This is a genomic window from Streptomyces sp. NRRL S-1022, from assembly GCF_000720135.1.
In the GTDB taxonomy this organism is placed as follows: domain Bacteria; phylum Actinomycetota; class Actinomycetes; order Streptomycetales; family Streptomycetaceae; genus Streptomyces.
Map to the genome: position 1 here is coordinate 56488 of NZ_JOIU01000028.1, position 47346 is coordinate 103833.

The window sequence follows — 47346 nt, forward strand, 5'->3', positions numbered from 1 at the left end:
ACGGGAGGATGCCGGCCGCGCGCGGGTCGCGCTCGGAGGCGTACCTGAGGGCCCGGGCCAGCGCCTTGAACTGGCACTCCACGATGTGGTGGGCGTTGCGGCCGTAGGGCACGTGCACGTGCAGCGCGATCTGGGCCTGGGCGACGAAGGACTCCAGGATGTGCCGGGTCATCGTCGTGTCGTACTCGCCGATCATCGGCGCCATCTTCTCGGGCTCGGTGTGCACGAGGTAGGGGCGGCCGGAGAGGTCGACGGTGACCTGGGCGAGGGACTCGTCCAGCGGGACCGTGCAGTTGCCGAAGCGGTAGATGCCCACCTTGTCGCCGAGGGCCTGCCTGAAGGCGGCGCCGAGCGCGAGGGCGGTGTCCTCGATGGTGTGGTGGGAGTCGATGTGCAGGTCGCCGTCGGTCTTGACGGTCAGGTCGAACAGACCGTGCCGGCCGAGCTGGTCGAGCATGTGGTCGTAGAAGCCGACGCCGGTGGCGATGTCGGTCTTCCCGGTGCCGTCGAGGTCTATCTCGACCAGCACCGACGTCTCCTTGGTGGTGCGCTCCACGCGTCCTGTGCGGCTCATGCGTTACAGCTCCTTCTTCAACTCACGGACCGCGTCGAGGAACGCGTCGTTCTCCTCCGGGGTGCCCGCGGTCACCCGCAGCCATCCCGGTACGCCGTTGTCCCGGACCAGCACGCCCCGGTCGAGGATCTTCCGCCAGGCCTCGTGGGCGTTGTCGAACCGGCCGAACTGCACGAAGTTCGCGTCGGACTCGGTGACCTCGTAGCCCGTCGCACGCAGTTCGGCGACCAGCCGGTCCCGCTCGGCCTTCAGCTGCTGCACGTACCCCAGCAGGGTGTCGGTGTGCTCCAGGGCGGCCAGGGCGGTGGCCTGGGTGATCGCCGACAGGTGGTACGGCAGCCGGACCAGCTGGACGGCGTCCACGACGGCCGGGTGCGCGGCCAGGTAGCCGAGGCGCAGGCCGGCGGCGCCGAACGCCTTGGACATCGTCCGGGAGATCACCAGGTGCGGGCGGCCCTCGATGAGGGGCAGCAGCGAGTCGCCGTGGCTGAACTCGACGTACGCCTCGTCCACGATCACCATGGACGGCTTGGCCGCCTGCGCCGCCTCGTACAGCGCGAGCACCGTCTCCGGGGGGACCGCGTTGCCGGTGGGGTTGTTGGGGGTGGTGACGAAGACGACGTCCGGCCGGTGCTCGGCGACGGCCCGGCGGGCCGCGTCGAGGTCGATCGTGAAGTCCTCGTTGCGCGGACCGGAGATCCAGCCGGTGCCGGTGCCGCGCGCGATGAGCGCGTGCATCGAGTACGACGGCTCGAAGCCGATCGCCGTACGGCCCGGTCCGCCGAAGGTCTGCAGCAGCTGCTGGATGACCTCGTTGGAGCCGTTGGCGGCCCACACGTTCTCGAAGCCGAGCGGGTGGTGGCCGGTCTTCGTCAGGTACCCGGCCAGCTCGGTGCGCAGCTGGACCGCGTCCCGGTCCGGGTAGCGGTTCAGGTTCCGGGCGGCCTCCCGCACCCGTTCCGTGATCCGCTCGACCAGCGGCTCGGGCAGCGGGTAGGGGTTCTCGTTGGTGTTCAGCCGTACGGGGACGTCCAGCTGGGGCGCGCCGTAGGGGGACTTGCCTCGCAGCTCGTCCCGTACGGGGAGATCGTCGATCCGCACGTCGCTCACTTGCTCTCGGGTACCTTCCAGCCGAACCTCGCCTTGACCGCCGCGCCGTGCGCGGGCAGGTCCTCCGCCTCCGCCAGCGTCACCACGTGGTGGGCGACCTCGGCGAGGGCGTCCCGCGTGTAGTCCACGATGTGGATGCCGCGCAGGAAGGACTGGACCGACAGGCCCGAGGAGTGGCAGGCGCAGCCGCCGGTGGGCAGGACGTGGTTGGAGCCCGCCGCGTAGTCGCCGAGGGAGACGGGGGCCCAGGGGCCGATGAAGATCGCGCCCGCGTTCTTCACCCGGTCGGCCACGGCGGCCGCGTCGGCGGTCTGGATCTCCAGGTGCTCGGCGCCGTACGCGTCGACCACCCGCAGGCCCTCCTCGATGCCGTCCACGAGGACGATCGCGGACTGCCTGCCCCCCAGCGCCGGCACGATCCGGTCGTCGATGTGCTTGGTGGCCGCGACCTGCGGCTCCAGCTCCTTCTCCACCGCCTCCGCCAGCTCGACGGAGTCGGTGACCAGGACGGCGGCCGCGAGCGGGTCGTGCTCGGCCTGGCTGATCAGGTCCGAGGCGACGTGCACCGGGTCGGCGCCGGCGTCGGCGAGGATCGCGATCTCGGTCGGGCCCGCCTCGGCGTCGATGCCGATCTTGCCGGTGAAGTAGCGCTTGGCGGCGGCGACCCAGATGTTGCCGGGGCCGGTGACCATGTTGGCGGGCGGGCAGGACTCGGTGCCGTGGGCGAACATCGCGACGGCGGTGGCGCCGCCCGCCGCGTACACCTCGTCCACGCCGAGCAGGGCGCAGGCGGCCAGGATCGTCGGGTGCGGCAGGCCGCCGAACGCGGCCTGGGCCGGGGAGGCGAGCGCGATGGACGCGACGCCGGCCTCCTGGGCCGGGACCACGTTCATGACCACGGAGGACGGGTAGACCGAGCGGCCGCCCGGCGCGTACAGGCCGACGCGCTCGACCGGCACCCACTTCTCGGTCACCGAGCCGCCGGGCACCACCTGGGTGGTGTGCGTCGTACGGCGCTGCGCACGGTGGACCAGCCGGGCGCGGCGGATGGACTCCTCCAGGGCCGCGCGCACCGCCGGGTCGAGGCTGGTGAGCGCGTCGGTGAGCGCCTGGGCCGGCACACGGACGGATTCCAGCCGTACTCCGTCGAATTTCTCGGCGAAGTCGATCAGCGCCGCGTCGCCACGATGATGCACGGCCTCGCAGATCGGACGCACCTTCTCCAGGGCGGCCTGAACGTCGAAGTCGGCTCGGGGCAGCAGGTCGCGCAGGGCGGGGCCCTCGGGAAGGGCGTCGCCGCGCAGATCGATTCGGGAAATCACAGTCCCAATTCTCTCAGACCGCCGTCGGGAGCCGTCCGCGCGTATCAATGGCTGATACAGAACGTGGACCAATGGGTGGTACATAGGCTGGCCGGAACCCGGAAGATCACCTTCACGTGTGGTGTTCCGGGGGTCACGCAGCGGGCATGAACGGCTGTACGAAAACCGCTGAAAACCGCTGAAGAGGGAGAGGAGCGCGGTGACCGAGGGGGCCGGCATCCGCACCGGGGACCTGCCGGACGACCTGACCGCGACCGAGGCGGGCATGTGGCAGGCCTTCCGCAACGGCAGCGTGTACGACCTGAGCAGCGGGGACGCCACGGTGGACGATCCGCACGGCGGCCGTCCGTGGGGCCCCGAGCGGACCGTGCGCGCCCGCATCGTGTGCTGGCTGCTGCTGGACGGCCCGCCGGCGCTCGCGGGCCGGGTGGCCGCGCTGAAGCTCGTCGGCGTGCGGATCACCGGCGCGCTGGACCTGGCGGGCGGCCACGTCCCGCCGTACGTGGAGCTGACCGGCTGCCGCTTCGACGAGGAGGTCCGGCTGCCGGAGGCCCGGTTCACCACCGTGCGCCTGGCGGACTGCTCGGTGCCGCGCCTGGAGGCGGCCCGCGTGCACACCGAGGGTGATCTGCACCTGCCGCGCTGCCGGTTCCGCAGCGGGGTCCGGCTGACGGACGCGCACATCGGCACCGATCTGCTGCTCAACGAGGCGATCGTGCAGCGCGACCGCAGCGGCCGGTCGATCGCGGCGGACGGGATGACCGTGGGCCAGGACCTGCAGGCGGAGCTGCTGGAGTCGCAGGGCGAGTTCAGCCTGCGCGGCGCCCAGATCGGCGGCTCGCTCAGCCTGCGCGGCGCGAGGCTCGCCAACCCCTACGCCCGCTTCGCCCTGAACGCCCCGCAGCTGACCGTCGAGCGCACCCTGTACCTGACCCCGGCCGGCGTGGGCAGCCCGCTGCTGAGCGGCACGACACCCGCGCGCGGGACGCGCATCCAGCCGTTCGAGTGCCGGGGCGGGGTGCGCCTGGACGACGGGCGGTTCGGGGACGCCGTCGACCTGGAGCGGGCCCGGTTCGCGTTCACCGACGACCAGGGGCTGTCCCTGCGCCGGGTGCAGACCCCGGAGCTGCGCTTCCTCGGGGACAAGCCGCAGCGGGGCAAGGTGGTGCTGTCCGGCGCGCGGGTCGTGAACCTGGTGGACCGGGCGAGCAGCTGGCCGGAGGCGGGCAGTCTGCACATGGGCGGGTTCGCCTACGAGAACCTGGTGCCGCAGGGCCCGTTCCCGCTGACCCAGCGCCTGGACTGGGTGGCGGCGGCCACCGCCGAGTACGCGCCGGAGCCGTACGAGCGGCTGGCCGCGGTGCTGCGTGCCGCCGGGGAGGACGAGGACGCGCGCGAGGTGCTGCTGGCCAAGCAGCGCCGGCGGCGCGAGACGCTGCCGCCGGCCGCCAAGGTCTGGGGGTTCGTGCAGGACTGGGTGGTGGCCTACGGCTACCGGCCGGGCCGGGCCGCGGTGTGGATGGCGGTGCTGTGGGCGGCGGGCACGCTCGCGTTCGCGCACGCCGACCATCCGCCGCTGAACTCAGGCGGCCATCCGGCGTGGAGCCCGGCGCTGTTCACGCTGGACCTGCTGCTGCCGGTGATCGACCTGGGCCAGGCCGGCCAGTGGCAGCTGCGCGGCGGCTGGCAGTGGCTGGCGGCGGTGATGGTCCTGTTCGGGTGGGTCCTGGCGACGACGGTGGCGGCGGGCGCGACCCGGCTGCTGCGCCGGAGCTGAGCGCACGCGAGGCACGGGGTGCCGGACGCACACAACTTGAACATTCACCCTTTACCGGTCCTTGACCTTCCGGCGTACAACTTTCCATGACTTGACCAGCGCCTCTGGCGCCGCCCCGACCTGCGGACTTTCAATGGTCGGCACCATGGCTCTGCTGCCCTCGTTCATCCGCCCCACCCGGATGACCAAACGCTCCGCGCGCCCGGCCGCCCGACCGCCGGCCGGGGACGAGGTCGTGCTCGACGCACCCGACGACCGCCTTTCGCCCGCGCTGGTCGCGGCGGCCCGGGGCGAGTACGCCGCCGCGGCCGGCCTGCTCGCCGCCACCCGCGCCGCGGCCGAGTGGGAGAACCGGGACCGCTACGTACGGCGGCTGGCCGCCTTCGCCCGCTCCCGCCCCGAGTGGTACGAGCAGTGGCGCGCCGCCGCCCCGGACCACCCCGGCGCGCTGCTGGTCGGGACCCAGCTGGCGGTGGACCGCGCCTGGCCCTCGCCGGCCCGCGCCGAGCTGCTGCGCGAGACCAGTCCGCTGATCACCGCCGCCGCCCGCGCCGACGACCGGGACCCGGTGCCGTGGCGGATCGCGCTGGACCACGCGCGCGGCTCGCGGGCCGGGCACCGCTACTTCGAGGAGCTGTGGGAGGCCGCCGTACGGCGCGCCCCGCACCACTACGGCTGTCATGTGGCCGCCCTGCGCTACCTGGCCACCTTCTGGCACGGCTCGCACAGCGAGTGCTTCGACTTCGCCGACCGGGCCGCGCAGGACGCCCCCGACGGCTCGCTCGTCCAGGCGCTGCCCGCCCGGGCCGCCTTCGGCTACCTCACCGACGGCTGCGGGCCCGAGGTGCCGCGGGCCCGCCTGGACGCGGCCGCCGACCGCGCGATCGCGCTCTCCGGCCGCTTCCCGGCGGCCGACCCCTGGCCCGCCGAGGTCCGCAACAAGCTGCTGTACGTCCTGCTGCGGCTGGACCGCTGGGAGGACGCCCGCACCCAGCTGCGCCTGATCGGCCCGTACGCCACGTCCTTCCCCTGGGACCGGCTCTCGGACGACCCGCTCGGCCACTTCCTGCGCCTGCGCGAGCACCTGGAGACGGCGGGCCCGCGGCCCGCCCCGGACGGGCTGCTGACGGCGCCCCCGGGCCCCCTGGACGGCCACGGCGAACACGCCCGCGCCGGGGACCACTAGGCTGGGGCGCCGTGACCACCGTCCGTCTCCCCCTCTTCCCGCTGAACTCGGTGCTGTTCCCGGGGCTCGTGCTGCCGCTGAACGTCTTCGAGGAGCGTTATCGCGTCATGATGCGCGAGCTGCTGAAGACCCCCGAGGACGAATCGCGCCGGTTCGCCGTCGTCGCCATCCGCGACGGCCACGAGGTCGCGCCGAGCGACCCGGGCATGCCGGATCCCACGGCCGAGCCCGAACGGGGCCCGGCCGCCGGCTTCGGCCCCGACCCGCTCAAGTCCTTCCACTCGGTGGGCTGCGTGGCGGACGCGGCCACCGTCCGGGAGCGGTCCGACGGCACGTTCGAGGTGCTGGCCACGGGCACCACCCGGGTCCGCCTGCTGTCCGTGGACGCGTCGGGGCCGTTCCTGACCGCGGAGCTGGAGGAACTGCCGGAGGAGCCCGGGGACGAGGCCGGCGCGCTGGCCGAGGGCGTCCTGCGCTCCTTCCGCCAGTACCAGAAGCGCCTGGCGGGCGCCCGCGAGCGCTCGCTGTCCACCGGCGCCGACCTGCCGGACGACCCGAGCGTGGTGTCGTACCTGGTGGCCGCGGCGATGGTGCACGACACGCCGACCAAGCAGCGCCTGCTCCAGGCCCCGGACACCGCGTCCCGGCTGCGGGACGAGCTGAAACTCCTTCGCGCGGAGACGGCCATCATCCGTAATCTGCCGTCGTTGCCCGCGTTCGAGCTGACCCGGACGCCGACCAGTCTGAACTGAGGGAAGCACGACAGCCTGATGGCGAAGAAGCCGAAGAAGACGCAGCAGCCCGGGGGAACGCCCGCGACGGTCGCCCTGACGGCGGCGGGCGTGGACTTCACCGTCCACGCCTACGACCACGACCCGTCCCACCCGTCCTACGGCGAGGAGGCTGCGCAGGCGATGGGCGTCTCCCCCGACCGCGTCTTCAAGACCCTGGTGGCCGACGTGGACGGCTCCCTGGTGGTCGGCGTGGTCCCGGTGGCCGGCTCGCTGGACCTGAAGGCCCTGGCCGCGGCGGTGGGCGGCAAGCGGGCGGCCATGGCCGACCCGGTCCTCGCCGAGCGCACCACGGGCTACGTCCGCGGCGGCATCTCCCCCCTCGGCCAGCGCAAAAAGCTCCGCACCGTCCTGGACGACTCGGCCGGGGCCCACCCGACGATCTGCGTCTCGGCGGGCCGGCGCGGCCTTGAGGTGGAGCTGGCCCCGGGAGACCTGGCGAAGCTGACGGAAGCGGTCCTGGCCCCGATCGGGCGGGGCTGACGGGCGTCCTCCGCCGCGCCGGTCAGTCGACCGGCGCCTCGGGGTCGCGTGGGCCGAACAGCGCGGTCAGTCCGAGATGCGCCAGCAGTCCGGCCAACGGCCACGCCAGCAACGCCCCCTTGGCCGACAGCTTCAGCGGCGCGGAGAACGTCACCCCCTTGCCCACGGCCCGCGCGTGCGCGAGCACGTCGGACTCGGGACCGAGCCACACCCCGAGCCGCCAGGCCAGCAGGGACCCCAGCAGTCCGCCGAGCCCCAGCCCCACCACCAGCGGCACTCCCCCGCGCCGCCGCAGCAGGAACACCACTATCGCGCTGACCAGCCCGAAGGCGAGCCCCAGCAGGATGAACGTTCCGTCCACCCCGACCGCCTGCTCCCCCTCGCTGTCCTTGAGGTAGACGACCCAGTTCTTGTCGATCTGGTCCGCGACCAGCGGCACGTGCGGCGCCAGCCACCACCACAGCAACCCGAGCAGCACTCCGCCCAGCGCCACCGCGACCGTGGTGACGGCGGCCTCCCGCAGTTCCGTCTTCATCCCGGGGCCGTCCTGTTCGTACGCGCCCGCGCCCGGCCCCCCGGCGGGCGGCGGCGCCTGCCGGACCTGGTGCGCGGAGTCGTCGTGCGGCGGCGGAGGCGGAGTCAGCGGTGCGGTCACCTGAACATCGTGCCAGGTCGCGCTGTGGGCCGCGTCACCGGACGGCGGCCCTGCGGTACGCCCGGGTCGCCGCCGCCAGCGAGACCACGCCGACACCCGCGCACACTCCCAGGTCAGCGAGGACCACGGCCCAGTCGGGGTGCGCCCCGAAAGTCCGCGCGTACGCCTCGACGCCGTAGGTCGACGGCAGCAGATCACGGGCCAGCCGTACCGCCTCCGGCATCCGGTCGGCCGGCAGCACCCCCAGCAGCAGCGCCGCCGACATGCCCAGCTGCCCGAGCAGCGTGGCCAGCTCCGGCCGGGGCGCCAGCAGCCCGCACGCGGCGCCGAGCCCGGCCAGCGCGGCCCCGGCGAGCGGGATGACGGCCACCAGGATCCACAGGTTGGTCAGCGGCAGCCCGAAGAGCGCGCATCCGAAGACGGCGGTCACCAGGGTCCCCGGCACGGTGAAGGAGGCGTACGCCGCCGCCGCGCCCAGCACCACGGCGGCCGGCGGCACCGGCAGCGTGGCGTAGTGGTCGAGTCCGCCGCTGGCCCGCAGCTGCCCGAAGTACTGCGACAGCAGGTTCAGCGCGACGTACGCGACGACCAGCACCGACGAGCCGGCCACCACGGACTGCGCCTCGTGGCCGCTGTCGACGACACCGCGCATCATCACGGTGATGCCGACGGACTGGAAGGTCGCCACGAACAGCAGCGGGATCCGCGCCACCCGGGCCCGGGACAGCTGCGCCCGGTAGACGGCCACCAGCGACGGCCACAGCCGTGCGGGCGGCCCCAGCTCGGCCGCGCCGGGTGCCGTGTCCGGCACGGCCCGGGCGCCGCCCGGCAGAACCTCGGCGGGTACGACACTCACGACGAGCTGCTCCTCTTCCCTGCGGCGGTCGCGTTCCCCACGGCAGTCGCGCAGATCCATACGCATTCCGCGGCCGGTGTGCTCACGCCTTCACCAGCCCCTGCCGGGCCGCGCCGCCCAGCGCCAGGTAGACGTCCTCCAGGCTGGGCGTGGCGAGCGTGAAGTCGTCCAGGGCGGCGAACGCGGCCCCGCCGGTCACGGTGGCGACGGCGGCGCGGGCCTCCTCGGGCGCGAGCCGGAGCGTCCAGCGCCGGCCGGACTCCGCGGCCCGTTCGCGCAGCACGGCGACCTCGGGCACCTCAAGCGGCGCCCGCTCCCGCCACACCAGCTCCACCCGTACCTCGCCGGCGACCTGTGCCTTGAGCCCGGCCGGGGTGTCGCAGGCGATGACCCGGCCCTGATCGAGCACGGCGACCCGGTCCAGGACCGTCTCGGCCTCGATGACGTTGTGGGTGACCAGCAGCACGGTCGTCCCGTGCTCGGCCCGCCGCCGGTCCACGGCCGCCCACACCGCCCGCCGGGCCACCGGGTCCATGCCGGTGGTCGGCTCGTCCAGCACGAGCAGCGGCCGTTCACCGACGAGGGCGGCGGCGAAGCAGGCGAGCCGCCGCTGGCCGCCGGACAGCTTCCTCAGCGCGCGCCCGGCGATCGGGGTCAGCCCCAGCTCCTCCAGGACGGCGTCCCGCTCGGCCCGCGCCCGACGCACGTCCAGGCCGCGCAGGCGTCCGGTGGTCTCGACGGCGAGGGAGACGGTCAGCTCGTCCAGGGCGGTGGACTCCTGGCCCAGGTAGGCGAGGATCCGGGCGGCCCGCTCGGGGTGCCGCACGATGTCGTGGCCGAGGATCTCGACGCTGCCGGTGTCCGGCCGCAGCAGGCCGGTGACCTGCCGTACGAGGGTGGACTTGCCGGCGCCGTTCGGGCCGAGCAGCCCGAAGATCTCCCCGCGCCGCACGTCCAGCTCGACGCCGTCGGTGGCCCGCACCTCGGGGGTGCCCGGGGTGCCCCGGCGGGCCCTGACCGCCGGGTAGGTCTTGCCGAGTCCGCGCACACGTACGACGACGTCGTACCGAAGTGCCTGTCCCGCGCGCGTACTCACAAAGGACGAGGGTACGGGGTCGGGGGCCTTTACTCGCCTTTGGGGGCGGCCGGGGGCATCAGTCGGCGGCGGGCGCCTGCTGCTCGGCCGCCGCCGGTACGTCGAACTCCCGCCAGAACCCCGCCCGAATGGCGTAACGGTCGTGCTCGTCGATCTGGTCGTCCTTGTGGGCGAGCAGCCCGAACCGTGCCGCGTACCGCAGCAGCTCGCCGTCGATCCGGTGCGGGATGCGCGGGTACATCTGCGACAGCCGCTGCAGATGGCTCTGGTCGCCGAGCCGGGACATCCAGCGGCGGGCGAAGACCTGCCCCACCTCGTACGGGTCGCCGCCGACGGTGGTGATGTCCTCCTCCCGGTCGGCCCACCGCTGCTCGGCGGTGGTGAGCTGGGCCAGCGTCGGCATGGAGGCGGCCTCGGGGGGCTCGGCGGCCACGCCCGGACGGTCGACCCAGCCCTTGTCGGAGGACCAGCGCAGGGTCGCGGTCGCCGGCTGCTGCACGGGCGGGGCGCCGGGCGCGCGCAGCGCGGCCAGGTCCTTGGGGGTGGGGACGCCCTTGGCTGCGGGGACCCGCTCCGCGGTGCCGTTCGCCGTGGCCGTGGCCGCTTGGGGGTGCGCGGGCTGCTCGGCGGGCCGCTCGGCCGCCGACGGCGCGGACTCGGGCAGCGGGGCGGAGAGGATCGCGGCGATCTCGGGGCGGGGCGCGGGCGGCGGGGCGCAGACGCCGGTCAGCTCCTTGGCCCGGACGGCCTGGATGATCCAGGCCCGGTCCAGCACGCGCCGCTCGTCGGCCTCGGCGACCAGGTCCTCGGACTGGTTGTAGTCGCCGTCGGCGGCCTGGACGGCCCACAGGTGGACGGCGACGCCGTGCTCCTTCGCGGCCATCATGCCGGGCAGCAGATCACCGTCGCCGGTGACCAGCACGATGTCGGAGCAGGCCCGGTTGCGGGCCAGCTCGGTCAGCTCGGCGTGCATGGCGGCGTCGACGCCCTTCTGGGCCCAGCGGCCGTCGCTGCGGGTGAGGGCGCCCAGCCGGACGGTCACCCGGGGCATCACGCGCAGCCGGCGGTGCTCCGGCTGGGGGACCCGGTCGGGGGCGCCGTCGAACCAGTAGATGCGCAGCAGGGGCCGCTCGGTGTCGGACTCCGCGCGCTCCCGCAGGGCCTGGATCAGCGCGGCGTGGTCGACGGTGATCCGGGACCGCGAGGGCTCACCGGCGAGGAGGCTGGCGGCGGCTCCCAGCAGATACCCGGCGTCCACCAGGACGATGCATCGGTCCACGCGACTCACCCTCTTCCCGGGAGGTTTTGCTTCGGACTTCCTTCGAGTCTGCCCGACCGCGCGGGGGTTAACGGCCCGAACTCGATCTTCGGCGTGGCGTTTCGGGTTCCGGTCCGCCCAGCTGCCGCGTCACACACGGTAATTATCCGACATGCGCCCGATGTCGGCGTATGTGAATCTGGTCCCGGCCCTGGCCCCTAGATCCCCCACAGGAGGCAGATCACCATGGCCAAGAACAAGAACCGCAAGCAGGCCGGCCCGCAGAACCGCGCGCAGCAGAGCGAGCACGCGCAGCGTCCCCCGGCGGAGGAGCACGAGTCACCGGTGTCGCACATCCAGAGCGGCCCCGCGGACTCCGCCCGGAAGAAGCAGAAGAGCTTCGGCCACAACTAAAGGGCAGTTGAAGCCCAGGCACACGGAAGGGGCGCACCCGTCGCGGGGGCGCCCCTTTCCACTGCCTCCTGCCGCCGGTCTCAGCCGGCCAGGCAGGACGGGCCGAGCAGTACCTTCAGGTCGCCGAAGAGCGCCGGATCGGGCTTGACCCGGTGCCGGTCCAGGCGCAGCACGGTGGTCTTGCGCGGGCCCTGCAGCTTGATCCGGACCTCGCTGTCGCCCTTGTGGTGACTGAGGATCTCGCCGAGGCGGCTGACCATCGGCGGGGTCACCTTCACGGCCGGGATGGTGAGCACCACGGGCGCGTTGGTGCCCGCGTTGGACAGGTCCGGGACCATCAGCTCCATGGCGACGAGCCGCGGCACGTCCTCCCGCTTGTCGAGCCGTCCCTTGACGAACACCACTGCGTCCTCGACGAGTTGGGTCGACACCAGCTGGTAGGTGGCCGGGAAGAACATGCACTCGATAGAGCCCGCGAGGTCCTCCACGGTGGCGATCGCCCAGGCGTTGCCCTGCTTGGTCATCTTGCGCTGGAGGCCCGAGATGATGCCGCCGATGGTGACGACCGCGCCGTCGGCGTGCTCGCCGCCGGTGAGCTGGGCGATGCCCGCGTCCGCCTTGTCGGACAGCACGTGCTCCAGGCCGAAGAGCGGGTGGTCGGAGACGTACAGACCGAGCATCTCGCGCTCCTGGGCGAGCAGATAGGTCTTGTCCCACTCGTCCTCGGAGAACTGCACGTCGAGGCCGAAGCCGGGCTCGCTGCTGGTCTCCTCGCCCATCCCGCCGAAGAGGTCGAACTGGCCCTCGGCCTCCTTGCGCTTGACCGCGACCACGTTGTCGATCATCGGCTCGTACTGCGCCATGAGGCCCTTGCGGGTGTGGCCCATCGAGTCGAAGGCGCCCGCCTTGATCAGCGATTCGGTGGTGCGCTTGTTGCAGACCACCGCCTCGACCTTGTCGAGGTAGTCGGGGAAGGAGCTGTACTTACCCTTCGCCTTGCGGCACTTGATGATCGATTCCACGACGTTGGTGCCGACGTTGCGGACGGCGGACAGGCCGAAGAGGATCACCTCGTCGCCCTGGGCTGCGAAGTTCGACTCCGACTCGTTGACGTTCGGCGGGAGCACCCGGATGCCCATGCGGCGGCACTCGTTGAGGTAGACCGCCGACTTGTCCTTGTCGTCCTTCACGGAGGTGAGCAGGGCGGCCATGTACTCGGCGGGGTGGTTCGCCTTCAGGTAGGCGGTCCAGTACGACACCAGGCCGTACGCGGCCGAGTGCGCCTTGTTGAAGGCGTAGCCGGCGAACGGGACCAGCACGTCCCAGAGCGCCTGGATGGCTTCGTCGCTGTAGCCGTTCTTGCGGGCGCCGGCCTGGAAGATGACGAAGTTCTTCTCCAGCTCCTCCGGCTTCTTCTTGCCCATCACGCGGCGGAGGATGTCGGCCTCGCCGAGCGAGTAGCCGGCGATGATCTGGGCGGCCTTCTGCACCTGCTCCTGGTAGACGATCAGGCCGTAGGTGACGTCCAGGACCTCCTTGAGCGGCTCCTCCAGCTCGGGGTGGATCGGCGTGATCTCCTGCTGCCCGTTCTTGCGCAGCGCGTAGTTCGTGTGGGAGTTCATGCCCATCGGGCCCGGCCGGTAGAGGGCCGACACGGCGGAGATGTCTTCGAAGTTGTCCGGCTTCATCAGCCGCAGCAGGGACCGCATGGGGCCGCCGTCGAACTGGAAGACGCCGAGGGTGTCGCCGCGCTGCAGCAGCTCGAAGGTCGTGGGGTCGTCGAGCGGGAGTGACAGCAGGTCGATGTCGAGGCCCTTGTTGGCCTTCACCATCTTGACCGCGTCGTCCATGATCGTGAGGTTGCGCAGGCCCAGGAAGTCCATCTTCAGCAGGCCGAGCGACTCGCAGCTCGGGTAGTCCCACTGGGTGATGGTCACGCCGTCGGTGTGCCTCACCCAGACGGGGACGTGCTCGGTGATGGTCTCGCTGGACATGATCACGCCGGCGGCGTGCACACCCATCTGCCGGACCAGGCCCTCCACGCCGCGCGCGGTGTCGATGACCTTCTTCACGTCCGGCTCGTTCTCGTACATCGAGCGGACCTCGCCGGCCTCCGAGTAGCGGGGGTGGGCGGGGTCGGTGATGCCGGACAGCGGGATGCCCTTGCCGAGGACGTCGGCGGGCATGGCCTTGGTGATGCGGTCGCCCATCGCGTACGGGTAGCCCAGCACGCGCGCGGAGTCCTTGATCGCGTTCTTGGCCTTGATGGTGCCGTACGTGCCGATCATGGCGACCTTGTCGGCGCCGTACTTCTCGGTGACGTACCGGATCACCTCGACGCGCCGGCGCTCGTCGAAGTCGATGTCGACATCGGGCATGGAGATGCGCTCGGGGTTCAGGAACCGCTCGAAGATCAGGCCGTGCGGGATCGGGTCGAGGTCGGTGATGCCGAGCGCGTAGGCGACGATCGAGCCGGCCGCGGAGCCCCGGCCGGGGCCGACCGCGATGCCCTGCTTCTTGGCCCACATGATGAAGTCGGCGACCACCAGGAAGTACCCCGGGAAGCCCATCGAGATGATCGTGTCCATCTCGTACTCGGCCTGCTTCTGCCGGTCCTCGGGGACGCCGCCGGGGAAGCGGCGCTCCATGCCGCGGCGGACCTCCTCCTTGAACCAGGTGACCTCGGTGTAGCCCTCGGGGATGTCGAACTTGGGCATGAGGTCGCGCTTCTCGAACATGCCGGCGGTGTCCACCATCTCGGCGACGAGGAGCGTGTTGGCGCAGCCCTCCTGCCAGGCGTCCGAGGAGTCGATGGCGTACATCTCGTCCGTGGACTTCAGGTAGTAGCCGGTGCCGTCGAACTTGAAGCGGTCGGGGTCGGAGAGGTTCTTGCCGGTCTGGATGCACAGCAGGGCGTCGTGGGCGCCGGCCTCGTGCGCGTACGTGTAGTGCGAGTCGTTGGTGACCAGCGGCGGGATGCCGAGCTTCCGGCCGATCTCCAGCAGGCCGTCGCGGACCCGGCGCTCGATCTCGATGCCGTGGTCCATCAGCTCCAGGAAGTACTTGTCCTTGCCGAAGATGTCCTGGTACTCGGCGGCGGCCTTCAGCGCCTCGTCGAAGTGGCCGAGGCGCAGCCGGGTCTGCACCTCGCCGGAGGGGCAGCCGGTGGAGGCGACGATGCCCTCGGACCACCGGGCGATGGTCTCCTTGTCCATCCGGGGCCACTTCTGCAGCCAGCCCTCGGCGTAGGCGTCGGAGGAGAGCCGGAAGAGGTTGTGCAGACCCTTGCTGTTCACCGCCCACATCGTCTTGTGGGTGTAACCGCCGGAACCGGAGACGTCGTCCCGCTTCTGGTGCGGCTGGCCCCACTGGATCTTGCGCTTGTTGCGCCGGGACTCGGGGGCGACATACGCCTCGATCCCGATGATCGGGGTGATCCCGGCCTTCTTCGCGGAATGGAAGAAGTCGTACGCCCCGTGGAGGTTGCCGTGATCGGACATGGCGATGTGCGTCATGCCCATCTCATTGCACGCGTTGAACATGTCCTTCAGCCGCGCGGCACCGTCCAGCAGCGAGTACTGGGTGTGGACGTGCAGGTGCGTGAAGGGCGGCTTTGACACGGTGAGGCCTCCGGGGGAAACACTCGGCGACGGCTGGCGGACGGTTCTGGGGGTCAGCGTCGAAGTCTATGCCTCGCCGCTGACACCCGGCGGGCACGACCGCGTACCTTCATGCGTTGGGTACGGCAGAAACGCTGTCGTACAGGCAATGCACCAGGAGGCACCCCGCGATGTCGGTCCCCCAGCTCGACGAGGAGCAGCGCGGCGAGGAGATCCTCGCCGTCTTCGACACCGCCTTCGGCCGGCTCCTGGCCGCCGACCCGGCCGCGTTCCGGGTGAAGTTCCGCAAGATGGCGGCCTCGGCCTTCGCGTTCTACCGGGGCACGGCGTGCCTCTTCTACCACGACCTCGACGCGGAGAAGCGCGGCGGACCGTACCTGGACGACCGCACCTCGCGCGTGTGGATCCACGGTGATCTGCACGCCGAGAACTTCGGCACGTACATGGACTCCAACGGCCGCCTGGTGTTCAACGTCAACGACTTCGACGAGGCCTACGTCGGCCCCTTCACCTGGGACCTCAAGCGCTTCTCGGCGTCCGTCGCGCTCGTCGGGTACGCGAAGGCGCTGAGCGACGCCCAGATCACCGAGCTGGTGACCGTCTACGCCGCCGCCTACCGCGAGCGCATCCACGCCCTGGCCACGGGCGCCAAGCGGGACGAGGTGCCGCCGTTCACGCTGGACACCGCGCAGGGTCCGCTGCTGGACGCGCTGCGTGACGCCCGCTCGCTGACCCGGTTCGGGCTGCTGGACTCGATGACCGAGATCCGGGACTTCGAGCGCCGCTTCGCCCCGGGCGGCGGTTCCATCGAGCTGGACGCGGCCACCCGGTACAAGGTCCTGGCGGCCTTCGACGGCTACCTGGAGACCCTGCCGGACTCCTCCCTGGCCCGCCCGGACTCGTACCGGGTGAAGGACGTCGTGGGCCGCCGGGGCATCGGCATCGGCTCGGCGGGCCTGCCGTCGTACAACATCCTCCTGGAGGGCCACAGCGACGCCCTGGAGAACGATGTCGTGATCTACATCAAGCAGGCCCAGACCCCGGCCGTGTCCCGGCACATCACGGATCCGGCCATCGCGGAGTACTTCCGGCACGAGGGCCACCGCACGGTCATCTCCCAGCGCGCCCTCCAGGCGCACGCCGACCCGTGGCTGGGCTGGACCGAGCTGGACGGCACGGGCCAGCTGGTCGCCGAGGTCTCGCCGTACGCCGTGGACCTGGACTGGGACGACATCGACGACCCGGAGGAGATCGCGGCCGTCGTCGCCGACCTGGGCCGGGCGACCGCCACGATGCACGCGGCGGCGGACGACACCTCCGGCGAGTCGCTGGTGCCGTTCTCCACCGAGCGGGCCATCGACGCGGCGCTCGCGGCCGACGAGGAGGGCTTCGCGCCGCTGCTGGTGGACTTCGCGCACCGCTACGGCGCACGCGCGCGTGCGGACCACCAGATCTTCCTCGACCTGTTCCGCAACGGCCGGATTCCGGGGCTGTAACCGTCGCGGATTCACAGGCACCCTTTAGGGGTCCCTTACTCGCGTACGTGACAGACTCTCCTTCCGCCATGGACATATCCGGGACCCAGCTCAGAGCCGTGCGCGCGGCGCTGTTCACGGCCTTCGTCGTGACCCTCAGCACCGCGTCGCACGTCCTGCTGTCCCGTGCTCCGCTGCCGCTGGCGACCGTGGGCGCGGTCGCCGCCGGGGTCTTCGTCACGGCGTACGCGCTGGCGGGCCGGGAGCGCGGCTTCGGCCGGATCGCGGCCCTGCTGATCCCGCTGGAGCTGGCCGCCGACACGGTGTTCACCGCCGGCCAGCGCACCTGCTACGGCCGCGCGGGCGGCCCGGTCGCCGGTCCGCTGCGGGCGGTGGGCCTGGACGTGCTGTGCGAGGGCCGGGTGGGCACCCCGCTGGCCCGGATGACCGGCGCCACCGACCGCGCGGACGCGCTGCTCGCCCATGCCAGCCCGGCCGCGGCCTGGCTGCTGCTCGCCGCGCACATCGGCGTGGGCCTGCTCGCCGCCGCCTGGCTGCGCCGGGGCGAGCGGGCGCTGACCCAGCTGCTGCGCGCGGTCGCCGCCACCACCTTCCGGCCGCTGCTGCTGGTGGTGGCCGCGGTCGCCGCACGGCCGCTGCCGGACCGCCGGCCGCCCCGCCCGGCCCCGCGCCGCGCCACCGCCCGCGACCGGCTCCTCGTGCACTCCCTGGGACGGCGTGGACCGCCGTGCTCCGCCCCCGCCGTCCGCGCGCCGGCCTTCGCCTGAGCGACGGCCGTCCCGCCGCGGACGGCAGCTGAGCACGATCAGTCCCCCACACGTATCCCGCGTACGACGTGTGCGCGTCCCCTATGGAGATCACCAACATGAGCAAGCGGAACAGCCAGGCGGCGAAGACGGCGGCCCGGGACCGGCTGCGCCAGGAGCGCGAGCGGCAGGCCCAGCGCGCCAAGGTCAGGCGCCAGCTGATCGTGGCCGCCTCGGTGGTCGGCGTCCTGGCCGCGGCCGGCGGCATCGGCTGGGCCGTCGTCCAGGCGAACAAGCCGGCCTACTGGGAGGCCGCCAAGAAGGCCAAGCTCGTCAAGCCGGCCCACACCACGGGCAAGGACGGCACGACGGTCGTCCTCGGCAAGAGCAGCGCCAAGAAGACCCTGGTGATGTACGAGGACCCGCGCTGCCCGGTCTGCGCCGACTTCGAGCAGGCGGTCGGCCCGACCGTCAAGAAGGACATGGACGCCGGCAAGTTCAAGATCCAGTACGTGGGTGCCACCTTCCTGGACCGGAACCTGACCGGTGAGGGCTCCAAGAACGCGCTCAGCGCCCTGGGCGCCGCGCTCGACGTCAGCCCCGAGGCCTTCCTCGAATACAAGTCCGCGATGTACACGAAGAAGTGGCACCCCGAGGAGACCACCGACAAGTTCAAGGACGACTCCTACCTCATCGAGATCGCCGACACCGTCCCCGCCCTGAAGGGCAACACGGCGTTCCAGAAGGCGGTGAAGGACGGCACCTACGACCGGTGGGCGCTGGAGGAGTCCAAGATCTTCGACCGGGACGGCATCTCGGGCACCCCGACGCTGAAGATGGACGGCAAGGCGCTGACGGGCCCCGACGGCAAGAACGCGCCCATGACGGCCGACCAGTTCGGCACCGCGCTGGACGCCGCCCTCAAGGGCTGAACCGACATTCCGTCAAAGGGCGGGCGAACTTTTGCCGGTTCGCCCGCCCTCGCGCATACCGATCAGTAACCTGATCGTCCGTGACCAGTCGATACAGATCGTCCGAGGGCTCCCAGCACCTCGGCTCGCTTTCACCCAGCCGCCGTTCGGTCGTCAAGGCCGCGGCGGCGACCGCTGTCCTGGCCGGCCCGCTGGCCGCCGCAACGCCGGCCCGCGCCGCCACGGACGCCCCCGCCTTCCTGCACGGCGTCGCCTCCGGCGACCCGCTGCCCGACGGCGTCCTGCTGTGGACCCGGGTGACCCCGACCCCGGAGGCGATACCCGGCTCCGGGGCCGGCCCGGACACCGAGGTCAGCTGGACCGTAGCCAGGGACAAGGCGTTCACTACCGTCGTCGCCAAGGGCTCCACCACCGCGACGGCCGCCTCCGACCACACCGTGAAGGCCGACATCCGCGGGCTGGAGCCGGCCACCGACTACTGGTTCCGCTTCTCCGCCGGCGGCACCGACTCCCCGGTGGCGCGCACCCGCACCGCGCCGGCGGCGGACGCGGCCGTCCCCTCCCTGCGCTTCGGCGTGGTCTCCTGCGCCAACTGGGAGGCGGGCTGGTTCTCCGCCTACCGCCACCTCGCCGCGCGCGGCGACCTGGACGCCTGGCTGCACCTCGGCGACTACATCTACGAGTACAAGTCCGGCGAGTACGCCAACCGCGGCAAGGTCGTCCGCCCGCACGCACCGGCCAACGAGATCCTCACCCTCGCCGACTACCGGATCCGGCACGCCAGGTACAAGACCGACCCCGACCTCCAGGCCCTGCACCTGAAGGCGCCGGTCATCGCGATCTGGGACGACCACGAGTTCGCCGACAACGCCTGGTCGGGCGGCGCGGTCAACCACACCGAGGGCGCCGAGGGCACCTGGACCGCCCGTCAGGCCGCCGCCAAGCAGGCCTACTTCGAGTGGATGCCGGTCCGCCCGGCCATCGCCGGCACCACCTACCGGCGGCTGCGCTTCGGCAAGCTCGCCGACCTCTCGCTGCTGGACCTGCGCTCCTTCCGCTCCCAGCAGGCCTCCACGGCCAGCGGCTCGGTGGACGACCCGGACCGCACGCTCACCGGACGCGCCCAGCTCGACTGGCTCAAGGCCGGTCTGAAGGCCTCCGACACCAGGTGGCGGCTGGTCGGCAACTCGGTGATGATCTCGCCGTTCTCCTTCGGCTCCCTGTCCGCCGACCTGTTCAAGCCGCTCGCCAAGCTGCTCGGACTCCCGCAGGAGGGCATCGCCGCCAACACCGACCAGTGGGACGGCTACACCGACGACCGCCGCGAGCTCCTGGCCCACCTGCGCTCCAACGCGATCGGCAACACCGTCTTCCTGACCGGCGACATCCACATGGCGTGGGCCAACGACGTGCCGGTGGACGCCGGCACCTACCCGCTGTCGGCCTCGGCCGCCACCGAGTTCGTGGTGACCTCGGTGACCTCCGACAACCTGGACGACATCGTCAAGGTGCCCGAGGGCACGGTCTCCGCGGTCGCCGCGCCGGTCATCAAGGCCGCCAACCGGCACGTCCACTGGGTGGACACCGACCGGCACGGCTACGGCGTGCTGGACATCACAGCCGAGCGCGCCCAGATGGACTACTACGTCCTGTCCGACCGCACCGACGCGAACGCCACCTCCAGCTGGGTGCGCTCCTACCGCACCCGCAGCGGCACGCAGAAGATCGAGCGGACCTACGACCCGGTGTAACCGGTCAGCCGAGCGACTCCAGGAAGCCGAGCGCCACCCGCCAGGTGGCCTCGGCGGCCTCCTCGTCGAAGTCCGGCAGCCCGGGGTCGGTGTAGAGGTGCCCGGCCCCGGCGTACCGGTAGATCTCCACGTCGGCGCCCACCCGGCCCATCTGCAGGTACCAGGCGCTCAGCCAGTCGTCCGTCTCGAACGGGTCCGGCTCGGCCACGTGCAGCTGCACCGGCAGCTCGTCCACCTGCGCGTTCGGCGCGATGTCCGACGTGCCGTGCAGGAGCAGCAGCCCGCGCGCCTTGTCGTCGCCGAGCGCCAGGGTCTGGGCGATGGAGGCGCCGAGAGAGAACCCGGCGTACACCAGCCCCCGCTCGGAGTACGGCGCCGCCGCCAGCACGGCCCGCTTGAGCAGTTCCTCCTTGCCGGTCCGCTCCTTGAACTCCATGCCGTCCTCGACGGTGTCGAACGTGCGCCCCTCGAAGAGGTCCGGCGTCCACACCTCGTGGCCCGCCGCGCGCAGCCGGTCCGCGGCCTCGCGCACCGCGGGCCTGAGCCCGTAGGTCGAGTGAAAGAGCATGATGTTCATGAGGCCATGGTGCCAGCCGGGTACGGCAGTGCCGGCCCCGCTTACCCAGGAACGCGCCGAACTCACATGTTCAAGCCCTCCGCGCGCCGGTTAGGAGCGGAGGCATGGAGAACGTACTCCGCCCCCTGATCGTGCTCGGCGGCACGGTGCTGCTGACCCTGGCCATCGGCTGGGTCACCGACCGGCTGCTGTGCAAGGCCGACCAACGCCATCACGACACACCCCTGTGGGGGCTGCTGCGCCGCGCCCGCATCCCGTACCAGCTCGTGCTGTGTGCCGCCATGCTGCGCGGTTCGTACGACCAGGCGAAGCTGCTGGAGCACCACCAGGCCGGCGTCGGCCGGAGCCTGACGCTGGTGCTGATCGGCTCGGCCGCCTGGCTGGTGATCCGGATCGCCGGGGCGATCGTCGAGACCACCTACTCCCGCTACGCCCGCGCGCACCGCGACGCGGCCCGGGTGCGCCGGGTGCGCACCCAGGTGGAGCTGATCATGCGAGTGGTGTCGGCGATCGTCATCGTCGTGGCCGCCGCGTCGATGCTGCTGACGTTCCCGGCGATGCGCGCGGCGGGCGCCTCCCTGCTGGCCTCGGCGGGCATCATCGCCGCCATCGCCGGTGTCGCCGCCCAGTCGACGCTCTCGAACATGTTCGCCGGACTGCAGATCGCCTTCGGCGACATGGTGCGCATCGGCGACACCGTCGTGGTCGACGGCGAGTGGGGCACCGTCGAGGAGATCACCCTCACCTTCCTGACGGTCCGCACCTGGGACGAGCGCCGGATCACCATGCCGGTGTCGTACTTCACGTCCAGGCCCTTCGAGAACTGGTCCCGCGGTACCCCGCAGATGACGGGCATCGTCTACTGGCACCTCGACCACAGCGCGCCGATCGAGGCGATGCGCGAGAAGCTGCGCGACATCCTGCGCCACTGCCCGGCCTGGGACGGCCGTGCCTACGGCCTGGTGGTGACGGACACCACCCCGAACACCATCCAGGTGCGCGCCCTGGTGACCGCGAAGGACGCGGACGACATCTGGACGGTGCGGGTCACGGTCCGCGAGCAGATGATCGCCTGGCTGTCCGCGGAGCACCCCTACGCGCTGCCCCGGGTGAACACCGCCGACGCGGTGCTCCCGCCGTACCGCGTCCCGTCCCCCGACCGTGCCTCGCTGCGCAAGGCCTACGAGTTCCCCCGCACCGGCCGCGGCTGACCGGCCGCCCCCTCCCGCCCGGGACCGGGTGCTCAGCGCAGACTGCGTACGTCGAGGTGGCGCAGCACCCGGTCCACGATCTCCGGATCCGCCCCGGGCTCGCTGCGCGCCGCCAGGACCTCGTGCCGGGCGGCGCTCAGCATCTCGTTCTGGATGCGCCGCACCCGCTTGAGCCGCCTGGCCCGCTGGTGCTGCGCCTCCCGCCGCTCCTCCTCCCCCATGTCCGGGCTGATCCGGATCCCGATGTCGAAGGCGCGCCGCAGCATCTGCTCGGACAGCTCCTCGGGCAGCTCCTCCACCTGCTCGATCTCCCGCAGCCGGCGCTTGGCCGCCTTCGCGGCCCGTACCGCCAGCTCCTTCTCGAACTCCTTCTCCCGCTCGGAGTCGGCCCGCACCCCGAGCCGCCGCACCAGCCACGGCAGGGTCAGCCCCTGCAGCACCAGCGTGACGATGATCACTCCGAAGGCGATGAAGACGATCTCGTCCCGGTCGGGGAACGGGGAGCCGTCCTCGGTGCGCAGCGGCACGGCCAGCGCCAGCGCCACCGAGGCCACCCCGCGCATCCCGGACCACCACATCACGACGGTCTCCCGCCAGCTCACCGGGATCTCCTCGTCGTAGTCCCGGCGGGCGTGCAGCCGTTTGGTCAGCCAGGTCGCCGGCAGCAGCCACAGCAGCCGTACGACGACCACCACGCCCACGACGGCGGCCGCCCAGCCGAGCATCTCGCCCCACCGGCCCTGCGCCGTGCGGATGGCGTTGTGCAGCTCCAGGCCGATGAGCCCGAAGGCGACGCCGGTGACGAGGGTGTCGATGATGTCCCAGAAGGTGTGCCCGGCGAGCCGCGTCATCACGTCGTCGGCGTCGGAGGCGTACTCGGCGAGGAAGAGCGCCGTGGTGAGCACGGCGAGCACCCCGGAGCCGTGCAGCTTCTCCGCGAGCACGTAGGAGGCGTACGGCACCAGCAGGGTCATGCCGATCTGCAGGGTCGGATCGCCCAGCAGGTCCATCAGCTTGTTCGCGCCCCAGCCGAGCACCAGGCCGACGGCCACCGCCACGACCGCGGACAGCACCAGGTCGAGGCCGGCCTGCCAGGGCGAGAACGTGCCGCTCACGGCCGCGGCGATCGCCACGTGGTACAGCACGATCGCCGTCACGTCGTTGAAGAGGCCCTCGCCCTCCAGGATCGACACCAGACGGCGCGGCAGCCCCAGCTGACCGGCGACGCTGGTCGCGGCGACCGGGTCGGGCGGCGCGACCAGGGCACCCAGCGCGACGGCGGCCGCGATCGGCAGCCCCGGCACGATCGCGTTGGCCATGAACGCCACGCACACGGTCGTGACGAACACCAGGGCCACGGCCAGCAGGAAGATCGGCCGGAGGTTGGCGGCGAACTGCCGCCAGGACGTGCGGCGCACGGCGGCGTAGAGCAGCGGCGGCAGCAGCCCCGGCAGGATCAGGTCGGGCGGGATGTTCACGTTGGGCACGAAGTCGGCCACCGCCAGGGCCCCGCCGAACAGGGTCATCAGCACCGGCGCCGGCACTCCGAACCGGTCCCCCAGCGGGACGCTCACCAGCGCCCCGAGCAGCAGGACGAACAACAGGGCCAGCTGATCCACGGACGGCGCTCCGGGGGTCGACGATCACACGGCAGACCTCAAGCCTGCCATGCCGCCCGAGCCCCGGCCCTCCCGACTCCCCTGGCCGGCGCGCTCGCGGTGGCCGCCGCCACAGGGACGCTACAGGGACCGGCGCATCGCCCGGTGCGGTATGCCGGCGTCCGGGAACTCCGGGCCGTACGCCTCGTAGCCCAGCCGCGCGTAGAACCCCAGGGCGTGGGTCTGGGCGTGCAGGTCCACCGCCGTGAGGCCGCGCGCGCGTGCCGCGTCCTCGACGGCGCGCACCAGGGCGGCGCCGACGCCGAGCCCGCGCGCCGCGCGGGAGACGGCGAGCCGCCCCAGGGAACCCACCGCCGGGTCCCCGCCGGTCTTCCCGGCCGCCGCCTCGCCGTGCAGCAGCCGTCCGGTGCCCAGCGGCACCCCGTCCTCGCGGACCGCCAGCACGTGCACGGCCACGGCGTCGTAGGCGTCGTACTCGATGTCCTCGGGGACGCCCTGCTCGGCCACGAAGACCTCCTTGCGGACCGCGAAGCAGGCCTCGCGGTCGGCGGGATCCTCGGCGACCCGGACGGTGTAGGCCGCCCTCACGCCCATGTCTCCTCGCGGACCTGGTCGAGGGCTTGGCGCAGGTCCTCCGGGTAGTCGCTCGCGAACTCGGCCCAGGTGCCGTCGCCGGGGTGCTCGAAACCGAGGCGGACGGCGTGCAGCCACTGGCGGGTCAGGCACAGCCGCTTGGCGAGGGTCGGGTCGGCGCCGTAGGTGAGGTCGCCGACGCACGGGTGGCGGTGGGCGGCCATGTGCACGCGGATCTGGTGGGTGCGGCCCGTCTCCAGCTTGACGTCCAGCAGGGAGGCGGCGCGGAAGGCCTCGATGAGGTCGTAGTGGGTCACCGAGGGCTTGCCCTCGGCCGTGACGGCCCACTTGTAGTCGTGCTGGGGGTGGCGGCCGATCGGGGCGTCGATGGTGCCGCTGGTCGGGTCCGGGTGGCCCTGGACCAGGGTGTGGTAGCGCTTGTCGACCGTGCGCTCCTTGAACTGGCGCTTGAGCGACGTGTACGCCCGCTCGGACTTGGCGACCACCATCAGGCCCGAGGTGCCGACGTCCAGGCGGTGCACGATGCCCTGGCGCTCGGCTGCGCCGGAGGTGGAGATCCGGTACCCGGCGGCGGCGAGGCCGCCGATGACGGTGGGGCCGGACCAGCCCGGCGACGGGTGCGCGGCCACGCCGACCGGCTTGACGATCACGACCACGTCGTCGTCGTCGTGCACGATCTCCATGCCCTCGACCGGTTCGGCGACCACCTGCACCGGCGCGGGCGCCTGCGGCATCTCGACCTCCAGCCAGGCGCCGCCGCGCACCCGCTCGGACTTGCCGACCACCGCGCCGTCGACCTGGACCTTGCCGGCCGCGGCCAGCTCCGCCGCCTTCGTGCGGGAGAAGCCGAACATGCGGGAGATGGCGGCGTCGACGCGCTCGCCCTCCAGGCCGTCGGGCACGGGCAGGGTACGGATCTCGGGAATCGTGCTCACCCGTCGAGTATGCCGGACGGGCGGGACGGCACCGAACGAGCCTGTGGAAAACCCGGCCGGACCTCAGTCCTTGTGGACCGTGCCGTCGGGGTCCAGGCCGCGGAAGGACAGCAGCACGATCAGGATGCCGCCGCACACGATCGCCGAGTCGGCGAGGTTGAACACCGCGAAGCCCTTGGGCGCGATGAAGTCCACGACCTCGCCCTCGAAGACGCCCGGCGCCCGGAAGATCCGGTCGGTGAGGTTGCCGAGCGCGCCGCCGAGCAGCAGCCCGAGCGCGATCGCCCAGGGGAAGCTGTAGAGCTTGCGGGCCAGCCGGATGATCACCACGATCACGGCCGCGGCGATCAGCGTGAAGATCACCGTGAAGGCCGCGCCGAACCCGAAGGCGGCGCCGGGGTTGCGGATGGCGTGCAGCTCCAGCAGGTCCCCGACGACCTGGATCGGCGCGTGGCCCTCCAGCCGGGAGACGACGAGCATCTTGCTGATCAGGTCGAGGGCGTACGCGAACGCGGCCACCGCGAACAGCACGGCGATCCGGCGCCCGCGGCCGGTCTGCCGCGCCGGGGCCCCCTGCTCGCCCGCGCGGGACGCGCCGGCCTCCCCGGACGCACCGGAGCCGGCGGGGGCTCCGGCCGCCGCCGTCCGCTCGCCGCCGTCGTCCGGGGTGCCCGGCGTACCGATGATGCGCTCCGCCTCTGCCACGTGAGTCCCTCGACCTAGGTACCTGACTGGGGACGAGACTACGGCACGCCCCCGGGACCCCTCACGCTCAGGAGCGGCGTTCCTGCTTCTGTTTGCACTCCACGCACAGGGTGGCCCGCGGGAACGCCTGCATCCGAGCCTTGCCGATGGGGTTGCCGCAGTTCTCGCACAGGCCGTAGGTGCCCGCGTCCAGCCGTTCCAGCGCGCGCTCGGTCTGGGTCAGCATCTCGCGCGCGTTGGCGGCCAGCGCCAGCTCGTGCTCGCGCGTGATGTTCTTGGTGCCGGTGTCGGCCTGGTCGTCGCCGGCACCGTCCCCGGAGTCCCGCATCAGGCCGACCAGGGAGGCCTCGGAGGAGCTGATCTCCTCCCGCAGCCGCGTCATCTCCGACTCCAGTTCGGCGCGGGCCTCGGCGACCTCCTCCGGGGTCCAGGGGTCCTCCCCGGGGCGCACCGCCAGCTCGCCGGGCTCCGCCGCGGCGACGCGTGCCTTGGGAACGGCGCTCTGTGCCGCCGTGGCCGTGCCAGGAGTCTTCTTCGCAACCACTGTCGTGGCTCCCGTCTGCTTGGCGGCCCGCGCCGCGCCCGCTTTCTTGGCCGTGCTCGTGCTCTTCTCGGCCGCCGCCGTCACCGCGGCCCTGTGGGCGGCGGCCGACTCGTCGGCGGCCTCCTCGGCGCCGCTCCGCTTGACGCCGGTCTCCTTGGCCCCGGTCTCCTTGACGCCGGCCTCTTCGGCGACGGACTTCCCGGCGCCGGCCCCCTCGGCGGCGGCCTTCCCGGCGCCGGTGCCCTTGGCGGCCGTGTCCTCGACCGCCGTGTCCTCGACCGCCGTCTCCCGGGCGGCCGCCTTCTTCGCGGCCGTCGTCGTGACGTCCGCCTTCTTCGTGGCCGTCTTCTTCACCCCGGCCTTCGCGGCGGCGGCCTTCTTCTTCACCACCGCGTCCTGCACGGCCGCGTCGTTCACAGCCGCGTCGTTCACAGGCGTCTTGCCGGCGGCCGTCCTGTCGGCGGCCGTCTTCTTCGCGACCGTCTTCCTGACCACTGCCTTCTTGACCGGCGCCTTCTCGGGGACCGCCTTCCCGGAGGCCGCCTTCCCGGAGGCCGGCTTACCCTCGACCGGCTTCTTGGGTGCCGCCTTCCTGGCGGCCCCCTTGCCCCCGGCCGTCTCCTCGACGGCCGTGGCACCCGGCCTCCCGGCCGCAGGCTTCGTGGCGGCCGGTTTCCCGGCAGCCGTCTTCGTGGCGGCCGTCGTGCTCGGGGCCGTCTTCTTGGTGGCAGGCCTCGCGCCGGTCTTCCCGGTCGCCGGCTGCTGTACGGCGGTCTTCTTCGCCACCATGGCCGCGGCCCCTTCACATATTGTGATCTTGCTCGCGAATCGTGCTGGGACGATAAATCGACTTGAGTCCCGCGGCAACGGGGCACACCGCCTGATTCGCCCGCCCGCACCCCCCGAGCCACGGGCCTGCATCCGTTGTGCCCAGCTCCCCGCCGGGTAATCCGCCGGTCCGGACCCGCGCGGACCCGCGCGTGCGCCCCCTCGCCATTCGGGTCATCCGCCCCGGCCGCCCCGCGTCCGCCCCGCCGCGCGGAAAACCGGTCGGCCGCTGTCCGCGCGGCGCCGTACACTGGGCGGAGCGAAAGGCGTGGATGGGGACGAGTAGCGGCGTACGCAGCCCAGAGCGACCCGGGGACGGTGTGAGCCCGGGGGCGAGCGCGACGTGAAGATCACCCCGGAGCCGCCGGAAGAAAGCCGCAGCCCGAGGGCGGCGGCGAGTAGAGCCGGCTTCGCGACCCCAATGAGGGGGCTCACCGGCGCGTACGGCGCGGCGGAGGGCCAAGGAGGGTGGTACCGCGGGAGCGCGCCGCACACGGCGTAGACAGAACGAAGGCTCTCGTCCCTCCGACGGAAGGCAGCAAGTCCGTTGGAGGATGCTCGCAGATGACAGCGCCGACGTACCGCCAGGTGCCCGCACAGGTCGACCTGCCCGCTCTTGAGCACGCCGTGCTCGACTTCTGGCGCGAGCAGAAGATCTTCGCCAAGAGCCTGGAGCAGTCCGGGGGCCGCCCCGAGTGGGTGTTCTACGAGGGCCCGCCCACCGCCAACGGCATGCCCGGCGCCCACCACATCGAGGCCCGCGTCTTCAAGGACGTCTTCCCGCGCTTCCGCACCATGCGCGGCTACCACGTGGCCCGCAAGGCCGGCTGGGACTGCCACGGCCTCCCCGTCGAGCTGGCCGTCGAGAAGGAGCTGGGCTTCTCCGGCAAGAAGGACATCGAGGCGTACGGCATCGCCGAGTTCAACGCCAAGTGCCGGGAGTCCGTGCTCCGCCACACCGACGCCTTCGCCGACCTGACGACCCGCATGGGCTACTGGGTCGACCTGGACGACGCCTACGTCACGATGGACCCCGAGTACATCGAGTCGGTCTGGTGGTCGCTGAAGGAGATCTTCGCCAAGGGGCTCCTCGTCCAGGACCACCGCGTCGCCCCCTGGTGCCCGCGCTGCGGCACCGGCCTGTCCGACCACGAGCTGGCGCAGGGCTACGAGACGGTCGTGGACCCGTCCGTGTACGTCCGCTTCCCGCTGACCTCCGGCCCGCTGGCCGGCCAGGCCGCGCTCCTGGTGTGGACGACGACCCCCTGGACCCTGGTGTCCAACACCGCCGTCGCCGCGCACCCGGACGTCACCTACGTCGTCGCGACCGACGGCGAGGAGAAGCTCGTCGTCGCCGAGCCGCTCGTCGCCAAGGCACTCGGCGAGGGCTGGGAGACCACGGGCCAGACCTTCACCGGCGCCGAGATGGAGCGCTGGACGTACCAGCGCCCCTTCGAGCTGGTGGAGTTCCCGGAGCCCGCGCACTACGTGGTCAACGCCGAGTACGTGACCACCGAGGACGGTACGGGCCTGGTCCACCAGTCCCCCGCCTTCGGTGAGGACGACCTCAAGGTCTGCCGCTCCTACGGCCTGCCCGTGGTGAACCCCGTCCGCCCGGACGGCACCTTCGAGGAGGACGTCCCGCTGGTCGGCGGCGTCTTCTTCAAGAAGGCGGACGAACAGCTCACCGCGGACCTCCAGCAGCGCGGCCTCCTCTTCAAGCACCTGCCGTACGAGCACAGCTACCCGCACTGCTGGCGCTGCCACACCGCGCTGCTCTACTACGCGCAGCCCTCCTGGTACATCCGCACGACGGCGGTCAAGGACCGCCTGATCCAGGAGAACGAGAAGACCAACTGGTTCCCGGAGACGGTCAAGCACGGCCGCTTCGGCGACTGGCTGAACAACAACATCGACTGGGCGCTGTCCCGCAACCGCTACTGGGGCACCCCGCTGCCGATCTGGCGCTGCGAGGACGACCACCTCACCTGCGTCGGCTCCCGCGCGGAGCTGAGCGAGCTGACCGGCACCGACCAGTCGGCCCTGGACCCGCACCGTCCGTACATCGACGAGGTCACCTTCGCCTGCCCTCACGAGGGCTGCGGGAAGACGGCCACGCGCGTACCGGAGGTCATCGACGCCTGGTACGACTCGGGCTCGATGCCGTTCGCGCAGTGGGGCTACCCGTACAAGAACAAGGAGCTGTTCGAGAGCCGGTACCCGGCGCAGTTCATCTCCGAGGCGATCGACCAGACCCGCGGCTGGTTCTACACGCTGATGGCCGTCGGCACGCTCGTCTTCGACAAGTCGTCGTACGAGAACGTCGTGTGTCTGGGCCACATCCTCGCCGAGGACGGCCGCAAGATGTCCAAGCACCTGGGCAACATCCTGCAGCCGATCCCGCTCATGGACCAGCACGGCGCGGACGCGGTGCGCTGGTTCATGGCGGCCGGCGGCTCCCCGTGGGCCGCGCGCCGGGTCGGCCACGGCACGATCCAGGAGGTCGTCCGCAAGACCCTGCTGACGTACTGGAACACGGTCGCCTTCCAGGCCCTGTACGCCCGTACGTCCGGGTGGGCGCCGTCCGCGGCGGACCCGGCGCCGGCCGACCGCCCGGTGCTGGACCGGTGGCTGCTGTCCGAGCTGCACGCTCTCACCGACCAGGTGACCCAGGCGCTGGAGGCGTACGACACCCAGCGCGCCGGCAAGCTGCTGTCCGCGTTCGTGGACGACCTGTCCAACTGGTACGTCCGCCGTTCGCGCCGCCGCTTCTGGCAGGGCGACAAGGCCGCGCTGCGCACGCTGCACGAGGTGCTGGAGACGGTCACCAAGCTGATGGCGCCGATCACCCCGTTCATCACCGAGCGGGTGTGGCAGGACCTGGTCGTTCCGGTCAGCCCGGGCGCCCCGGAGTCCGTGCACCTGGCCGCCTGGCCGGAGGCCGACCTGAAGGCGATCGACCCGGAGCTGTCCCGGCAGATGGTCCTCGTCCGCCGGCTGGTGGAGCTGGGCCGTGCCACGCGCGCGGAGTCGGGCGTCAAGACCCGTCAGCCGCTGTCCCGGGCGCTGATCGCGGCGACCGGATTCGACTCCCTGAACCCGGAGCTGCACACGCAGATCACCGAGGAGCTGAACGTCGAGGGGCTGGCGTCCCTGAGCGAGGTCGGCGGCAGCCTGGTCGACACGACCGCCAAGGCCAACTTCCGGGCGCTGGGCAAGCGGTTCGGCAAGCGGGTGCAGGACGTGGCGAAGGCGATCGCCGCCGCCGACGCGGCCGCGCTGTCCCTCGCCCTGCGCGAGGGCACGGCCTCGGTGGACGTCGACGGGGAGACGGTCACGCTCGCCCCGGACGAGGTGATCATCACGGAAACCCCGCGCGAGGGCTGGTCGGTGGCCTCCGACTCCGGCGCCACGGTCGCCCTGGACCTGGAGATCACCGAGGAGCTGCGGCAGGCGGGCCTGGCCCGTGACGCGATCCGGCTGATCCAGGAGGCACGCAAGAACAGCGGCCTGGACGTGGCCGACCGGATCGCGCTGCGCTGGACGTCGGCCGATCCCGCGGTGATCGCGGCGCTGGCCGAGCACAGCGAGCTGATCGCTGACGAGGTGCTGGCCACCGACTTCGGCCAGGGTGAGGCCGACGACAGCTACGGTGCCCCGTTCACCGACGAGGGTCTGTCGCTGACGTTCCGGCTGCGCAAGGCGTAGGCGCCGAGCGGTTCGAGAAGGGCCCGGTCTCCGTCGAGGAGGCCGGGCCCTTCTTCCTGCTTCTTCCCGCTTCTTCCCGCTTCTCCCCGCTTCTTCCTGCTTCTTCCTGCGTGGCGGCCGGTCCCGGTGCCGTGCGTGGTTCCCGGCGCCCCGCGCCCCGGAAAGGTCGCACCGCGCCTGGCACCAGCGGCTCAACCCGCATAAAAAGGGCGGGCCCCCGGGACCGAAGTCCGGGGGGCCCGCCCTGGGGACGCTGCCGACGCCGTTGTCGTGCTGGTCTACCGACCCGTCAGTTGTCGTCCTCGTCGATCAGGAACCCGCGCATCGGCGAGGGAGCCTGACCCATCGGGGACGGACCCTGCGGGCGGACCGGCGCCATGGGCTGGGTCATGGCCGGGGTCATCTGCTGCTGACCGCCGTAGGACGGGCCGGACGGAGCGGACGAGCCGCCCATCGTCTGGTTGCCGCCGTAGGACGGGGCGCTCGCGCCGGCCGGAGCCATGGAGGGCGCCGGGGACGGCGGCAGGGACGCGGTGGCCGGGGTGCGCGGCGGAGCCAGGGAGTCGTCGGCCTGGGTCTCCAGCTGACGCAGCTGGGACTCGAGGTACGACTTCAGGCGCGTACGGTACTCGCGCTCGAAGCCGCGCAGGTCCTCGACCTTGCGCTCCAGCGTGGCGCGCGCGGACTCCAGGGAGCCCATGGCGACGCGGTGCTTCTCCTGCGCGTCCCGCTCCAGGGCGTCGGCCTTGGCACGGGCGTCACGCTCCAGACCCTCGGCGCGGCTGCGGGCCTCGCCGACGATCTTGTTGGCCTCGGAGCGGGCCTCGGCGATCGCCTGGTCGGCGGTCTGCTGGGCCAGCGAGAGGACACGGGCGGCGCTGTCGCCACCGGGGCCCTGACCGGGGCCGCCCATCGGACCGCCCATGGGGCCGCCCATCGGACCACCCATCTGCTGCTGCATGGGCGGCTGACCGCCCATCGGGCCCTGACCCATCGGGCCCTGACCCATCGGACCCTGGCCCATCGGACCCTGGCCCATCGAGCCCTGGCCCATCGGACCGGGACCCTGCGGGCCGCCCTGACCGCCGGGGCCGGCGGGCAGCTGCGGGGCACCGCTCGGCAGCTGGGGCGGGCCACCCATGGGGCCGCCCATCTGCTGCTGCGGCGGGCCCGATATCCCGGCGGGTACCGGCTGGCCGGGACCTCGCATGCCCTGCTGCTGGGGATGCTGCTGCTGTTCCTGCTCCGGAGGTTTGCGCATGTTCTGCTGGTTCTGCGCGGCGGCTCGCGTCGCGGCGGCCAGCTTGGCGCGCAGGTCCTCGTTCTCCCGGAGCAGACGGGTCAGTTCGGCTTCGACCTCGTCGAGGAAGGCATCGACCTCGTCCTCGTCATAGCCTTCTCGGAGGCGGACGGTCGTGAACTGCTTGTTCCGCACGTCCTCGGGGGTCAACGGCATCTCTTCACCTCAACGTAGTCATCGGCAGTCGGCAAGACCGGATCGTCCCCACCCTCATCTCACGAAACTCCCCGCGACGGAGATGAGAATGTAGACGATGATCATCAGTACGAAGAAGGACAGGTCGAGCGCCACGCCCCCGAGACGCAGCGGCGGAATGAACCGCCGCAGAAGCTTCAGCGGTGGATCGGTGACAGTGTAGGTGGCCTCCAGTACGACCACCATCGCCTTGCCGGGTTGCCATGAGCGGGCGAACTGGAAGACGTAGTCCATGACCAGCCGGAAGATCAGCACGACGAGGAACACCATCAGCGCGATGTAGATCACCTGCGCGAACACGCTCATGGCCTGTGGTTCCCTCTCCCCTGTTCCGTGCTCTTCCGTGCTTCGATCCGGTCATACGTCTCAGCTCTGGTTGAAGAACCCGCCCTCTGCGATGCGGGCCTTGTCCTCCGCCGTGACATCGACGTTAGCAGGAGACAACAGGAACACCTTCTGCGTCACCCGCTCGATGCTGCCGTGAAGACCAAACACCAAACCGGCCGCAAAGTCGACAAGTCGCTTCGCATCTGTGTCGTCCATCTCAGTCAGATTCATGATCACCGGGGTGCCCTCACGGAAGTGTTCCCCGATGGTACGGGCCTCGTTGTAGGTCCGCGGGTGCAGCGTGGTGATCCGGTAAGGCTCTCGTTCCGACACGACCTTGGGCATGATCACCGGTGCGTTCTTCTCCAGGGACTGGCGTTCTTGTGTGATGGATGCCACGGGCGCGATGCGCGCCGGACGTCCGGATTCCGCGGCGAGCGAAGTCGCACGGGCCACCGGCTCGCGAGGCGCGGGCGGTTGCACGATTCGCACCTCTTCGTCCCTTTGGGACTGGTGTGCGCCGTGCGACTGGTGTGCCGCCTCGTGCCGTCGGTGGTCCCGCTCCGGCTCCGGGTCCAGCTCGGGCTCGAAGTCGTCGTCGGGGTCGAATCCACGGCCGTCGTACCCATCGTCCTCCACGAGGCCGAGGTAGACCGCCATCTTGCGCATCGCGCCGGCCATGCTCTGAGTCCTCCGCTCTGTGGTGGATCGACTGACGACTGCCAAGTGCCCGCGATCCACGTGGTCCTTGCGCCCGCCTTGGCGCGCATTGACCATATTTTCTGCTGTGGTCCGACTTCCTGGCGACGTTACCCGAGCCTGGGGCGGACTCCGAGTACCGCGGTGCCGACGCGCACATGTGTCGCCCCGGCGGCCACGGCCTGTTCGAGGTCCGCGCTCATCCCTGCAGACACCATGGTTGCAGCCGGATGAGCTCGGCGCAGGTCAGTCGACAAATCCATGAGGCGCTCGAACGCCGCCTGTTCGCGCCCCGCGTACTCCCCGGTGAGCGGAGCGACGGTCATCAGTCCGCCGAGCCGCAGCCCGGGCGCGCCGGCGACGAGGTCGGCCAACTCTTCGATTCCGGCCGGGGCCACGCCACCGCGGTCGCCCCGGCCGCTCGCGCCGGCGTCCAGCGCGACCTGGATCAGGCAGCCCACCTCGCGTCCGGCGCGCACCGCCTCCTTCGACAGGGCGGTGACGAGCCGGGAACGGTCGACGGACTGCACGACATCGGCGTAACCGACCACGGAGCGCACCTTGTTGGTCTGCAGCTGACCGACGAAGTGCCACGTGAGGGGCAGATCCGCGCAGTCGGCGGCCTTCGGGGCCGCGTCCTGGTCTCGGTTCTCGGCGACATGGCGCACACCCAGCCCGGACAGGATCCGCACATCGCTCGCCGGGTAGGTCTTGGTGACCACGATCAGGGTCACCTCCTCCCGGGCGCGCCCGGCCGCCGCGCACGCGGCGGTGATGCGTTCCTCCACCTTCGCCAGGTTCGCGGCGAGTTCGGTCTTACGGTCCGTCATGCCCCATCAGTCCAGCCATACGTAGCTCGCGAGCCGACCGGTGGTGCGGTCGCGGCGGTACGAGAAGTGGTCCTCCGACTCCAGCGTGCACACCGGCGCCTGCGCCCGGTCGCACACCCCGAGCCGGTCGAGCTGCGCGTGCACCCCGGCGCTCACGTCGACCGCCGGCGTGCCCCAGCTCGTCTCGGCGTGCGCCGCCGGCTCTACGGCGGCCACCTCGGCGCGCATCGCCTCCGGCACCTCGTAGCACCGGCCGCACACGGCCGGTCCGGTGCGGGCGACGATCCGTTCCGGTGCCGCGCCGAGCGAGACCATGGCCCGTACGGCGGCGGGGACGACGCCCTCGACCATGCCGGGCCGGCCCGCGTGGGCCGCGGCGGCGACCCCGGCGACGGGGTCGGCCAGCAGCACCGGCACGCAGTCGGCGGTGAGGACGGCGAGGGGGAGCCCGCGCCGGGCGGTGACGATGGCGTCGACCTCCGGCACCGGCCTCTCACCCCACGGCTCGTCCACCACGGCGACGTCCGCGCCGTGCACCTGGTTCATCCAGACGACCAGTTGGGGGTCCAGGCCGAGCGACTTGGCCGCCAGCTCCCTGTTGTGCCGTACCGCCTCGGGCCTGTCGCCGACCGCGCCGCCGAGGTTGAGCTCCTCATACGGAGCGGCGCTCACCCCGCCCCACCGGTCGGTGAAGGCGAAGTGCGCGCCGCTCGCGCTCTCGCGCCGTCCTATCACTTGAGGAAGTCCGGGACGTCCAGTTCCTCGGCCGTGCTGTCCGAGTAGGCGGGCCGCGGCGCCGGCGTGACCGGCGGCTGGACCGGGATGTCGGCCACCGGCTCGGGTGCCGGCTCCGGCTCCTCCTTCGGCTTGACGCTGCCCAGCGAGCCGAAGGACGGACGGCTGGGCTCGCTCGGCCGCGCCGGGGCGGGCTCCTCGCGACGGGCGGGAGCCGAGCCGGAGGCCGAGCCGAGGACGTTGTCCCGGCGGGCCGGCGGCTGGCCGCCGTCGAAGCCGGCCGCGATCACGGTGACCCGGACCTCGTCGCCGAGGGCGTCGTCGATGACCGCGCCGAAGATGATGTTGGCCTCGGGGTGGGCGGCCTCGCTGACCAGCTGGGCGGCCTCGTTGATCTCGAACAGGCCGAGGTCGGAGCCGCCGGAGATGGAGAGCAGCACGCCCCGGGCGCCGTCGATCGACGCCTCCAGGAGCGGGGAGGAGATCGCCATCTCGGCCGCGGCCACCGCGCGGTCGTCGCCGCGGGCCGAGCCGATGCCCATGAGTGCCGACCCCGCCTCGGACATGACCGACTTGACGTCGGCGAAGTCCAGGTTGATCAGGCCGGGAGTGGTGATGAGGTCGGTGATGCCCTGGACGCCGGAGAGCAGCACCTGGTCGGCGGACTTGAACGCGTCAAGGACCGAGACCTGGCGGTCCGAGATGGACAGCAGCCGGTCGTTGGGGATCACGATGAGGGTGTCGACCTCTTCGCGCAGCTCGGCGATGCCGTCCTCGGCCTGGTTCGCGCGGCGCCGTCCCTCGAAGGTGAACGGGCGCGTGACCACGCCGATGGTCAGGGCGCCCAGCGAGCGCGCGATGTTGGCCACGACGGGCGCGCCGCCGGTGCCGGTGCCGCCGCCTTCTCCGGCCGTCACGAAGACCATGTCGGCCCCCTTGAGGACCTCCTCGATCTCCTCGCGGTGGTCCTCGGCGGCCTTGCGGCCGACGGCCGGGTTGGCTCCGGCGCCGAGTCCGCGGGTGAGTTCGCGGCCGACGTCGAGCTTGACGTCGGCGTCGCTCATCAACAGCGCCTGTGCGTCGGTGTTGATGGCGATGAACTCGACGCCCTTGAGACCGACCTCGATCATCCGGTTGATGGCATTGACACCACCGCCGCCGACACCGATGACCTTGATGACTGCGAGGTAGTTCTGCGGTGCTGCCACGTCGAAGGCCTCTCGCCTCGAATTACGTTGTCGCCGCCGGGCGGTGCCCCGCGCCGGGACGACGGATGCCGAATGGGACGGTCCGTAGCGCCGACCCGAACCCTAACCCTGAAGTTTAGGGTTACCAGTGTGTCTGTTCCCTGGAGTCTTCTGAACAGGACACTAAGTCGACAAGTGGCGCCCGTTCAACGAACACGCCGAACCTCCCGTTTTTCTTTTCACCCTATGTGATCAGCCATAGCAGTGCCCAACCAGGGTGCTGGCCTGCGCTGATGTGCGTCAACTCCCTGATGACGCAGGGGCGGTGGGAACGCTGACATCGAAGTGCCGCGCGCCGGGAGCTGCTTTCATGAGTGCCGTGAGGGCCCGTGCCTTGGCACGGCCGTTCTCGCCGCTGCCCCAGACCACCGTGCGCCCGTCGCCCAAGTCCAGCGAGATGGCGTCGAAGGTGCGGACCTGGACGGCCCGGGTGGCCCGCGCCACGGATCCGGGCAGGTCACCGGCGACCCGGACGGCCTCGCGCACCAGTCCTGCGGTGCCGAAGCGCCGGAAGCTCGCGGCGCCCGGGCCGGTGCGGGACGCGGACAATTCCAGCATCGGAACGCCATTCGGCGCCTGGGATACCGTGGCGAACCGGACACCTTCGTCATCGACTTCGACGAACTTCCCGCCCTTTCGGACCAGCAGGACCGGAGTGCGCTCGACCACTTTCAGGCCGATTCCATGCGGCCAGGAACGAACCACGTCTACGGTGTCAATTCGGGGCAATTTTCGGCGAAGGCGGGCTTCGATCCCGTCCGTGTCGAGGGAAATCATCGGGTTCCCGACCGGTACGGCCGCCGCCGCCCGGACCTCGGCAGGGGTCAGTACCCGCGTGCCCGACACCGAGACGTGCTCGATGCGCAGCCACTTCGAGCCGTAGAGCGCCCAGGCGCCACCGGCCCCCAGGAGCACGAGAACGGCGGCCAGGACGACGATCGCGCGCAGGCGCGGACTTCTGAGCCTGCGGACGAGCGGCGGGCCGGACGACTCCTGCTGGCGTTCACCGCGCTCGGCGGTCGTCGGTCCGGCCACGCTCACTGCCCTTTCGTCATACGGTCCTATCGGCGCGAGGCGATCGCCTCGTACACCATCCCGACGAGCAGGTCGTCGGCGTCCCGGCGGCCGAACTCGCTCGCCGCGCGGGACATCTCGTACAGCCGGTGCGGGTCGGCGAGCACGGGCAGCACGTTCTGCTGCACCCACTCGGGCGTCAGGTCCGCGTCGTCGACGAGGAGTCCGCCGCCGGCCTTGACCACCGGCTGGGCGTTGAGCCGCTGTTCGCCGTTGCCGATGGGCAGCGGGACGTAGGCGGCCGGGAGCCCGACGGCGGAGAGTTCGGCGACGGTCATCGCGCCCGCGCGGCAGAGCATCATGTCGGCCGCGGCGTACGCGAGGTCCATCCTGTCCAGGTAACTTACCGGGATGTAGGGGGGCATTCCCGGCATCTGCTGCACCTGCGGCAGTTCGTTCTTCGGACCGACCGCGTGCAGGATCTGGATGCCGGCCTGCTGCAGCCACGGGGCGACCGTCTGGGTCACCTCGTTCAGCCGCCGGGCGCCCTGCGAACCGCCCGAGACGAGCAGCGTGGGCAGGTTCGGGTCGAGCCCGAAGCGGTGGCGGGCCTCGGGGCGGACGGCGGCGCGGTCCAGCGTGGCGATGGAGCGGCGCAGCGGGATGCCGATGTAGCGGGCGTCACGCAGCTTGCTGTCCGGGGTGGAGACGGCGACCCGGGCCGCGTACCGCGAGCCGATCTTGTTGGCCAGGCCCGGACGGGCGTTGGCCTCGTGGATCACGATGGGCACGCCGAGGCGCTTGGCGGCCAGGTAGCCGGGCAGGGCGACGTAGCCGCCGAAGCCGACCACGCAGTCCGCCTTGGTGCGCTCCAGGATCTGCTCCGCGGCCTTGATCGTGCCGCGCAGCCGGCCCGGGACGGTGATCAGCTCGGGGGTGGGCTTGCGTGGCAGCGGCACCGCCGGGATCAGCGCGAGCTCGTAGCCGCGCTCCGGGACGAGCCGGGTCTCCAGGCCTCGCTCCGTGCCCAGGGCCGTGATCCCCACGGTCGGGTCCTGCCTGCGCAGGGCGTCCGCGAGGGCGAGCGCGGGCTCGATGTGGCCGGCGGTCCCCCCACCGGCGAGTACGACATGCACCGAAATTCACCGCTCTCCGGACGAACGCGCCGCCGAGGCACGCCGTCGCATCGTGTTCCATCTCCGAGGCCCCCGCTCGGCACCGGAGCCTCCCGCCCGCTTTCTACCAAAGCGAGGTTGCCGCATCGCAAGCGCCGCCCGCGCAGCGGGCTCGTCGCGCGCGAAGGCGATCAGCAACCCGATGGCGAACATGGTCGGCAGCAGGGCGGACCCTCCGTAGGAGAACAGCGGGAGCGGGACGCCGGCGATCGGCAGCAGACCGAGCACCGCACCGATGTTGATCACCGCCTGGGCGGTGATCCAGGTGGTCACGCCTCCCGCGGCATACCTCACGAAGGGGTCCTCCGTGCGTCCGGCCACGCGGATACCCGCATAGCCTAGAGCCGCGAACAGGGCGAGCACCGACAGCGTCCCCGCGAGGCCCAGTTCCTCACCGGTGACGGCGAAGATGAAGTCGGTGTGGGCTTCCGGGAGTTGGCCCCATTTTTCCACACTCGCGCCGAGTCCGGAGCCGAAGAGTCCGCCGGAGGCCAGGGCGTAGATCCCGTGCACGGCCTGCCAGCAGTCGGCGACCCCCGTCTTCGGCTCGGTGGCGCCGATGCAGGCGAGGCGGGCCATCCGGTTGGGGCTGGTCTTGATCAAGGTCACACCGATCAGCGCGGCGACGGACAGCACGCCCGCGAACAGCCGGGTCGGCGCGCCCGCGAGCCACAGCAGCCCGAACAGGATCGCCGTGAGAATGATCGCGGTGCCCATGTCGCCGCCGAGCATGATCAGCCCGAGCAGCAGGAAGGCGACCGGCACCAGGGGCACCAGCATGTGCTTCCACTGGGTCAGCAGCTTCCTCTCCTGCTTGCGGGCGATCAGGTCCGCGCCCCACAGCACCAGGGCCAGCTTGCCGAACTCGCTGGGCTGGATCTGGAAGGAGCCGCCGAGGGAGATCCAGTTCTGGTTGCCGTTGACCGCCATCCCTATCCCGGGGATCTGCACCAGGATCATCAGGAAGACGGCGCCGGCGAGGATCGGGTAGGCCAGCGCCCGGTGCAGCTTCACCGGCATGCGGGAGGCGACGAACAGCAGTGCGCCGCCGATGAGCGCGGCGAGGGCCTGCTTGCGGAAGAAGTACGACCCGGGCAGCGACAGCTGGAGCGCGGTGATCTGGGAGGCCGAGTAGACCATCACCAGACCGAGCACGGTGATCAGCACACTGCCGCCGACGATCAGGTAGTAGGCGGTCAGCGGCCGGTCCCAGGCCCTCCGCGCGCGCGTGAAGAGCTGCTGGACGGGGTTCTCGCGCGGCGGCCGGGGAACGGCGGGACGCGGACGCCGGGACGCCCGCTGCACGGGTGGCTTCCCGGTACGGCTACTGGGCATCGGCGCCTCCGTTGCACGTCGACCGTCCCACGCGTCCCTCCCAAGGTCCGCCCGGCAGGCGGCCGGGGTCAGGCGTCGAGTTCGCGGACCGCCGCCGCGAACGCGTCACCGCGCTGGTTGTAGTTGGTGAACATGTCCATGGAGGCACAGGCCGGGGCCAGCAGCACCGTGTCGCCGGGCTGAGCCAGCCGCTTCGCTTCCGTCACCGCCTGGAGCATCGCCTCAGTGTCGGTCCGGTCGAGGTCGACCACGGGTACTTCCGGGGCGTGTCGCGCGAGGGCGTCGCGGATCAGCGCGCGGTCGGCGCCGATCAGGACCGCGCCGCGCAGCCGCTTCGCCGACTTGGCGACCAGCTCGTCGAAGGTCGCGCCCTTCGCCAGACCGCCCGCAATCCATACGATCGGTTCATATGCCGCCAAGGAGGCTTCCGCGGCATGGGTGTTCGTCGCCTTGGAGTCGTCCACGTATGCGACGCCGTCGATGTCGGCGACGTGCGCGATGCGGTGGGCGTCCGGCCGGAAGGCCCGCAGACCGTCCCGTACGGCCCGGGCGGGCACCCCGAAGGCGCGCGCCAGGGCCGCGGCGGCAAGGGCGTTGGCGATGTTGTGCGGGGCCGGCGGGTCGACGTCGGAGACCTCGGCCAGCTCCTGCGCGTTCTTCTGCCGGTCCGCCACGAAGGCGCGGTCGACCAGGATGCCCTCCACGACGCCGAGTTCGGAGGGACCGGGCGTGCCCAGGGTGAACCCGACGGCCCGGCAGCCCTCTTCGACATCGGCCTCGCGGACGAGGTCCTCGGTGGCCTTGTCGGCGACGTTGTAGACGCAGGCGACCTTGTTGCCCTCGTAGATACGGCCCTTGTCGCGCGCGTAGGCCTCCATGGAGCCGTGCCAGTCGAGGTGGTCCGGCGCGAGGTTGAGGACGGCCGCGGAGTGGGCGCGCAGGGAGGGCGCCCAGTGCAGCTGGTAGCTGGACAGCTCCACGGCGAGCACGTCGTACTGCTCCTCGCCGAGGACCGCGTCCAGCAGGGAGACGCCGATGTTGCCCACGGCGGCCGTGCGCAGGCCCGCCGCCCGCAGGATGGAGGCGAGCATCTGGACGGTCGTGGTCTTGCCGTTGGTGCCCGTCACGGCCAGCCAGGGGGCCGCGTCGGGGCCGCGCAGCCGCCAGGCCAGCTCCACGTCGCCCCAGACCGGCACCCCGGCCTGCCCGGCGGCGCGGAACAGCGGCTTGTCGGGCTGCCAGCCGGGCGCGGTGACGATCAGCTCGGTGCCCTCCGGGAGGGTCGCCCCGTCGCCGAGGCGCACGGTGATGCCGAGCGCCTCCAGCTCCGCGGCCTGCTCACGCGCGCGTGCGTCGTCGCCGTCGTTGACGACCGTGACGATCGCCCCGCGCGCGTGCAGCACCTTCGCCGCCGGGACGCCGGAGACGCCGAGCCCGGCCACGGTGACGTGCTTGCCCTGGAAGTCGGAAGGCCCAGAAGGCACCGAGGAGGTCACTTGTCCGCTGCCCATCCTGCGTAGAAGAGGCCCAGTCCGACGATCACACAGATTCCCTGGATGATCCAGAAGCGGACCACCACCAGGACCTCGGACCAGCCCTTGAGTTCGAAGTGGTGCTGGAGGGGTGCCATCCGGAAGACGCGCTTGCCGGTCAGCCGGAAGGAGCCGACCTGGATGACGACCGACATGGTGATGAGGACGAACAGGCCGCCCATGATGGCCACCAGCAGCTCCGTGCGGGAGAGGATGGCCAGGCCGGTGAGGACGCCGCCGAGGGCGAGCGAACCGGTGTCGCCCATGAAGATCTTCGCCGGCGAGGTGTTCCACCACAGGAAGCCCAGGCAGGCGCCCATCAGCGCGGAGGCGACCACGGCCAGGTCCAGCGGGTCGCGCACCTCGTAGCAGGCGCCCGGGTTGGTCAGGGTGCCCGCGTTGGCGCAGGACTCCTGGAACTGCCAGACGCCGATGAAGGTGTAGGCGCCGAAGACGAGCACGGAGGCGCCGGTGGCCAGACCGTCCAGGCCGTCGGTGAGGTTCACGCCGTTCGACATCGCGAGGATCATGAACAGCGCCCAGACCACGAACAGCACCGGGCCGATCGACCAGCCGAAGTCGGTGATGAACGACAGCTTGGTGGAGGCGGGGGTGTTGCCGCGGGCGTCGGAGAACTGCAGCGACAGCACCGCGAAGGCGATGCCGACGATCAGCTGGCCGGCCATCTTCGCCTTGGCCCGCAGACCCAGCGACCGCCGCTTGACGATCTTGATGTAGTCGTCGAGGAAGCCGACCAGGCCCATGCCGAACATCAGGCCGAGGACCAGCAGCCCGGAGTAGGTGGGCGGGTAACCGGTGATGAGCTTGCTCAGGAAGTACGCGGCGATCGTCGCCAGGATGAAGGCGATGCCGCCCATGGTCGGCGTACCGCGCTTGCTGGCGTGCTCGCGCGGGCCGTCGTCACGGATGTACTGGCCGTAGCCCTTGCGGGCGAGAAGCTTGATCAGCAGCGGGGTGCCGACCAGCGTCAGGAAGAGGCCAATGACTCCTGAGAACAGGATCTGCTTCATCATCGGGCGGCAACCTCACCCTCGGCACCGGTCTCGGTGAGCGCCTGGGCGACGCTCTCCAGCCCCACCGACCGGGACGCCTTCACGAGCACGACGTCCCCCGGGCGCAACTCGCTGCGCAACAGGTCGATCGCCGCCTGTGCGTCGGACACGTGCACCGACTCCTCACCCCACGAACCCTCGTTATATGCGCCCAATTGCAGCCAGGAGGCCTCAATCCCCCCGACGGCGACGAGCTTGCTGACGTTGAGCCGGACGGCGAGCCGTCCGACGGCGTCGTGCTCGGCGAGCGCCTCGTCCCCCAGCTCGGCCATCTTGCCGAGCACCGCCCACGTGCGGCGCCCCTTGCCCATGGCCGCGAGCGCCCTCAGGGCGGCCCGCATGGACTCGGGGTTGGCGTTGTAGGCGTCGTTGACGATGGTCACGCCGTCCGGGCGCTCGGTGACCTCCATGCGCCAGCGGGAGAGGGAGCCCGCCTCGGAGAGCGCGAGGGCGATCTCTTCCGCGGACATGCCCAGCTCATGGGCGACGGCGGCCGCGGCGAGCGCGTTCGACACGTGGTGCTCACCGTACAGGCGCATCGTCACATCGCTTGCACCGGAGGGTGTGTGAAGCCTGAAGGCGGGCTGTCCGCTGTCCGTGAGTCGTACGTTCTCGGCGCGTACGTCCGCTTCGGCCGACTCTCCGAAAAGGACCACCTTCGCCTTGGTACGGGCGGCCATGGCCCGCACCAGCGGGTCGTCGGCGTTGAGGATCGCCGCCCCGTCCTCCGGGAGGGCCTCCACGAGTTCGCCCTTGGCCTGGGCGATCTGCTCGCGCCCGCCGAACTCGCCGATGTGGGCGGTGCCGACGTTGAGCACCAGACCGATCCTCGGCGGGGTGAGACCGGCGAGGTAGCGGATGTGCCCGATGCCGCGGGCGCCCATCTCCAGCACGAGGAACCTGGTCTCCTCGGTGGCGGACAGGGCGGTCAGCGGCAGCCCGATCTCGTTGTTGAGCGAGCCGGGCGTGAAGACGGTCGGCGCCTTGCGGCGGAGCACCTGGGCGATGAGGTCCTTGGTGCTGGTCTTGCCGGCCGAGCCGGTGAGGGCGACGAGGGTCGCGCCGAGCCGGCGTACGACGTGCCGGGCGAGGGCGCCGAGGGCCGTCTGCACGTCCTCCACGACGATCGCGGGCACGCCGACCGGCCGGGACGCCAGCACGGCGACCGCGCCGGCCGCGACGACCTGCGGCGCGTAGTCGTGGCCGTCCACGCGCTCGCCGACGAAGGCGGCGAACAGGCTGCCGGGCACCACCTCACGGGAGTCCCGGACGACCGGTCCCGTCACCTGCACGGACGGATCCGGTATGTCGTGCGTCTGCCCGCCGACGACTGCTGCGATCTCGGCGAGGGAGAGGGCGATCACAAGTTCATCCCTGGGTCTTCTGGATAGCTTCGCGAAGCACCTGGCGGTCGTCGAAGGGACGGACCACGCCGGCGATGTCCTGGCCCTGCTCGTGGCCCTTGCCCGCGACCAGCACGGTGTCGCCGGCCTGGGCGCGGCCCACGGCGGCGGCGACGGCGGCGGCCCGGTCCTCGAAGAGGAGCACCTCGCCGCGCTCGTGCGCGGGCACGGAGGCCGCGCCCCGGAGCATGGTCGCGAGGATCGCGAGCGGGTCCTCGGAGCGGGGGTTGTCGGAGGTCAGTACGGCCGTGTCGGCGAGCCGGGCCGCGGCGGCGCCCATCGGGGCGCGCTTGGTCTCGTCCCGGTCGCCGCCGCAGCCGAGGACGACGTGCAGCCGGCCCTTGGTGACCTTGCGCAGCGCCTTGAGCACCGACTCGACGGCGTCGGTCTTGTGGGCGTAGTCGACGACCGCGAGGTAGGGCTGCCCGGCGTCGACGCGCTCCAGACGCCCGGGGACGCCCGGGACGGCGGCGATGCCGTCGGCGGCGGTCTGCGGGTCGAGGCCGGCCACGGCGAGGGCGACGACGGCGGCGAGGGTGTTCGCCACGTTGAACGGGCCCGGCAGCGGCGACTTGGCGTGGATGCGCTCGCCGTTCGGGCCGAGCACGGTGAACGTCGAGTCCATGGGGCCGATCTGGACGTCCTGGGCGCGCCAGTCGGCGTCGGGGTGGCCCTCGGCGGAGAAGGTGACGACCGGGACGGTCGCCTCCCGCGCGAGCCGGCGCCCGTACTCGTCGTCGGCGTTGACCACGCCGAGCCTGCTGCGTTCCGGGGTGAAGAGCTGTGCCTTGGCCCGGAAGTAGTCCTCCATGCCGGAGTGGAACTCCATGTGTTCCGGGCTGAGGTTGGTGAAGACGGCGATGTCGAAGACGCAGCCGTCGACCCGGCCGAGGACCAGGGCGTGGCTGGAGACCTCCATGGCGACCGCCGTGACGCCCTCCTCGCGCATGACGGCGAACAGGGCCTGGAGGTCGGTGGCTTCGGGGGTGGTGCGCTCGGACTTGATCCGCTCCTCGCCGATGCGGATCTCCACCGTGCCGATGAGTCCGGTGCGGTGGGACGCGCCCAGGCCGCCCTCGACGAGATAGGCGGTGGTGGTCTTGCCGGAGGTGCCGGTGATGCCGATCTGGAGCAGGTCGCGGCCCGGGCGGCGGTAGATGGTGGCCGCCAGCTCCCCCATCCGTCCGCGCGGGTCCTCGACGACCAGGACGGGCAGTCCGGTCGCGGCGGCCCGCTCGGCCCCGGTGGGGTCGGTGAGTACGGCGGCGGCGCCCAGGCTCGCGGCCTGGGTGACGAAGTCCGCGCCGTGCAGACGGGCGCCCGGGAGGGCTGCGTACAGGTCGCCGGGGCGGACGGCGCGCGAGTCGTGGGTGATCCCCGTAATCTCGGCGGCGCCCTGCGGCGCGGTGACACCCAGCTGGTCGGCGAGCTCCGCGAGCGGGGTGGCGGGGAGCTGCGTCGGCCGGGGCAGTCCCGGATAGGTCACGGGTTGGCCCTTCTGGGTGGTTTGGGACTGATCAGCGTGTGGCACGGCGGTGAGCGTACCGGGCGCACCCGCTCCGGAGCGAAGTGAGGGGCCTGCGGCCCCGTGGTTCCCGGCGTCGGGGGTGATCGTTGTCACGAGCTCGTTCCTGGTGTTTCCGTGCTGATCAGGGTGGCGCTGATCAGGGCTTGTACTCGACGGGCAGGCTGGCCGGCTTCGCCCCGGTCGGCGGGATCTGGAGGGTCTTCAGGGCGAACTCCATCACCTGCTTGTAGATGGGACCGCAGATCTGGCCACCGAAGTAGCTGCCGGCGGTGGCGTTCTGGATGGCGCAGTAGACGGTGATCCGCGGGTTGTCGGCGGGCGCGAAGCCGGCGAACGACGAGGTGTAGCCGCGGTAGCGGCCGGTGGCCGGATCCACGCGGTTCGCCGTGCCGGTCTTGCCCGCGACCCGGTACCCGGGGATGCGGGCCTTCACGCCGGTGCCCTGCTCGTCGTCGACGACGGACTCCAGCATCTGGGCGAGGCTCTTGGCCGTCCTGGCGCTGACGACCCGGGTCTGCCGGGGCTTGGGGGCCGGGGCGAAGCGGCCGTCGGCGCCCTTGGTGCCGCGCACCAGGGTCGGTACGACGCGGACGCCGCCGTTGGCGATGGTCGAGTACACGGACGCGGCCTGCATGGCGTTGATGGAGAAGCCCTGGCCGAAAGGGATCGTGTACTGCTGCGAGGTGGACCACTTCTGCGGCGGCGCGAGGATGCCGGGGGTCTCGCCGGGGAAGCGGAGGCCGGTGTAGCTGCCGATGCCGAACTTGCGCAGGTACCGGTGGAGGACGTTGTTGGCCTCCGGCTGACTCTTGCCGAGTTCGCCGGTGGCCAGGATGGTGCCGATGTTGCTGGACTTGGCGAGCACGCCGTTGAGCGTGAGGTACCAGGTGGCGTGGTCGATGTCGTCCTGGAAGAGCCGGTCGCCGCGGTGCAGCCGGTTGGGTACGACGACATGGGTGAGCGGGGTCGCCACGTTCTGCTCCAGCACGGCCGCCATGGACATCACCTTGGCGGTGGAGCCGGGCTCGTAGGCGTCCTGGAGGGCCGCGTTGCCCATGGCGTCGCCGTCGGCCTTCGCCAGGTCGTTCGGGTCGAAGCCGGGCGAGTTGGCCATGGCGAGGATCTGGCCGGTGCGGGTGTCCTGCACGATGACGTAGCCGCGGTCCGCCTTGGACTGCTTCACCTGCTCGGTGATGGCGTTCTGGGCGGCCCACTGGATGTCGCGGTCGATGGTCAGCTCGACGTCGGCGCCGGGCACCGCGGGCGTCTCGGTGGACCCGACGGTGGGCACCTCGCGGCCGCCGGCCTGGGCGTAGCGGACCTTGCCGTCCTTGCCGGAGAGCTGCTTGTCCAGCTCCTGCTCGATGCCGCCGCCGCCCTTGCCGTCGGCGTTGACCCAGCCCAGTATCCCGGCGGCCAGGTCGCCGTTGGGGTACACGCGCTGGCTGCTGGGGTCGGCGAAGACGCCGGCCAGCACGTTGGCGGTGGTGTGGTCGGTCTCCGCCTTGTTGGCGAGCGCGGTCTTCAGGTCCTTGATCTGCTTCCAGACCTGCGGGGTCTGCCGGGCGGCGAGCCGGGTGTAGCGGGAGTTCCGGTTCTCCGGGCGCAGCTTCCTGACGAGCGCGGCCTGGTCCTGGCCGAGGATCGGGGCGAGCAGCGCGGCGGCCTGCTCGGGTCCGTCGGTGATCTTCAGCTGCTTGGCGCTGAACATCGTCGGGTCGGCCGTGATGTCGTACGCGTCCTCGCTGACGGCCAGCGCGACACCGTTGCGGTCGGTGATCTCGCCGCGCTCGGCGGCCAGCGTGTGCACCACGTACCGGTTCTGCTCGGCGCGTGCCGTGTAGGCGCTCGCGTCGACGGCCTGGACCTGGAGCAGCCGTACCGCGAAGGCGAGCAGCACCAGCGTCAGGGCGAGGCTGACCAGGCGCAGCCGGGGCCGGGGGCTGCCGAGCCGGAGGGGCTGCGTCACCGGGGGCCGGGCCCCGCCGGGGCGGCGGACCGGCCGGGCACCGGGGCCGGCCTGCCGCCGGACGGCACCCCGCGGCCGCGGGGGCTTGGCGGGTCCGGGCACCCGGCGGCGCGGTGCTTGCCTGTCGGACACTTCCGTCACCTGCCGGGGGTCGGGGTGGGGATGGGCTGGGGGGCGGCGGGCGGCGCCGGGAGGG

The 47346-nt window shown here is 71.7% G+C and carries 39 protein-coding genes (1 of these 39 only partly in view); 11 read left to right on the forward strand and 28 right to left on the reverse strand.

The window, feature by feature from the left end; all coding sequences use genetic code 11:
- The 3 genes in view from hisB to hisD are tightly spaced (at most 3 nt apart) and all read right to left on the reverse strand, a layout consistent with a single transcriptional unit that may run on beyond the window.
- On the reverse strand, positions 1 to 574 hold the 5' portion of the coding sequence (gene hisB, locus IG05_RS0133545; protein WP_030347836.1) for an imidazoleglycerol-phosphate dehydratase HisB. The gene continues 20 nt to the left of window position 1, outside the view; 574 of the gene's 594 nt are visible here — the first part of the coding sequence; the start codon lies at positions 572 to 574; its stop codon lies beyond the left edge, outside the window.
- A gap of 3 nt (positions 575 to 577) precedes the next feature.
- Positions 578 to 1684, reverse strand: coding sequence for a histidinol-phosphate transaminase (locus IG05_RS0133550; protein ID WP_030347837.1), 1107 nt, complete (start codon positions 1682 to 1684; stop codon positions 578 to 580).
- A complete protein-coding gene (gene hisD, locus IG05_RS0133555; protein ID WP_030347838.1) occupies positions 1681 to 3006 on the reverse strand; it encodes a histidinol dehydrogenase in 1326 nt (441 codons plus the stop codon). Before hisD ends, IG05_RS0133550 begins: the two co-directional genes overlap by 4 nt.
- Before the next feature lie 199 nt (positions 3007 to 3205).
- Here hisD and IG05_RS0133560 point away from each other — a divergent pair, with 199 nt between their 5' ends.
- The 4 genes from IG05_RS0133560 (at position 3206) to ybaK (ending at position 7243) form a co-directional block, all read left to right on the forward strand.
- The gene (locus IG05_RS0133560; RefSeq protein WP_030347839.1) at positions 3206 to 4783 is read left to right on the forward strand and encodes a hypothetical protein; all 1578 of its coding nucleotides are present in this window, start codon (positions 3206 to 3208) and stop codon (positions 4781 to 4783) included.
- 133 nt (positions 4784 to 4916) lie between these two features.
- Entirely contained in the window at positions 4917 to 5969 is a 1053-nt protein-coding gene (locus IG05_RS0133565; protein WP_234336129.1) for a hypothetical protein, read from the forward strand.
- 11 nt (positions 5970 to 5980) lie between these two features.
- Positions 5981 to 6721 carry an LON peptidase substrate-binding domain-containing protein gene (locus IG05_RS0133570; protein ID WP_030347841.1) on the forward strand — a complete coding sequence of 247 codons (741 nt, stop codon included), beginning with the start codon at positions 5981 to 5983 and terminating at the stop codon, positions 6719 to 6721.
- 18 nt (positions 6722 to 6739) lie between these two features.
- Positions 6740 to 7243: a Cys-tRNA(Pro) deacylase gene (gene ybaK, locus IG05_RS0133575; RefSeq protein ID WP_030347842.1), complete on the forward strand. Its 504-nt coding sequence runs from the start codon at positions 6740 to 6742 to the stop codon at positions 7241 to 7243.
- Positions 7244 to 7265: 22 nt separating this feature from the next.
- Here ybaK and IG05_RS0133580 read toward each other — a convergent pair whose 3' ends face one another.
- From IG05_RS0133580 to IG05_RS0133595, 4 genes are all read right to left on the reverse strand, one after another.
- Positions 7266 to 7898 carry an ATPase AAA gene (locus tag IG05_RS0133580; protein ID WP_030347843.1) on the reverse strand — a complete coding sequence of 211 codons (633 nt, stop codon included), beginning with the start codon at positions 7896 to 7898 and terminating at the stop codon, positions 7266 to 7268.
- Positions 7899 to 7932: 34 nt separating this feature from the next.
- Positions 7933 to 8754 (reverse strand): ABC transporter permease, encoded by an 822-nt coding sequence (locus IG05_RS0133585; RefSeq protein WP_030347844.1) that lies wholly within the window; start codon positions 8752 to 8754, stop codon positions 7933 to 7935.
- Positions 8755 to 8836: 82 nt separating this feature from the next.
- A complete protein-coding gene (locus tag IG05_RS0133590; RefSeq protein WP_078894669.1) occupies positions 8837 to 9850 on the reverse strand; it encodes an ABC transporter ATP-binding protein in 1014 nt (337 codons plus the stop codon).
- A 58-nt stretch (positions 9851 to 9908) separates the two neighbouring features.
- On the reverse strand, positions 9909 to 11129 hold the full coding sequence (locus tag IG05_RS0133595; RefSeq protein ID WP_030347846.1) for an NYN domain-containing protein: 1221 nt from the start codon (positions 11127 to 11129) through the stop codon (positions 9909 to 9911).
- Positions 11130 to 11354: 225 nt separating this feature from the next.
- On the opposite strand from IG05_RS0133595, the gene IG05_RS48575 reads away from it, so the two are divergent.
- The gene (locus IG05_RS48575; RefSeq protein ID WP_199808426.1) at positions 11355 to 11522 is read left to right on the forward strand and encodes a hypothetical protein; all 168 of its coding nucleotides are present in this window, start codon (positions 11355 to 11357) and stop codon (positions 11520 to 11522) included.
- An 80-nt stretch (positions 11523 to 11602) separates the two neighbouring features.
- On the opposite strand, the gene dnaE is transcribed toward IG05_RS48575, so the two are convergent.
- Positions 11603 to 15142, reverse strand: coding sequence for a DNA polymerase III subunit alpha (gene dnaE, locus IG05_RS0133605; protein ID WP_030347847.1), 3540 nt, complete (start codon positions 15140 to 15142; stop codon positions 11603 to 11605).
- Between the two features lie 170 nt (positions 15143 to 15312).
- Here dnaE and IG05_RS0133610 point away from each other — a divergent pair, with 170 nt between their 5' ends.
- The 4 genes from IG05_RS0133610 (at position 15313) to IG05_RS0133625 (ending at position 20067) form a co-directional block, all read left to right on the forward strand.
- Positions 15313 to 16638 (forward strand): DUF2252 domain-containing protein, encoded by a 1326-nt coding sequence (locus tag IG05_RS0133610; protein ID WP_030347848.1) that lies wholly within the window; start codon positions 15313 to 15315, stop codon positions 16636 to 16638.
- A 68-nt stretch (positions 16639 to 16706) separates the two neighbouring features.
- Positions 16707 to 17405, forward strand: a complete 699-nt coding sequence (locus IG05_RS0133615) for a hypothetical protein (protein WP_030347849.1) — start codon at positions 16707 to 16709, stop codon at positions 17403 to 17405.
- Between the two features lie 98 nt (positions 17406 to 17503).
- Positions 17504 to 18316, forward strand: coding sequence for a DsbA family protein (locus IG05_RS0133620; RefSeq protein ID WP_030347850.1), 813 nt, complete (start codon positions 17504 to 17506; stop codon positions 18314 to 18316).
- An 80-nt stretch (positions 18317 to 18396) separates the two neighbouring features.
- Positions 18397 to 20067 (forward strand): alkaline phosphatase D family protein, encoded by a 1671-nt coding sequence (locus IG05_RS0133625; protein WP_030347851.1) that lies wholly within the window; start codon positions 18397 to 18399, stop codon positions 20065 to 20067.
- A 4-nt stretch (positions 20068 to 20071) separates the two neighbouring features.
- Here IG05_RS0133625 and IG05_RS0133630 read toward each other — a convergent pair whose 3' ends face one another.
- Complete coding sequence (locus tag IG05_RS0133630; protein ID WP_030347852.1) at positions 20072 to 20644, reverse strand: dienelactone hydrolase family protein; 573 nt, start codon at positions 20642 to 20644, stop codon at positions 20072 to 20074.
- 104 nt (positions 20645 to 20748) lie between these two features.
- Between IG05_RS0133630 and IG05_RS0133635 the strand changes: the two genes are divergently transcribed.
- The gene (locus IG05_RS0133635; protein ID WP_030347853.1) at positions 20749 to 21855 is read left to right on the forward strand and encodes a mechanosensitive ion channel family protein; all 1107 of its coding nucleotides are present in this window, start codon (positions 20749 to 20751) and stop codon (positions 21853 to 21855) included.
- Between the two features lie 32 nt (positions 21856 to 21887).
- Here IG05_RS0133635 and IG05_RS0133640 read toward each other — a convergent pair whose 3' ends face one another.
- The 5 genes from IG05_RS0133640 to IG05_RS43920 form a co-directional block, all read right to left on the reverse strand.
- The gene (locus tag IG05_RS0133640; protein WP_030347854.1) at positions 21888 to 23474 is read right to left on the reverse strand and encodes a Na+/H+ antiporter; all 1587 of its coding nucleotides are present in this window, start codon (positions 23472 to 23474) and stop codon (positions 21888 to 21890) included.
- Positions 23475 to 23594: 120 nt separating this feature from the next.
- Positions 23595 to 24068 (reverse strand): GNAT family N-acetyltransferase, encoded by a 474-nt coding sequence (locus IG05_RS0133645; protein ID WP_030347855.1) that lies wholly within the window; start codon positions 24066 to 24068, stop codon positions 23595 to 23597.
- Positions 24059 to 25003, reverse strand: coding sequence for an RluA family pseudouridine synthase (locus IG05_RS0133650; protein WP_030347856.1), 945 nt, complete (start codon positions 25001 to 25003; stop codon positions 24059 to 24061). Before IG05_RS0133650 ends, IG05_RS0133645 begins: the two co-directional genes overlap by 10 nt.
- A gap of 63 nt (positions 25004 to 25066) precedes the next feature.
- On the reverse strand, positions 25067 to 25708 hold the full coding sequence (lspA, locus tag IG05_RS0133655; protein WP_030347857.1) for a signal peptidase II: 642 nt from the start codon (positions 25706 to 25708) through the stop codon (positions 25067 to 25069).
- Positions 25709 to 25775: 67 nt separating this feature from the next.
- Positions 25776 to 27041 carry a TraR/DksA family transcriptional regulator gene (locus tag IG05_RS43920; protein ID WP_030347858.1) on the reverse strand — a complete coding sequence of 422 codons (1266 nt, stop codon included), beginning with the start codon at positions 27039 to 27041 and terminating at the stop codon, positions 25776 to 25778.
- A gap of 603 nt (positions 27042 to 27644) precedes the next feature.
- Here IG05_RS43920 and ileS point away from each other — a divergent pair.
- Positions 27645 to 30788, forward strand: a complete 3144-nt coding sequence (gene ileS / locus IG05_RS0133665; protein ID WP_030347859.1) for an isoleucine--tRNA ligase — start codon at positions 27645 to 27647, stop codon at positions 30786 to 30788.
- 289 nt (positions 30789 to 31077) lie between these two features.
- On the opposite strand, the gene IG05_RS0133670 is transcribed toward ileS, so the two are convergent.
- The 14 genes from IG05_RS0133670 to IG05_RS0133735 all read right to left on the reverse strand — a co-directional run bounded on the left by IG05_RS0133670 (position 31078) and on the right by IG05_RS0133735 (position 47282).
- Positions 31078 to 32244, reverse strand: coding sequence for a DivIVA domain-containing protein (locus tag IG05_RS0133670; RefSeq protein ID WP_030347860.1), 1167 nt, complete (start codon positions 32242 to 32244; stop codon positions 31078 to 31080).
- Positions 32245 to 32298: 54 nt separating this feature from the next.
- Entirely contained in the window at positions 32299 to 32589 is a 291-nt protein-coding gene (locus tag IG05_RS0133675; protein ID WP_030347861.1) for a YggT family protein, read from the reverse strand.
- Positions 32590 to 32649: 60 nt separating this feature from the next.
- Positions 32650 to 33291, reverse strand: a complete 642-nt coding sequence (locus IG05_RS0133680; protein ID WP_030347862.1) for a cell division protein SepF — start codon at positions 33289 to 33291, stop codon at positions 32650 to 32652.
- A 128-nt stretch (positions 33292 to 33419) separates the two neighbouring features.
- The gene (locus tag IG05_RS0133685) at positions 33420 to 34139 is read right to left on the reverse strand and encodes a YggS family pyridoxal phosphate-dependent enzyme (RefSeq protein WP_030347863.1); all 720 of its coding nucleotides are present in this window, start codon (positions 34137 to 34139) and stop codon (positions 33420 to 33422) included.
- 6 nt (positions 34140 to 34145) lie between these two features.
- Complete coding sequence (gene pgeF, locus IG05_RS0133690; RefSeq protein ID WP_030347864.1) at positions 34146 to 34874, reverse strand: peptidoglycan editing factor PgeF; 729 nt, start codon at positions 34872 to 34874, stop codon at positions 34146 to 34148.
- The gene (gene ftsZ / locus IG05_RS0133695) at positions 34871 to 36082 is read right to left on the reverse strand and encodes a cell division protein FtsZ (protein ID WP_030347865.1); all 1212 of its coding nucleotides are present in this window, start codon (positions 36080 to 36082) and stop codon (positions 34871 to 34873) included. Before ftsZ ends, pgeF begins: the two co-directional genes overlap by 4 nt.
- Positions 36083 to 36361: 279 nt before the next feature.
- A complete protein-coding gene (locus tag IG05_RS0133700) occupies positions 36362 to 37156 on the reverse strand; it encodes a cell division protein FtsQ/DivIB (RefSeq protein WP_030347866.1) in 795 nt (264 codons plus the stop codon).
- A 26-nt stretch (positions 37157 to 37182) separates the two neighbouring features.
- Complete coding sequence (murG, locus tag IG05_RS0133705; protein WP_030347867.1) at positions 37183 to 38271, reverse strand: undecaprenyldiphospho-muramoylpentapeptide beta-N-acetylglucosaminyltransferase; 1089 nt, start codon at positions 38269 to 38271, stop codon at positions 37183 to 37185.
- 6 nt (positions 38272 to 38277) lie between these two features.
- A complete protein-coding gene (ftsW, locus tag IG05_RS0133710) occupies positions 38278 to 39645 on the reverse strand; it encodes a putative lipid II flippase FtsW (protein ID WP_030347868.1) in 1368 nt (455 codons plus the stop codon).
- Between the two features lie 68 nt (positions 39646 to 39713).
- Positions 39714 to 41156, reverse strand: coding sequence for a UDP-N-acetylmuramoyl-L-alanine--D-glutamate ligase (murD, locus tag IG05_RS0133715; RefSeq protein WP_051790531.1), 1443 nt, complete (start codon positions 41154 to 41156; stop codon positions 39714 to 39716).
- Entirely contained in the window at positions 41138 to 42208 is a 1071-nt protein-coding gene (gene mraY / locus IG05_RS0133720) for a phospho-N-acetylmuramoyl-pentapeptide-transferase (RefSeq protein WP_030347870.1), read from the reverse strand. The genes murD and mraY overlap by 19 nt, the downstream gene beginning before the upstream one ends.
- Positions 42208 to 43614: a UDP-N-acetylmuramoyl-tripeptide--D-alanyl-D-alanine ligase gene (locus IG05_RS0133725; protein ID WP_030347871.1), complete on the reverse strand. Its 1407-nt coding sequence runs from the start codon at positions 43612 to 43614 to the stop codon at positions 42208 to 42210. Before IG05_RS0133725 ends, mraY begins: the two co-directional genes overlap by 1 nt.
- A gap of 4 nt (positions 43615 to 43618) precedes the next feature.
- Positions 43619 to 45274, reverse strand: a complete 1656-nt coding sequence (locus IG05_RS0133730; protein WP_078894671.1) for a UDP-N-acetylmuramoyl-L-alanyl-D-glutamate--2,6-diaminopimelate ligase — start codon at positions 45272 to 45274, stop codon at positions 43619 to 43621.
- A 43-nt stretch (positions 45275 to 45317) separates the two neighbouring features.
- Entirely contained in the window at positions 45318 to 47282 is a 1965-nt protein-coding gene (locus IG05_RS0133735; RefSeq protein ID WP_030347873.1) for a peptidoglycan D,D-transpeptidase FtsI family protein, read from the reverse strand.
- Positions 47283 to 47346 lie beyond the last annotated feature (64 nt).

Bases quoted from the DNA above. Each gene is read 5' to 3' on its own strand.
- IG05_RS0133565 (WP_234336129.1), top strand. From the start codon at position 4,917: ATGGTCGGCACCATGGCTCTGCTGCCCTCGTTCATCCGCCCCACCCGG.
- ybaK (WP_030347842.1), top strand. From the start codon at position 6,740: ATGGCGAAGAAGCCGAAGAAGACGCAGCAGCCCGGGGGAACGCCCGCG.
- IG05_RS48575 (WP_199808426.1), top strand. From the start codon at position 11,355: ATGGCCAAGAACAAGAACCGCAAGCAGGCCGGCCCGCAGAACCGCGCG.
- IG05_RS0133610 (WP_030347848.1), top strand. From the start codon at position 15,313: ATGTCGGTCCCCCAGCTCGACGAGGAGCAGCGCGGCGAGGAGATCCTC.
- IG05_RS0133615 (WP_030347849.1), top strand. From the start codon at position 16,707: ATGGACATATCCGGGACCCAGCTCAGAGCCGTGCGCGCGGCGCTGTTC.
- IG05_RS0133620 (WP_030347850.1), top strand. From the start codon at position 17,504: ATGAGCAAGCGGAACAGCCAGGCGGCGAAGACGGCGGCCCGGGACCGG.
- IG05_RS0133630 (WP_030347852.1), bottom strand. From the start codon at position 20,644: ATGAACATCATGCTCTTTCACTCGACCTACGGGCTCAGGCCCGCGGTG.
- IG05_RS0133635 (WP_030347853.1), top strand. From the start codon at position 20,749: ATGGAGAACGTACTCCGCCCCCTGATCGTGCTCGGCGGCACGGTGCTG.
- IG05_RS0133645 (WP_030347855.1), bottom strand. From the start codon at position 24,068: ATGGGCGTGAGGGCGGCCTACACCGTCCGGGTCGCCGAGGATCCCGCC.
- IG05_RS43920 (WP_030347858.1), bottom strand. From the start codon at position 27,041: ATGGTGGCGAAGAAGACCGCCGTACAGCAGCCGGCGACCGGGAAGACC.
- ileS (WP_030347859.1), top strand. From the start codon at position 27,645: ATGACAGCGCCGACGTACCGCCAGGTGCCCGCACAGGTCGACCTGCCC.
- IG05_RS0133670 (WP_030347860.1), bottom strand. From the start codon at position 32,244: ATGCCGTTGACCCCCGAGGACGTGCGGAACAAGCAGTTCACGACCGTC.
- IG05_RS0133675 (WP_030347861.1), bottom strand. From the start codon at position 32,589: ATGAGCGTGTTCGCGCAGGTGATCTACATCGCGCTGATGGTGTTCCTC.
- IG05_RS0133680 (WP_030347862.1), bottom strand. From the start codon at position 33,291: ATGGCCGGCGCGATGCGCAAGATGGCGGTCTACCTCGGCCTCGTGGAG.
- IG05_RS0133685 (WP_030347863.1), bottom strand. From the start codon at position 34,139: ATGACGGACCGTAAGACCGAACTCGCCGCGAACCTGGCGAAGGTGGAG.
- ftsW (WP_030347868.1), bottom strand. From the start codon at position 39,645: ATGCCCAGTAGCCGTACCGGGAAGCCACCCGTGCAGCGGGCGTCCCGG.
- murD (WP_051790531.1), bottom strand. From the start codon at position 41,156: ATGGGCAGCGGACAAGTGACCTCCTCGGTGCCTTCTGGGCCTTCCGAC.
- mraY (WP_030347870.1), bottom strand. From the start codon at position 42,208: ATGAAGCAGATCCTGTTCTCAGGAGTCATTGGCCTCTTCCTGACGCTG.